43 protein-coding genes, 1 tRNA gene, 7 pseudogenes and 2 riboswitches (1 of these 53 running past the window's edge) are annotated in these 57,671 nt (G+C 61.3%); of the genes and pseudogenes, 34 read left to right on the forward strand and 17 right to left on the reverse strand.

Annotation, left to right across the window (positions count from 1 at the left end):
• The 22 genes and pseudogenes from KQH55_RS00265 to KQH55_RS00375 all read left to right on the forward strand — a co-directional run.
• A pseudogene (locus tag KQH55_RS00265) lies at nt 1-187 on the forward strand (two-component system response regulator); the annotation flags it as partial.
• A 1,115-nt stretch (nt 188-1,302) separates the two neighbouring features.
• Nucleotides 1,303-2,051: pseudogene (locus KQH55_RS16635) on the forward strand (hypothetical protein); the annotation flags it as partial.
• Between the two features lie 53 nt (nt 2,052-2,104).
• Nucleotides 2,105-2,800 (forward strand): annotated as a pseudogene (locus tag KQH55_RS00280) (ABC transporter ATP-binding protein).
• A 323-nt stretch (nt 2,801-3,123) separates the two neighbouring features.
• Nucleotides 3,124-5,133, forward strand: a complete 2,010-nt coding sequence (mnmG, locus tag KQH55_RS00285; RefSeq protein WP_235089966.1) for a tRNA uridine-5-carboxymethylaminomethyl(34) synthesis enzyme MnmG — start codon at nt 3,124-3,126, stop codon at nt 5,131-5,133.
• Nucleotides 5,130-5,840 (forward strand): 16S rRNA (guanine(527)-N(7))-methyltransferase RsmG, encoded by a 711-nt coding sequence (gene rsmG / locus KQH55_RS00290; protein WP_076796739.1) that lies wholly within the window; start codon nt 5,130-5,132, stop codon nt 5,838-5,840. Before mnmG ends, rsmG begins: the two co-directional genes overlap by 4 nt.
• A 68-nt stretch (nt 5,841-5,908) precedes the next feature.
• Nucleotides 5,909-6,679, forward strand: coding sequence for a ParA family protein (locus tag KQH55_RS00295; RefSeq protein WP_076787542.1), 771 nt, complete (start codon nt 5,909-5,911; stop codon nt 6,677-6,679).
• A 69-nt stretch (nt 6,680-6,748) separates the two neighbouring features.
• Complete coding sequence (locus tag KQH55_RS00300; protein ID WP_076787544.1) at nt 6,749-7,639, forward strand: ParB/RepB/Spo0J family partition protein; 891 nt, start codon at nt 6,749-6,751, stop codon at nt 7,637-7,639.
• Nucleotides 7,640-7,743: 104 nt separating this feature from the next.
• Complete coding sequence (locus KQH55_RS00305) at nt 7,744-8,853, forward strand: SLC13 family permease (protein ID WP_076787546.1); 1,110 nt, start codon at nt 7,744-7,746, stop codon at nt 8,851-8,853.
• 220 nt (nt 8,854-9,073) lie between these two features.
• Nucleotides 9,074-9,613, forward strand: coding sequence for an ATP synthase subunit I (locus tag KQH55_RS00310; protein ID WP_076785862.1), 540 nt, complete (start codon nt 9,074-9,076; stop codon nt 9,611-9,613).
• A gap of 51 nt (nt 9,614-9,664) precedes the next feature.
• Nucleotides 9,665-10,513: a F0F1 ATP synthase subunit A gene (gene atpB, locus KQH55_RS00315; RefSeq protein WP_076796740.1), complete on the forward strand. Its 849-nt coding sequence runs from the start codon at nt 9,665-9,667 to the stop codon at nt 10,511-10,513.
• A 61-nt stretch (nt 10,514-10,574) separates the two neighbouring features.
• Complete coding sequence (gene atpE, locus KQH55_RS00320) at nt 10,575-10,844, forward strand: F0F1 ATP synthase subunit C (RefSeq protein ID WP_041752938.1); 270 nt, start codon at nt 10,575-10,577, stop codon at nt 10,842-10,844.
• A 121-nt stretch (nt 10,845-10,965) separates the two neighbouring features.
• Complete coding sequence (locus tag KQH55_RS00325) at nt 10,966-11,436, forward strand: F0F1 ATP synthase subunit B (RefSeq protein WP_076785864.1); 471 nt, start codon at nt 10,966-10,968, stop codon at nt 11,434-11,436.
• A gap of 2 nt (nt 11,437-11,438) precedes the next feature.
• The gene (locus KQH55_RS00330) at nt 11,439-11,987 is read left to right on the forward strand and encodes a F0F1 ATP synthase subunit delta (protein ID WP_076796741.1); all 549 of its coding nucleotides are present in this window, start codon (nt 11,439-11,441) and stop codon (nt 11,985-11,987) included.
• Between the two features lie 66 nt (nt 11,988-12,053).
• Complete coding sequence (gene atpA / locus KQH55_RS00335) at nt 12,054-13,595, forward strand: F0F1 ATP synthase subunit alpha (RefSeq protein WP_076785866.1); 1,542 nt, start codon at nt 12,054-12,056, stop codon at nt 13,593-13,595.
• A 79-nt stretch (nt 13,596-13,674) separates the two neighbouring features.
• Entirely contained in the window at nt 13,675-14,559 is an 885-nt protein-coding gene (gene atpG, locus KQH55_RS00340; RefSeq protein ID WP_076796742.1) for a F0F1 ATP synthase subunit gamma, read from the forward strand.
• Nucleotides 14,560-14,630: 71 nt separating this feature from the next.
• Nucleotides 14,631-16,022, forward strand: coding sequence for a F0F1 ATP synthase subunit beta (gene atpD, locus KQH55_RS00345; protein ID WP_076785868.1), 1,392 nt, complete (start codon nt 14,631-14,633; stop codon nt 16,020-16,022).
• Nucleotides 16,023-16,127: 105 nt separating this feature from the next.
• The gene (locus tag KQH55_RS00350; protein ID WP_041752940.1) at nt 16,128-16,553 is read left to right on the forward strand and encodes a F0F1 ATP synthase subunit epsilon; all 426 of its coding nucleotides are present in this window, start codon (nt 16,128-16,130) and stop codon (nt 16,551-16,553) included.
• A 213-nt stretch (nt 16,554-16,766) separates the two neighbouring features.
• Nucleotides 16,767-18,497: an AMP-binding protein gene (locus KQH55_RS00355; RefSeq protein WP_235089967.1), complete on the forward strand. Its 1,731-nt coding sequence runs from the start codon at nt 16,767-16,769 to the stop codon at nt 18,495-18,497.
• 449 nt (nt 18,498-18,946) lie between these two features.
• Entirely contained in the window at nt 18,947-20,035 is a 1,089-nt protein-coding gene (gene hemE, locus KQH55_RS00360) for a uroporphyrinogen decarboxylase (protein WP_076787548.1), read from the forward strand.
• 455 nt (nt 20,036-20,490) lie between these two features.
• The gene (locus KQH55_RS00365; RefSeq protein ID WP_076797327.1) at nt 20,491-22,782 is read left to right on the forward strand and encodes a primosomal protein N'; all 2,292 of its coding nucleotides are present in this window, start codon (nt 20,491-20,493) and stop codon (nt 22,780-22,782) included.
• 708 nt (nt 22,783-23,490) lie between these two features.
• Nucleotides 23,491-27,273, forward strand: coding sequence for a trifunctional transcriptional regulator/proline dehydrogenase/L-glutamate gamma-semialdehyde dehydrogenase (putA, locus tag KQH55_RS00370; RefSeq protein WP_235089969.1), 3,783 nt, complete (start codon nt 23,491-23,493; stop codon nt 27,271-27,273).
• Nucleotides 27,274-27,362: 89 nt separating this feature from the next.
• The gene (locus tag KQH55_RS00375) at nt 27,363-28,514 is read left to right on the forward strand and encodes a branched-chain amino acid ABC transporter substrate-binding protein (RefSeq protein WP_235089970.1); all 1,152 of its coding nucleotides are present in this window, start codon (nt 27,363-27,365) and stop codon (nt 28,512-28,514) included.
• A 141-nt stretch (nt 28,515-28,655) separates the two neighbouring features.
• Here the strand turns inward: KQH55_RS00375 and KQH55_RS00380 are convergent, their stop codons facing one another.
• The 7 genes and pseudogenes from KQH55_RS00380 to KQH55_RS00410 form a co-directional block, all read right to left on the reverse strand.
• On the reverse strand, nt 28,656-30,044 hold the full coding sequence (locus KQH55_RS00380; RefSeq protein WP_076785873.1) for an L-serine ammonia-lyase: 1,389 nt from the start codon (nt 30,042-30,044) through the stop codon (nt 28,656-28,658).
• Nucleotides 30,045-30,128: 84 nt separating this feature from the next.
• Nucleotides 30,129-30,692, reverse strand: a pseudogene (locus KQH55_RS00385) (alginate lyase family protein); the annotation flags it as partial.
• A gap of 407 nt (nt 30,693-31,099) precedes the next feature.
• Nucleotides 31,100-34,102, reverse strand: coding sequence for an aminomethyl-transferring glycine dehydrogenase (gene gcvP, locus KQH55_RS00390; RefSeq protein WP_235089971.1), 3,003 nt, complete (start codon nt 34,100-34,102; stop codon nt 31,100-31,102).
• A gap of 64 nt (nt 34,103-34,166) precedes the next feature.
• On the reverse strand, nt 34,167-34,547 hold the full coding sequence (gcvH, locus tag KQH55_RS00395) for a glycine cleavage system protein GcvH (protein WP_076785876.1): 381 nt from the start codon (nt 34,545-34,547) through the stop codon (nt 34,167-34,169).
• Nucleotides 34,548-34,641: 94 nt separating this feature from the next.
• Nucleotides 34,642-35,760, reverse strand: coding sequence for a glycine cleavage system aminomethyltransferase GcvT (gene gcvT / locus KQH55_RS00400; protein WP_235089972.1), 1,119 nt, complete (start codon nt 35,758-35,760; stop codon nt 34,642-34,644).
• 63 nt (nt 35,761-35,823) lie between these two features.
• Nucleotides 35,824-35,967, reverse strand: a riboswitch (glycine riboswitch).
• Nucleotides 35,968-36,026: 59 nt separating this feature from the next.
• A riboswitch (glycine riboswitch) is annotated at nt 36,027-36,130 on the reverse strand.
• Nucleotides 36,131-36,402: 272 nt separating this feature from the next.
• A complete protein-coding gene (locus KQH55_RS00405; protein ID WP_235089973.1) occupies nt 36,403-38,541 on the reverse strand; it encodes a UvrD-helicase domain-containing protein in 2,139 nt (712 codons plus the stop codon).
• A 181-nt stretch (nt 38,542-38,722) separates the two neighbouring features.
• The gene (locus tag KQH55_RS00410; RefSeq protein ID WP_076796750.1) at nt 38,723-39,337 is read right to left on the reverse strand and encodes a cytochrome c5 family protein; all 615 of its coding nucleotides are present in this window, start codon (nt 39,335-39,337) and stop codon (nt 38,723-38,725) included.
• 372 nt (nt 39,338-39,709) lie between these two features.
• Between KQH55_RS00410 and KQH55_RS00415 the strand changes: the two genes are divergently transcribed.
• Both KQH55_RS00415 and KQH55_RS00425 read left to right on the forward strand, forming a co-directional pair.
• Nucleotides 39,710-39,785 (forward strand) — tRNA-Arg (locus tag KQH55_RS00415).
• A 1,877-nt stretch (nt 39,786-41,662) separates the two neighbouring features.
• A complete protein-coding gene (locus KQH55_RS00425) occupies nt 41,663-42,778 on the forward strand; it encodes a hypothetical protein (RefSeq protein WP_139337425.1) in 1,116 nt (371 codons plus the stop codon).
• Nucleotides 42,779-42,807: 29 nt separating this feature from the next.
• Here the strand turns inward: KQH55_RS00425 and KQH55_RS16745 are convergent, their stop codons facing one another.
• Together KQH55_RS16745 and KQH55_RS00435 are read right to left on the reverse strand one after the other, a co-directional pair.
• Complete coding sequence (locus KQH55_RS16745) at nt 42,808-43,140, reverse strand: hypothetical protein (RefSeq protein ID WP_212667368.1); 333 nt, start codon at nt 43,138-43,140, stop codon at nt 42,808-42,810.
• Between the two features lie 222 nt (nt 43,141-43,362).
• Nucleotides 43,363-43,509 (reverse strand): annotated as a pseudogene (locus KQH55_RS00435) (IS3 family transposase); the annotation flags it as partial.
• Between the two features lie 285 nt (nt 43,510-43,794).
• Between KQH55_RS00435 and KQH55_RS00440 the strand changes: the two are divergent.
• Nucleotides 43,795-44,970, forward strand: coding sequence for a nitronate monooxygenase family protein (locus tag KQH55_RS00440; protein ID WP_235089992.1), 1,176 nt, complete (start codon nt 43,795-43,797; stop codon nt 44,968-44,970).
• Here the strand turns inward: KQH55_RS00440 and KQH55_RS00445 are convergent.
• Both KQH55_RS00445 and KQH55_RS00450 read right to left on the reverse strand, forming a co-directional pair.
• A pseudogene (locus tag KQH55_RS00445) lies at nt 44,936-45,088 on the reverse strand (hypothetical protein); the annotation flags it as partial. The gene KQH55_RS00440 and the pseudogene KQH55_RS00445 overlap by 35 nt on opposite strands.
• Nucleotides 45,089-45,213: 125 nt before the next feature.
• On the reverse strand, nt 45,214-45,744 hold the full coding sequence (locus tag KQH55_RS00450; protein WP_076787512.1) for a cytochrome b: 531 nt from the start codon (nt 45,742-45,744) through the stop codon (nt 45,214-45,216).
• Nucleotides 45,745-45,812: 68 nt separating this feature from the next.
• On the opposite strand from KQH55_RS00450, the pseudogene KQH55_RS00455 reads away from it, so the two are divergent.
• The 5 genes and pseudogenes from KQH55_RS00455 to KQH55_RS00475 form a co-directional block, all read left to right on the forward strand.
• Nucleotides 45,813-46,076: pseudogene (locus tag KQH55_RS00455) on the forward strand (3,4-dihydroxyphenylacetate 2,3-dioxygenase); the annotation flags it as partial.
• A gap of 133 nt (nt 46,077-46,209) precedes the next feature.
• Complete coding sequence (locus KQH55_RS00460; RefSeq protein WP_235089974.1) at nt 46,210-46,935, forward strand: hypothetical protein; 726 nt, start codon at nt 46,210-46,212, stop codon at nt 46,933-46,935.
• A 401-nt stretch (nt 46,936-47,336) separates the two neighbouring features.
• On the forward strand, nt 47,337-47,549 hold the full coding sequence (gene rpsU, locus KQH55_RS00465) for a 30S ribosomal protein S21 (protein WP_041752963.1): 213 nt from the start codon (nt 47,337-47,339) through the stop codon (nt 47,547-47,549).
• 535 nt (nt 47,550-48,084) lie between these two features.
• Complete coding sequence (locus KQH55_RS00470; RefSeq protein WP_139337427.1) at nt 48,085-48,315, forward strand: hypothetical protein; 231 nt, start codon at nt 48,085-48,087, stop codon at nt 48,313-48,315.
• A gap of 108 nt (nt 48,316-48,423) precedes the next feature.
• Nucleotides 48,424-49,242, forward strand: coding sequence for a Cof-type HAD-IIB family hydrolase (locus KQH55_RS00475; RefSeq protein WP_076796791.1), 819 nt, complete (start codon nt 48,424-48,426; stop codon nt 49,240-49,242).
• A gap of 110 nt (nt 49,243-49,352) precedes the next feature.
• Here KQH55_RS00475 and KQH55_RS00480 read toward each other — a convergent pair whose 3' ends face one another.
• A complete protein-coding gene (locus KQH55_RS00480) occupies nt 49,353-50,417 on the reverse strand; it encodes a glycosyltransferase family 4 protein (protein ID WP_235089975.1) in 1,065 nt (354 codons plus the stop codon).
• A gap of 803 nt (nt 50,418-51,220) precedes the next feature.
• On the opposite strand from KQH55_RS00480, the gene KQH55_RS00485 reads away from it, so the two are divergent.
• The 3 genes from KQH55_RS00485 to KQH55_RS00495 all read left to right on the forward strand — a co-directional run bounded on the left by KQH55_RS00485 (nt 51,221) and on the right by KQH55_RS00495 (nt 53,275).
• Entirely contained in the window at nt 51,221-51,322 is a 102-nt protein-coding gene (locus KQH55_RS00485) for a protein phosphatase CheZ (protein WP_076785700.1), read from the forward strand.
• A 215-nt stretch (nt 51,323-51,537) separates the two neighbouring features.
• Complete coding sequence (locus KQH55_RS00490; protein ID WP_076787509.1) at nt 51,538-52,041, forward strand: DUF2844 domain-containing protein; 504 nt, start codon at nt 51,538-51,540, stop codon at nt 52,039-52,041.
• Between the two features lie 16 nt (nt 52,042-52,057).
• Nucleotides 52,058-53,275, forward strand: a complete 1,218-nt coding sequence (locus tag KQH55_RS00495; RefSeq protein ID WP_235089976.1) for a DUF3443 domain-containing protein — start codon at nt 52,058-52,060, stop codon at nt 53,273-53,275.
• 312 nt (nt 53,276-53,587) lie between these two features.
• Here the strand turns inward: KQH55_RS00495 and KQH55_RS00500 are convergent, their stop codons facing one another.
• The 3 genes from KQH55_RS00500 to KQH55_RS00510 form a co-directional block, all read right to left on the reverse strand.
• Nucleotides 53,588-54,358 (reverse strand): ferredoxin--NADP reductase, encoded by a 771-nt coding sequence (locus KQH55_RS00500; protein WP_076796794.1) that lies wholly within the window; start codon nt 54,356-54,358, stop codon nt 53,588-53,590.
• A 191-nt stretch (nt 54,359-54,549) separates the two neighbouring features.
• Nucleotides 54,550-55,353, reverse strand: a complete 804-nt coding sequence (locus KQH55_RS00505) for an endonuclease/exonuclease/phosphatase family protein (RefSeq protein ID WP_076787504.1) — start codon at nt 55,351-55,353, stop codon at nt 54,550-54,552.
• Between the two features lie 34 nt (nt 55,354-55,387).
• Complete coding sequence (locus KQH55_RS00510) at nt 55,388-55,879, reverse strand: hypothetical protein (protein ID WP_212667369.1); 492 nt, start codon at nt 55,877-55,879, stop codon at nt 55,388-55,390.
• A gap of 229 nt (nt 55,880-56,108) precedes the next feature.
• On the opposite strand from KQH55_RS00510, the gene KQH55_RS00515 reads away from it, so the two are divergent.
• Nucleotides 56,109-57,086, forward strand: coding sequence for an AAA family ATPase (locus KQH55_RS00515; protein WP_076787502.1), 978 nt, complete (start codon nt 56,109-56,111; stop codon nt 57,084-57,086).
• A gap of 30 nt (nt 57,087-57,116) precedes the next feature.
• On the opposite strand, the gene KQH55_RS00520 is transcribed toward KQH55_RS00515, so the two are convergent.
• Both KQH55_RS00520 and KQH55_RS00525 read right to left on the reverse strand, forming a co-directional pair.
• On the reverse strand, nt 57,117-57,311 hold the full coding sequence (locus KQH55_RS00520; protein ID WP_076787500.1) for a DUF2905 family protein: 195 nt from the start codon (nt 57,309-57,311) through the stop codon (nt 57,117-57,119).
• Nucleotides 57,312-57,331: 20 nt separating this feature from the next.
• On the reverse strand, nt 57,332-57,671 hold the 3' portion of the coding sequence (locus KQH55_RS00525) for a class I SAM-dependent methyltransferase (protein ID WP_235089977.1). Its footprint extends 851 nt past the window's final position; 340 of the gene's 1,191 nt are visible here — the last part of the coding sequence; its start codon lies beyond the right edge, outside the window; the stop codon is at nt 57,332-57,334.

Below are 57,671 nucleotides of genomic sequence, written 5' to 3' on the forward strand. Positions count from 1 at the left end.
TCAGTCGCGTCACGGCGACGCACCCATTTTGCTGCTCACGGGCAAGCTGGTGACAGGCGAGGCGAACGAGGATGAGGTGGCGCGGGTTATTCAGCAATACGACGTGAAACCCTTTGAAAAGCCGGCGCGACTGAATTGGGTGGCCGTGGAACTGGCGCGTCGGCTCAAGGTGGGGGGCCATCCATAACAAACGAGCCGCTGCGCAACAAACAGTGCCGGGGGAAAACCGCTTGCCGTGCAACACGGCAAGCGGCAGCGACGCCGCACGGAAATGGCGCGGCGATGAATTCGACCCGCACCTGGGGCACGGTTCCATTCATGCACTGATCGGACCCAACGGCACCGGCAAGACCACTTGTTTCAACGCTAACCCAATTTCGCTGGAAAGGGTGCATGGGAGCTTGCCTGTGCACGCCGCCCATCGCGGGCGACAGAGGGCACAGAGGACGTCTGCGTGGCTGTACCGTGCGTTGCGACTGCAACAGCGGTGTGGCGTATCACGGCGATGCAATGGGGGCACCTATTTCGAGCGTCATGCACCACTAGGGTAAATGCTAGTTGTTACTGGGGAAGTGATTGTTTAATCTTCAAACCGTTCGACGCACCGCATTGCAGGTGGAGAATGAGGAGACAAGTGGCGTAAAGCGCCCAAAAACGAAAGCGCTGTTGGATAAGTGTCCAACAGCGCTTTTTATTTGCACCGTCTATTAATATTTATTAGACAATTGCGCGGTCGCCGATTGTATGTCAGCCACGATTCAAGAGGCCGTGTCACGCGGTGTGACTGTTGCGTGTGCCGGGCGCGGTCACCATCATGATGACTGTTACGATCGTGCCCGGACTGCGCCTACCCTGCGCCGGCGGCCGCACCTGTCGTCACGATCGCGCTTGCCGCAGCCGCGCTGCACTGCCGCACTCGCTATGCAAAATTACATAACCGGCCGGTTGGGTATAGCGAGCCTGACGTGGACCAACTCGATTGTTTGATGCGCGGCAGCGGCGTGCGGGCGAAGCCGGTGTACGTTCGATCACTGTGCACGATGCGGTATTAGCGTAACGGGCGTATGGAGAATCGCGAAATGGAGGAAAGCGTGAGATCTGTTCGACTTAAAGGCGTGCACCGATTCGCCGTCTTTTCTGCGTCGTCGACGGACGATGCAATGTATGCGCAACATGCCCATTCGCCTGCTGAGTGTCGGGGAAACGACGCGCGGTTTTTCCGAAATAATATTAATAATTTAAATAAATAGCCAATCAACGGCATATGCGCGCGCATACGGAGCCGCGACTTTGCCGCTATAGGCCTATGCGACTGCGTTCCTGGCTATCCGCTATGGGATCTCGCCATGGATCGGCTTGGTGGCGGCGTCGCCATCACGGCGCTGGCCGCGCTGGCGATCGGCGCCCTCATGATGCGGATGTCCGGGCACTTCCTGCCGCTGAGTACGATTGCTTGGGGCCTTTCGCTGTTCTGCCTGCTCGGCAATATGGAATTGCTGGTCAAGTACGACGGGATCAACGGTATCCCGGCGCTCGAGTTGTTCGGTTGGATACTGGATAGTGGCCGCAGCATCTACTACCTGATTTGGCGACCATCTGCATGGAACGACCGGCGTATGGCGCAGTATCACGAAAATTGAAACGCGCGGACGAGATGCGCTTGCGGGGTGAAGCGGCGATGCATATCAAGCGCGTGGGGCTGAAGAAGCAGATGTATGACGAAGCTGGCAGCCTCGCCCTGGCCAAAAACGGATTTTGAAAATTGCCGGCGCGTTGTGCTACAACCTAATGCGGCTGCTGGACGAGCCGGCAGCCGGGCTTGCAATATCAGAAAAAAACAGTAGTTTGCCGAGTTATTGCGTCGCCTCAAGACTGAAGACGTGAGCGTGTTACTGGTCGAGCACGGCATGGATTGCGTGATGAACTTGACCGACCATTGGGTCATCATGGAATTCGGGACGAAGATCGCAGTGGGATTGCCCAGCGAAGTGCAAGCGGACCCCGTAGTGCTCGAAGCGTATTTGGGGATAGAGTCCGAAGGCCACCGGTAACAATCCGGATAAAACCATCCTCGACGTGTCGCATTTGACGTGCACTATGCAAGATCGACGCGCTGCGCGATACGTACATCAAGGTGGGCGCGGGGCAGAACGTTACGGTCATCGGGCGGATGGCGCGGGCAAGTCCACGTTGCTAACGCGATCATGGGATCGTTGCCAAAAACGGGCCACGCTCAGGGCTTGATTCGCTACCTGGGCGAAGACGTCAACGGCATCGAGGTGGAGCGCCGCGTTGCGCGTAGCACGTGTTTGGTGCTGGAAAAGCGCGAGTTGTTTGTGTTGATGACGGACGAGGGTAACCTGTTGCTTGTGCCTATCGACGCAAGCGTGCCGGAGACGCCACTACCTGGATCAGACCGAGCCGGTTTTCAGCTTGTTCTTCCGGCTCAAGGAGCGGCGCAAGCAAGCCGCGGGCACGCTGTCCGGCGGGGGAGCGACAAATGTTGGCAGTGAGCCCGCGCGTTGATGGGCAAGCCCGATCTGTTGATGCTCGACGAGCCTAGCCTAGGATTGGCGCCGCTGATCACGAAGGAGTCTTGCATATCATCGCGAACCTGCGCAGGACCGGCGTGGCGACGTTGTTGATTGAGCAGAACGTGCACGCCGCGTTGCAGACGCCCGACTACGACTACATGATAGAGACTGGCGACTTGGTGTGGGAAGGCCCTGCGGTATCGCGTGCGTTGAATCCACGCATGATTGCGACCTACTTGGACCCTGCCAAGGAGACCGCAGCGTAGCGTTTCTTCGCGACCGGCTTCGCGGCTAGGGCCGGTGCGGTGGGGACGCAGAGAAGGGGATACGGGCTAACAAGGTCGCCGGAGTCGTCCGGTGGCTTTGTCGTTTTCGGCGCAAACCCTTGGGGCGCAATGCTGTGGGCATCCAGTCAGCGCCGCTTCGCCCAGGGTGGGGCGATAATTCATAGTTGTTTCACGTGAAACACGACGCTTTTTTCACGCATAGGTCGTGCGGGTTAATTCACTAGCGTGGCTGAGCCGCTATAATTCGCTGATTCCCTTATCTCTTTGCAGGGGCGCGCACGGTTGTTCGGCGCGTCATCATCATGCTTTACCCCACCGAATTTGATGTCATTGTGGTTGGCGGCGGACATGCCGGCACCGAAGCCGCGCTTGCTTCCGCCCGGATGGGCGCGAAGACGTTGCTGCTGACCCATAACATCGAGACGCTTGGCCAGATGAGTTGCAATCCCTCGATTGGGGGTATTGGGAAAGGACATCTGGTTAAGGAGGTCGATGCTTTAGGTGGAGCAATGGCGGCTGCCACCGATGAAGCCGGAATCCAATTCCGTATTCTCAATTCGTCCAAAGGCCCCGCCGTTCGAGCGACTCGCGCACAAGCCGACCGTATCTTGTACAAGGCGGCGATTCGACGCCGTTTGGAAAGTCAACCGAACCTGTGGTTGTTCCAGCAATCCGTCGACGACTTGATTATCGAAGGCGACTGTGTAGCAGGTGCTGTCACGCAGGTCGGCATTCGCTTCCGTTCTCGTGCGGTTGTCTTGACCGCGGGCACCTTTCTGGACGGCAAAATCCATGTCGGCCTGAACAACTATACGGGCGGTCGCGCCGGCGATCCGGCCGCGGTGTCGCTGTCAGCGCGCCTGAAGGAACTGAAGCTACCACAGGGACGATTGAAGACCGGCACACCGCCCCGGATCGATGGCCGATCCATCGATTTCTCGAAGCTGGAAGAGCAGCCGGGTGATTTGGATCCAATCCCGGTATTCTCGTTTCTAGGTCGCGTCGATCAGCACCCGCGGCAAGTGCCGTGCTGGGTGACGCATACGAACGCGCGGACGCACGAGATCATCCGTAATGGTCTGGATCGCTCACCGATGTACGCTGGCGTGATCGAAGGTGTAGGCCCCCGCTATTGCCCCTCGATCGAGGACAAAATTCATCGATTTGCCACCAAGGACTCCCATCAAATTTTTTTGGAGCCGGAAGGGCTGACGACGAACGAGTTCTATCCGAATGGTGTCTCGACCAGCTTGCCGTTCGACGTGCAACTGGACCTGATTCGTTCGATGAAAGGTCTCGAGCACGCTCATATCCTGCGACCGGGCTATGCAATCGAATATGATTATTTCGATCCGCGGGCACTGAAGGCATCGCTGGAGACGAAGGCGATCACAGGATTGTTTTTTGCCGGACAAATTAACGGAACGACCGGGTATGAAGAAGCCGCCGCTCAGGGGCTACTGGCGGGCATCAATGCAGGGCGCTTTGTGCAACAGCGCGATGCATGGGTGCCCCGTCGCGACCAGGCGTACTTGGGTGTGCTCGTCGACGATCTTGTGACGCGGGGCGTCTCCGAGCCTTACCGCATGTTCACCAGCCGGGCTGAATACCGGTTGAGCCTGCGCGAAGACAACGCCGATATGCGGCTGACGGAAATCGGCCGGGAATTGGGTGTCGTCGACGACACGCGGTGGGAGGCATTCTCGCGTAAACGCGATGCTGTTTCACGTGAAACAGCCCGTTTGAAGTCGATATGGGTCAATCCTAAGACGTTGCCACAGGAGGACGCGATTGCGTTGCTGGGCAAGCCGATCGACCATGAATACAGCCTGGCGGATTTGTTGCGTCGTCCTGGAGTAGGCTACGACGGCTTGATGGCACTGCAGGCCAGCCGCTATGCGCCACCCGACGTATTGGTCGACGATCCGGGGCTACTCGAGCAGGTCAAGTACCAGATCGAGATCGGGATCAAGTATCAAGGCTATATCGAGCGACAAGCAGGCGAAATCGAGCGAAACGAAGCGCATGAGAACACCCGGCTGCCGGCGAACTTGGATTACGCGCAGGTCCGCGGGTTGTCGTTCGAGGTCCGCCAAAAGCTGAATCATCATCGTCCTGAAACTATCGGCCAAGCCTCACGGATTTCCGGCGTGACACCCGCGGCCATTTCGCTGTTGATGGTTCATCTGAAGAAAGGTCTGGGTCGCTCGACACCGAAAAAAAGCGCGGTGGCGGCGAATACCCCTCTCACTGAATCGGAAGCCGTCGATGCCACAACGGGCGCTTCCTCCACTCGGTCTACCGCGCAATGATCCGTACCGGGAATGGAGCAGTTCGCAACACGCCCGAAGACTTCGCGGCGCAACGGCCCGAGCTTGAGCGATTGTTGCGTAGTGGTGCCACTGAGCTGGGCGTTCCGCTGTCGGAAGGGCAGATCGGCGGATTGTTGGACTATGTCGGCTTGTTGGCGAAATGGAATGCGGTCTACAACCTGACGGCGATCCGCGAGCCGCGCCAAATGGTGATCCAGCACCTGCTCGATTCGCTGGCGATCGTGCCGCATATCGCGTCCCGTTCGCCAGCGTCGTTGCTTGATGTCGGTTCGGGCGGTGGTCTGCCTGGGATCGTGATCGCGCTCGCTATGCCGTTCTGCGACGTAGTGACCAACGATATCGTGCACAAGAAAACCGCATTTCAGCAGCAAGCCAAGGGATGCTTGCGCTTGCCGAACCTGTCTATCGTGACCGGCCGCGTGCAGACGTTGCGTGCTGAGACTGACGTACCGGGTCGATTCAATGCGATCGTATCGCGCGCGTTCGCGGAGTTGGCCGATTTTGTTACGCTCGCTCGGCATTTGGTCACGCCAGGCGGCGCGTTGTGGGCCATGAAGGGCGTTCGTCCGGATGAGGAGATCGCTCGGTTGCCGGCCGGCGCGATAGTGCGCCAGGTCATTCGTCTGACTGTTCCGTCGCTCGATGCCGAGCGTCATCTTGTTGAAATAGCTGTGGAGCCTGAATGAGCGATGCTGACAACACCCTGGCCGAGTCGCGCGTGGTGAACGCGACCAGTCCCGCAGGCCAGCAAGCCGTGGCCAAAATCTTTTGTATCGCGAACCAGAAGGGCGGAGTTGGCAAGACTACGACGTCGGTTAACCTCGCCGCGAGCCTGGTGATGCAGGGACAGCGCGTGTTGCTGATCGATCTCGATCCACAAGGCAACGCGACGATGGGCAGTGGCGTGGACAAGGCCAATTGCGATAACACTGTCTATGAGGTACTGGTCGACGGCGTGGCGATCGCCGATGCCTGCACCCGCGCGCCGACGTCGGGATACGACGTGTTACCGGCAAATCGTGAGCTTGCGGGCGCCGAAGTCGAACTCGTGAGCGCGCCGCAACGCGAGCGACGACTCAAGGACGCGCTAGCTAAGGTCGCCGATGCTTACGACTTCGTGCTGATCGACTGCCCGCCGGCATTATCGTTGCTGACTCTGAATGGTTTGTGCGCAGCACATGGTGTAATCATCCCGATGCAGTGCGAGTACTTCGCGCTCGAGGGATTGTCCGACCTGGTCAATACCATCAAGCAGATTCACGCGAACCTGAATCGCGAGTTGACCGTGATTGGCCTGCTGCGGGTCATGTTCGATCCACGAATCACGCTGCAACAGCAGGTATCAGACCAATTGAAGCAGCATTTTGGCGACAAGGTATTCAATGCGGTGATTCCGCGCAATGTCCGGTTGGCCGAGGCGCCTAGCTATGGGATGCCGGGCATCGTATTCGATGGTGCGTCACGGGGCGCCCAGGCATACCTGCAATTCGGTGCAGAAATGATTGAGCGCGTGCGTGCGCTATAGGGCCTGTTTGCGCATGGACAGGTCGGGTGAAACAGGCGTCGCGGCGAAGCCGTGTCGTGAGGGACGATGATGAACGCAGCAGCAGTCAAGAAGAAGGGATTGGGCCGGGGCCTCGATGCACTGCTTGGGGGCAGTGCCGACATTACCGAGGCCGTCAAGCAGCAGGGCTTGCCGAGCGTGCTGCCGCTGGACCGGCTGCAACCCGGCAAATACCAGCCGCGCACGCAGATGGACGAAGGTGCATTACAGGAGCTTGCTGCGAGCATCCGCGCGCAGGGGTTGATGCAGCCAATTCTGGTGCGACCGGTGGCGGCGCAGCGCTACGAGATCATTGCCGGGGAGCGGCGCTTTCGCGCGGCACGGCTCGCTGGCCTCGACGAGGTGCCGGTGCTGGTCAAGCAGGTCGCGGACGAAGCGGCGGCCGCGATGGCGCTGATCGAGAATATTCAGCGCGAGGATCTTAATCCGCTCGAGGAGGCGCAGGGCATCCAGCGACTGCTCGACGAATTCAAGTTCACGCACGAGCAAGCAGCCGAGTCGCTCGGACGTTCGCGTAGCGCGGTGTCGAACCTGCTGCGGCTGCTCAATCTGGCACAGCCGGTTCAGACCATGCTGCTGGCGGGCGATCTCGACATGGGACATGCCCGGGCACTGTTGGCAGTGGATGGTGCGACTCAGATTACGTTGGCGAACCAGGTGGTCAACCACCGATTGTCGGTCCGTGAAACGGAGAAGCTGGTTGCGGCCACCGCCAAGGAGACACCGCCATCGGCCAAGCGGGCGAGCCAGGAGCGCAGCCGTGACATCATGCGGCTCGAAGAGGAGGTGTCTGACCTGGTCGCGGCCACGGTCAGGATTAAGATGGGCCGACGTGGCCGTGGGCAGCTGACAATCGACTTTGGCAGCCTCGATGCATTGGATGGCATCCTGGCACGCCTGCGTCGCGACGCGACTGCGTGAAGCTGCCTCACCAGGAGTCGTCGCGCCTCGTGCAACGCGAGCAGGGCGCTGGTTCCGCGCAGCCCGACGCTGTGCTACGCAGCACGGGCGCCGCCTATCGCCGGATCCGTCGCGTCATCGTGGCAGTGCGTCGCGGGTTTGCTAAGGAGCCCATACTGACGACGCTGGTCGCTGCGTTCGTACTATTGCAGTGCGTTCACCCGCAGCCCTGGCGCACCATGCCGGCCCAAGTCGACTGGCAAACCGTGATGACGCTGGCCGGTCTGCTGATGCTGGCCAAAGCGGTCGAATATTCAGGATTTCTGACATGGGCGTCGCATCGCCTGGTGCGTCGTATCCATAGTGAACGTGGCCTCGCGTTGTGGCTCGTGCTGCTCGCCGCCGGCTTGTCAACGCTGCTCACCAATGACGTTGCGTTATTTGTGGTTGTTCCTTTGATGCTGTCGCTGCATGCGCTCGTGCCGCTGCCCGTCGGCCGCCTGGTGGTCCTCGTGGCTTTGGCGGTCAATGCCGGCTCCATCCTGACGCCGTTCGGCAATCCGCAGAACCTGTTCCTGTGGCAGCGCAGCGGCGAGTCGTTCCTCGCGTTCATCGTCGCGCTTGCGCCGCTGTGCGCCGCGCTGATGGCCGTGCTGGTGGCATTGACGCTGGTGACCTGCCGCTCGCGGCCATTGGTCCTGTCGCGTGATCCATTGCCGGGCATGCTTGATTGGCCGTTGTTCTGCGCCGCCGCGGTCTCGTTTGCCGGCTTCGTGGCGCTGGCCGACGCACATCATGCCGGAATCGGTCTTGCGTTGGTGGCACTGGGCTTGGGGGCGTGGCGGCGCGACATCGTGATGCGCATCGACTGGCTGTTGCTACTGATCTTCGTGCTGATGTTCGTCGTGCTGCGCAGTGCCGCGTCGTTGCCGACCGTGCACCAGCTGCTAGCGGGCGCTGATCTCACGCGGCCGGGGCCAGCTTACCTTGCCGGCGCACTGGTGTCGCAGCTCGTTAGCAATGTGCCGGCTGCGATCATGCTCGCCGAGTTCTCGCAGAATTGGCGCGCGCTCGCATTCGGCGTCAGCGTTGGCGGCTTTGGCATCGCGATCGGTTCGCTGGCGAACCTCGTTGCGATGCGTTTGGTCGGTGCGCATGGCTGCTGGTGGCGCTTTCACGCGATTTCGCTGCCATTTTACGTGCTTGCGTTGCTGTTGGGCGGAGTATTGTTATAGCGCAGGCATGCCCCATGACGCCTGTCCGCGTTAGCGTGCAGTAAGGAAAAACCTGCGGCAAACGATGCAGTGCATCGCTGCACGCCAGGCCGGATGCGCGTGTGCCGGCGGCAATAAAGCCTTGAATACGCTGCAACAATCGCTTACAATCGCCCGGATTTATCAGCTTGCCTACCCTGAAAGGCGCGCGTAAGCGTGGTGGGGCTGCAGAGGATTTGTGATGACAACCGGCGTACCGGAAAACGAGCGTGATCCGGCCGTTGCGTCGGGTTCGACGCCATCGCCTTGCAAGCCATCAAACCGGCCCGCCACTGCGCGCAACGATCGGGACGACGAGCTGGAAGATAACGACATCGTTCCGCTCACCCGGGGCGAAGCCGAACGTATGTTCGGGCCGCAGGTGAGCCGTCCATCGCGTGTCACGCCGACAAAGGTCGTGGCAGCGCAAATGGTTGTATCCCTGGCAGCGGCGCTCGCGTGGTGGCTGTTTTCAAAGTCGCCGGGTCATGCTGCGCTGTCCGCGGTGTTGGGCGGGGCGATATGCTGGGTGCCGAGTGCGTTGTTCGCGGCACGCCTGAGGAGAAAGGGCAGCACCGAGAGCATTCTTGCCTGGGTGCTGGGCGAGGCGGTCAAGATCGCATCGACGGTCGCGATGTTTGTTGCGACCGCGATGCTGTATCGGAACGTCCACTGGCTGGCGCTGCTTGTCACCTACCTCATTGCGCTGAAAACGTACTGGCTCGCGCTGGCATGGCGCTGAGCGGTGCGGTACCCGACGAAGCAGGTTTTCGATTTATTGGATTGACACGTCATGGCCGCTAGCGCAGGAACGCATCTGGATCCGTCCGAGTATATCCAGCACCACTTACAGAATTTCGCGACGAAGCACCAGACTTCGATCGTTGACTTTTCGATCATCAACCTCGACACGTTGTTCTGGTCGATTGCGATGGGATTTGTCACGATCGTGATATTGGCGATGGCTGCGCGCGCCGCGACACCAGGTGTTCCGGGCCGTTTCCAATGCGCGATCGAAATGCTGGTCGAGATGGTCGAGGACCAGTCCAAGGCAATCGTCCATGGCAATCGTCGCTTTATCGCCCCGCTGGCGTTGACCGTGTTTGTCTGGGTTGCGTTGATGAATTCGCTGGACTTTATTCCGGTCGACCTGCCGGGCCGCATCATCGAATGGATCGGCCTGTCGAACACGATTTCACATCATCGGCTCGTGCCGACCGCCGACTTGAACGGCACGCTGGGTATCGCGCTCGGCGTGCTCGTGCTGATGTTGTATTACAACGTGAAGATCAAGGGGCCCGGCGGTTTTGTACGTGAGCTAGTGTCGGCGCCATTCGGCTCGAACCCGTTGCTTTGGTTGCCGAACCTGTTGCTTAACCTCATCGAGTTTCTCGCGAAGACCGTTTCGCTCGGCATGCGGTTGTTTGGGAACATGTACGCAGGCGAACTGCTGTTCTTGCTGATCGCGCTGCTAGGCAGTATCTGGAGCTTTGGTGCGGACACCACGGTGCTCGGCTTTGTCGGTCACGTGCTGGCTGGCAGCATCTGGGCGATTTTCCACATCCTGATCGTGCTGTTACAAGCCTTCATTTTCATGATGCTGACGTTGGTTTACCTCGGCCAGGCACATGACGCCCACTAAAGCGCCCCCGGCCTAACAAGTTCAGATTTTCAGTTCTCAAGTCTTTTAAAAAGGAGTGATCATGCAAGCTTTCATCGCCAACATCCAAGGTCTGACCGCCATCGGTATCGGCATCATCATTGGCCTGGGTGCGATCGGTGCCTGCCTCGGTATCGCGTTGATGGGTGGCAAGTACATCGAAGCGTGCGCGCGCCAGCCGGAATTGATGAACCCGCTGCAGACCAAAATGTTCCTGCTTGCAGGTCTGATCGACGCGGCGTTCCTGATCGGTGTCGGTGTGGCCATGCTGTTTGCGTTTGCGAACCCACTGCTGTCCAAGCTCGCTGGCTAAGGTTTTCGGTTACCACGCGCCGCATGATGCGCGGCGTATTGAAGAAACGGGCGCGAGCTTCGCTAGATCCTGCGAACGCGCCCGCTTTCCATTCCGGCAAAGCTATCGTTAAGGAAACACCGTGAATCTGAACGCAACTTTGATTGCGCAAATGGTCGTGTTCCTGGTCCTCGCGTGGTTCACGATGAAGTTCGTGTGGCCACCGCTGATCAGCGCGCTCGACGAACGTGCGAAGAAGATCGCCGATGGGCTGGCCGCCGCCGACAAGGGCAAGACGGAACTTGAGGCGGCACACAAGCGGATCGACCAGGAGTTGGCGAATGCGCGCAACGAAGGGCAGCAGCGCATCGCGGAGGCGGAAAAGCGCGCGCAGCTCATGGCCGACGAGGTCAAACGCAACGCCCAAGCTGAAGCGGCGCGGATCATCGCGCAAGCGAAGGCCGAAGCCGAGCAACAAGTGGTCAAGGTCCGCGACGCGTTGCGCGGCGATGTAGCCGCATTGGCGGTCAAGGGTGCTGAGCAGATCTTAAGGCGCGAAATCGACCAGAACGCGCACGCCGAACTGCTGAACCAACTGAAAGCCGAGCTCTGATCATGGCCGAACTAGCAACCATCGCCCGTCCGTACGCCGAGGCGCTGTTTGGCGTAGCGTCGACCGATCGAGCCGCCGATCTGGCCGCCTGGTCTGCACTGGTGCAGGAGTTGGCGCAGGTTGCGCGTCTTCCCGAGGTGCTGTCGATTGTATCGAGCCCGAAGGTGGGCCGCCAGCAAGTCGTCGACGTGCTACTTGCCGCGCTGAAGTCGCCGGCAAAGGACTCGTCTGCCGCGAAGAACTTTGTGCAGTTGCTGGTGGAAAACCACCGGGTTCAGTTGCTGCCCGAAATCGCTGCCCAGTTCGATGCATTGAAGAATGCACACGAAGGTGCGGCCGACGTGACCATCGAGAGTGCGTTTGCGCTGGACGGGCAGTCGCTTGCCGATCTGGTCGCGGCGCTTGAGCGCAAGTTCCAGCGCAAGCTGAAGCCGGCGGTAAAGCTCGAGCCTGCACTGATCGGCGGCGTGCGGGTGACGGTCGGTGACGAAGTGCTCGATACCTCGGTCCGCGCGCGGCTCGCGGCGATGCAAACGGCGTTGACCGCATAACCGAATTGCGATCCGCCAGCGTCAAGCCAACGCGACGCGCAACAGAATTGAACATCAGGAGCGATTATGCAACTCAACCCCTCTGAAATCAGCGAGCTGATCAAGAGCCGGATCCAGGGACTGGAGGCCGACGCTGACGTCCGCAATCAGGGAACTGTGGTCTCCGTGACCGACGGTATCGTCCGCATCCACGGTCTGTCGGATGTGATGCAAGGCGAAATGCTGGAGTTTCCGGGCAACACGTTCGGCTTGGCGCTGAATCTGGAGCGCGACTCGGTCGGCGCGGTGATTCTCGGTGAATTCGAGCACATCTGCGAAGGCGACACGGTCAAGACGACGGGCCGCATCCTTGAGGTGCCGGTCGGTCCGGAACTGATCGGCCGCGTCGTCGATGCGCTGGGCAACCCAATCGATGGCAAGGGTCCGATCAACGCGAAGACCACCGATGCGATCGAAAAGATCGCGCCGGGCGTGATCTGGCGTAAGTCGGTGTCCGAGCCGGTGCAGACCGGCTTAAAGTCGATCGATTCGATGGTGCCCATCGGCCGTGGCCAGCGCGAGCTGATCATCGGCGACCGCCAGACCGGCAAGACCGCCGTGGCCGTTGACGCGATCATCAACCAAAAGGGCAAGAACCTGACGTGTATTTACGTCGCGATCGGCCAGAAAGCGTCGTCGATCATGAACGTCGTGCGCAAGCTCGAAGAGCATGGCGCGATGGACTACACAATCGTCGTGGCCGCCTCGGCATCCGACTCCGCCGCGATGCAATTCATCGCGCCGTACGCCGGCTGCACGATGGGCGAATACTTCCGCGATCGCGGCCAGGACGCGCTGATTATCTATGATGACCTGACCAAGCAAGCGTGGGCGTACCGCCAGATCTCGCTCCTGCTGCGTCGTCCGCCAGGCCGCGAAGCGTATCCTGGCGACGTGTTCTATCTGCACTCGCGTCTGCTTGAGCGGGCGGCCCGCGTGTCCGAAGAATATGTCGAGAAGTTGACGAACGGCGAAGTGAAGGGCAAGAGCGGCTCGCTGACCGCGCTGCCGGTGATCGAGACGCAGGCCGGTGACGTGACTGCGTTCGTGCCGACCAACGTCATCTCGATTACCGACGGCCAGATCTTCTTGGAAACCGATTTGTTCAATGCCGGTATTCGTCCCGCGATCAACGCCGGTATCTCGGTGTCACGCGTTGGTGGCGCGGCACAGACGAAGGTGATCAAGAAGCTGTCCGGCGGCATCCGTACTGACTTGGCACAGTACCGCGAGCTTGCGGCGTTCGCACAGTTTGCATCGGACCTGGACGAAGCGACCCGTAAGCAACTCGAGCGTGGCCGTCGCGTGACGGAACTGCTCAAGCAGCCGCAGTATCAGCCGCTACAGGTTTGGGAGCTGGCGGTCGCGCTGTTCGCCGCGAACAACGGCTACCTAGACGACCTGGAAGTGAAGCACGTGCTGCCGTTCGAAAAGGGCCTGGGCGAGTTTCTAAAAACCAGTCATGCCGCGCTGATTAAGCGTATCGAAGACAACAAGGACTTAGCGAAGGACGATGAAGCTGCGTTGCATGCGGCGATCAAGGACTTCAAAAAGTCCGGCGCTTACTGATCTCGGGAATGCGGACAGAATGCGGCCTGCATCGTGCGCCGTCACGACGGGCCGCGCCGCTTCGGACAAGGAGTAAGCAATGGCTGGCATGAAGGAAATCCGCGGCAAGATCAAGAGCGTGCAGAACACGCGCAAGATCACCAAGGCGATGGAAATGGTGGCCGCGTCGAAGATGCGACGCGCGCAGGAACGCATGCGGGCGGCTCGTCCGTACGCCGACAAGGTTCGCGATATTGCCGCGCATATGAGCGAGGCGAATCCGGAGTATCGTCATCCGTTCATGGTGAAGAACGTCAGCGCGAAGACGGCGGGCGTCATCGTGGTGACCACCGACAAGGGCTTGTGCGGCGGCATGAACACGAACGTGCTGCGTGCGCTGGTGCAGAAGTTCAAGGACCTCGACGCACAGGGTATCAAGACCGAGTCAACCGCAATCGGCGGCAAGGGCCTTGCCTTTTTGAACCGCTTCGGCGGCAAGGTCGTGTCGCAGGTCACGCATCTGGGTGATACCCCGCATTTGGAGAAGTTGATCGGCGCGATCAAGGTCCAGCTCGACCGGTATTCGCAAGGCGAGTTGTCGGCGGTGTACCTGGCTTACACACGTTTCGTCAATACGATGAAGCAGGAGCCGGTGATCGAGCAACTGCTGCCGTTGACCGACGAACGTTTCGATAAACGCGCAGAGGAGGGCCCGACGCCGAAGTCGTCGTGGGACTACCTCTACGAGCCCGATGCGCAGGCGGTGGTCGATGACCTGCTGGTGCGCTATGTGGAAGCGCTGGTGTACCAAGCTGTGGCCGAAAACATGGCGTCCGAGCAATCGGCACGGATGGTGGCGATGAAGGCGGCATCCGACAACGCGAAGACGGTGATCAACGACCTGCAGCTCGTCTACAACAAGAGCCGTCAGGCAGCGATCACGAAGGAACTGTCGGAGATCGTCGGCGGTGCGGCGGCGGTCTGAGCCACGCCTGGACAAAGCTCGGAACCACGCGCTGCGCGCGGGGAAAGAATCAAGTATCTAAAGGAAATGCGATGAGTACTACTGCTTTGGTAGAAGGCAAGATCGTACAGTGCATCGGCGCCGTTATCGACGTGGAGTTCCCGCGCGAGCAGATGCCGAAGATCTACGACGCACTGATTCTGGAAGGCAGCGATCTGACGCTCGAAGTCCAGCAGCAACTCGGCGACGGCGTCGTGCGTACGATCTGTTTGGGATCGTCCGAAGGCTTGCGCCGTGGGCTGACGGTAAAGAACACGGGCAACCCGATTACCGTGCCAGTCGGCACGCCGACGCTCGGCCGGATTATGGACGTGCTCGGCCGGCCGATCGATGAAGCGGGCCCGATCTCGCACGAGAACACGCGCTCGATCCATCAGAAGGCCCCGGCATTCGACGAACTGTCGCCATCGACGGAGCTGCTTGAAACGGGCATCAAGGTGATCGACCTGATTTGCCCGTTCGCAAAGGGCGGGAAGGTGGGTCTGTTCGGCGGCGCCGGCGTGGGCAAGACTGTGAACATGATGGAGTTAATCAACAACATCGCGAAGGAGCACGGCGGTTACTCCGTGTTTGCCGGTGTCGGTGAGCGGACCCGCGAAGGGAACGACTTCTATCATGAAATGAAGGACTCGAACGTCCTGGACAAGGTTGCGCTAGTGTACGGCCAGATGAACGAGCCGCCGGGCAACCGTCTGCGCGTGGCGTTGACGGGTCTGACGATGGCCGAGCACTTCCGTGACGAAGGCCGTGACGTGCTGTTCTTCGTCGACAACATCTACCGGTTTACGCTGGCGGGTACGGAAGTGTCGGCGCTGCTGGGCCGGATGCCATCCGCGGTGGGCTACCAGCCGACGCTCGCCGAGGAAATGGGCAAGCTGCAAGAGCGCATCACATCGACGAAGGCCGGCTCGATTACGTCGGTGCAGGCCGTGTATGTTCCAGCGGATGACTTGACCGATCCGTCGCCGGCGACCACGTTCGGCCACTTGGATGCCACCGTCGTGTTGTCGCGTGACATCGCGTCGCTCGGTATCTACCCGGCGGTCGACCCGCTCGATTCGACGTCGCGCCAGATTGACCCGAACGTGATTGGCGAGGAGCACTACAAGATCACGCGCAGCGTACAGCAGACGCTGCAACGCTTCAAGGAACTGCGCGACATCATCGCGATTCTCGGGATGGACGAACTGTCGCCGGAAGACAAGCTCACGGTGGCTCGTGCGCGTAAGATCCAGCGCTTCTTGTCACAGCCGTTCCACGTGGCAGAAGTGTTCACGGGCTCGCCTGGCAAATACGTGCCACTGAAGGAAACGATCCGCGGCTTCAAGATGATCGTCGATGGCGAATGCGATCATCTGCCGGAGCAGGCGTTCTATATGGTGGGTACGATCGACGAAGCCTTCGAGAAGGCAAAGAAGATCTAATCGGTCGGGTGTTCGTAGCGGGGAGGCGTCCTCTTGTTGAGGGCGCCGGGATAGTCAAAACTGACCGTTCTCACCCCAGCGATTCACGCTCAACCAGGAGTCGATATGGCAACCATCAAAGTAGACGTCGTCAGCGCCGAGGAAAGTATTTTCTCGGGACACGCGAGATTCGTCGCGCTGCCGGGCGAAGCGGGTGAACTGGGTATTTTGCCCGGTCACACGCCACTCATCACGCGTATCCGCCCGGGCTCTGTGCGTATCGAGGACGAGAATGGCGACGAGCAGTTCGTGTTCGTTGCCGGCGGCATCCTCGAAGTGCAGCCCGGCGCGGTGACGGTGCTCGCGGACACCGCGATCCGTGGCGCGGAACTGGACGAGGCAAAGGCCGAGCAGGCGCGCAAGCGTGCCGAAGAGGCCTTGCAAAACACCGACTCGAACCTCGAGTACGCTACGGCGCAAGCCGAGCTGGCCTATGCCACTGCTCAACTTGCGGCCATCGCGCAACTGCGTCGTCGTCGCGGACAGCATTGACCCAGACGTAGCTGCGGCAAGCGCGCGGCCACGCCAGTCTGAACGGACCCACATCGAACGATGTGGGTTTTTTTTCGCCTTTTTGAGCGTTGCAGTTGCGCCCGGGTTTCAATCGATGTCCAATGAGATATTGCACGGTCACAATCCGATTGAAAGTTTCCCAATACGTCAACGTTCCCCTGAACGAATCAGAGGATAAAACCGGAGACGATCATGGCCACTGCACTCGCCTTGCCGCCGGCGCAAATCGAGCCCAAGGACGGTTTGTCCTATGTTCGTGGCCGTACCGATGTCTCACTGTCCGGGGCGACGGTGGGCGAGTTCCTTGGGCTGACCGCGCACCGCTTCGCTGACCGTCTTGCCGTCGTGTTCCGGGAGCAGGGCGTGCGCTGGACGTGGCGCGAATTCTCCCAGGAGGTCGACGTGTTGGCTGCCGGGTTGGCGTCGCTGGGCATTGGCAAGGGGGACCGAGTCGGCATTTGGTCGCCGAACCGCGTCGAATGGCTGGTCACGCAGTTTGCGACCGCGCGCATCGGTGCGATTCTCGTCAACATTAACCCCGCTTATCGGCTGGCCGAACTCGACTATGCGTTGAATAAAGTTGGCTGCCGCGCGATTGTGGCCGCGGAGCAATTCAAGACGTCGCGGTATCCCGAAATGCTGCAGACGCTTGCACCGGAACTTGCGCAGCACGCGCCGGGGGAACTGCAGGCAGCGCGCCTGCCCGAGCTGCGCCACGTGATCAAGATGGGCACTGGCCAGACGCCGGGCATGCTTCGCTACGACGATCTGGTGCAGCAAGGACGCAGTCGCCTAAACATGGCGCAGCTCGCCGCGATAAGCGGCAAGCTCGATGCGCATGAGCCGATCAATATTCAGTTCACCAGCGGCACCACCGGCAACCCGAAGGGCGCTACGTTGACCCATCATAACATCGTTAATAACGCGCGCTTTATTGCGATGTCGATGCGTCTGAGCGAACAAGACCGGTTGTGCATCCCGGTGCCGCTGTATCACTGTTTTGGCATGGTACTCGCGGTGCTCGCCTGTGTGTCCACCGGTGCCGTGATGGTATTCCCGGGGGAAGGATTCGATCCGGCGGCCACGCTTGCCGCAGTGGCGCTCGAGCGCTGCACGGCGCTGCATGGCGTGCCGACGATGTTCATTGCCGAGCTTGACCACCCCGATTTCGAGCAATATGACTTGAGCCAACTGCGCACTGGCATCATGGCTGGCTCACCGTGTCCAATCGAAACGATGAAGCGGGTTGTCGCACGCATGCACCTGGGCGAGCTTACGATTGCGTATGGGATGACCGAGACGAGCCCTGTGTCATTCCAGAGTTCGACGTCAGACCCGCTCGAAAAGCGCACCACGACAGTGGGCCGGATCCAGCCGCACCTGGAGGCGAAGATCATTGATGCGTTGGGCAATATCGTGCCGGTCGGGCAGACCGGTGAGCTTTGCACCAAAGGCTATTCGGTGATGCAGGGCTATTGGGACGACGACAAAAAGACGCGCGAGTCGATCATCGACGGCTGGATGCATACGGGCGACCTGGCGACCCTGGACGCTCAAGGGTACTGCAGTATCGTAGGACGACTCAAGGACATGGTGATTCGTGGCGGCGAGAACATCTATCCGCGGGAGATCGAGGAGTTCTTATTTCGACATCCGACGATACAGTCGGTGCAGGTCTTCGGGGTGCCGGACGCGCAATATGGCGAGGAGTTGTGCGCCTGGATCGTGTTGCGGCCCGGCGAGACGGCGACCGAACAGGACATCCGGGACTTTTGCCACGGCCAGATCGCTCACTATAAAATCCCGAAATACGTACGATTCGTGTCGGACTTGCCGATGACGGTAACGGGCAAGGTGCAGAAATTTGTGATGCGCGCCAAGATGATCGACGAATTGAAGCTATCGTCGGGAAAGAGCGCGTAGGCAGCCAGCGCGGACAAAAAAAAGCGGGCTCGGAGCCCGCTAAAAACCACACGCTACGGGGTTAGCGCGAGGAGACCATGGGTGGCGTTGCGTTACCGCGTCTGACGCGGCTCCAACAAGGATGCCCCTGTGCAGGAGGGCTTCGGCAGTGCCGACCGGTCTTCACGCGTCGTATCCGCTCATACGACACGTCAGACCACATCCGTGTTGGAACCCATTACAAGCATTTTGGGCGAAACCCGCCATGCGTGGGGTAACAAAGTGTTTCAGGTTGTAACGTCCTTCCGATTGCCATTTGCAAGTGGGTTGTTTTCGTAATCCGACTGTCGCTGCGCGCGTGCGTTGCGGCCTTGTGTTACGGTCGTTCACGTTTTCCACAAGCATTACCCGAATCGTCGATGCGCGGCGCACGTCCGTTAAAATGGTGCTTTTCCCAGGCAGAGCGCACCGTGCCCCACAATCTCGCCAACGACACTTTCCTGCGCGCACTGCGGTGCGAACCGACTGAGTACACGCCGATCTGGTTGATGCGTCAGGCGGGCCGCTATTTGCCCGAGTACAACGCCACACGCGCCCGTGCAGGCAGTTTTCTCGGTTTGGCCAAGCAGCCCGACTACGCGACTGAGGTGACGCTACAGCCACTCGATCGCTACGCGCTCGATGCGGCCATCCTATTCTCGGATATCCTGACGATCCCCGATGCGATGGGGCTGGGGCTCGAATTCACGCCCGGCGAGGGGCCGCGCTTCGCGCGCCCGGTGCGCACCGAGGCCGACGTCGCCCGGCTCGCAGTGCCTGACATCGATGCGACGTTACGCTACGTGACCGATGCGCTTGCGCAGATCCGTCGCGCGTTGACCGGTGCCGACGGCCGCCAGCGCGTGCCGCTGATCGGCTTTTCTGGGTCGCCGTGGACGCTGGCGTGCTACATGGTCGAGGGAGGTGGCAGTGACGACTTCCGTACCGTGAAGTCGATGCTGTATGCCAGGCCCGATCTGATGCATCGGATCCTGGAGGTCAATGCGCGCGCGGTCGCCGATTATCTGAACGCACAGATCGATGCCGGCGCGCAAGCGGTGATGATCTTCGATACCTGGGGCGGCGTGCTGGCCGACCGCATTTACCAGTCGTTTTCACTGCAGTACATGTCCCAGGTCGTCGCGGCGCTCAAGCGCGAACATGACGGCGAGCACGTCCCCGTGATTGCCTTTACCAAGGGCGGCGGGCAGTGGCTTGAGGCCATTGCCGCGAGCGGCGTCGATGCGGTGGGCTTGGACTGGACCGTTGATCTGGCGCGGGCGCGGACGCGAGTGGGCGGCCGGGTTGCCTTGCAAGGCAATCTTGACCCGAACGTGTTGTTTGCCCCGCCCGAGGTGATTCGCGCGCAGGCCCGGCAGGTGCTGGACGCCTACGGCAATCACCCAGGGCACGTATTCAACCTCGGGCATGGCATTTCGCAATTCACGCCAGCGCAGGCGGTCACCGAACTGGTCGACGAAGTACACCAGTACAGCCGCGTGATGCGCGCCGGCGAATGACCGCCGGTCGTTGCGGCAATGCCATAGCGTGGGCGCTGAACGTCCGGGGCCCAGACTCGCGTAAACCGCGGTAGCCGCGACTTGTCAAGATCTGCCGACGGCCACTTATACACAGTTTTTCGCCACCTTTGCTACGCCGTGGATTTTGGTGTAGCACGGTAGCATCATGTGCAGCCTATTTGAATAAGTTGTTGATTTGTAAAGAACTCGAATCGAGCCGACACAATGCCCGATTTCGGTGAAAGGCGCGCCACTTGGTCGTTCCACGGCGATGGCTGCGGGTTTTTACACAAAGTTATCCACAGGGTGCCGAGCGACCATGAATTGTTATGATGAATCCATGGCTTAGCGGTGGTTGCGATGTTTTACTTTAACTTCACGATGCCCTGTCCCTTATTTTTGTGACGCTTCGCCGCGCCGGCTCGGACCGCTGTGGCTGCGCCGACACACGACCCATGCAACCGACGCTTTCTCGTTACGTCCGAGTCGCGCTGGACCATCCGCTTTCGGTTCTGTACGACTACCGCTGGACCCTGCCGTTGCAGCCGCTGCCCGGCATGCTCGTGCAAGTGCCATTTGGTCGCCGGCAGACAGTAGGATTGGTCATCGAGGTCGCGGATGAGACTGACGTGCCACAGGATCGATTGCGAGACGTCCAGAGCGCGTGCATCGATTGTCCGCCGCTGAGTGCGGACTGGCTTCAATTGATCGCGTTTGCCGCAGATTACTATCAGCGCGGCCGCGGCGAGGTGGCGTTGCCAGCGTTGCCGCAGGCGTTGCGCGATGCTGCCCGTTGGCCACGGTTGTTCGCCCGCGAGCCGGCTTATCGGCTGACGGCGGCCGGGCGCAACAAGTTGCCTGACGCATTGCCGGCCCGTGCGGCAGCGCTGCGACGGCTTGCCCAAGCATTATTGCGGGCGGACACGCTGGGCGCCGATGAAGCCCGCGTGATACACCCGAAGGCTGTTGCGACGCTCGAGCAGTGGCAGGAGCACGGATGGGTCCACGTGCAATGGCGCGGTGCCGTCGAGGCACTGGAAATGAGCGGCGCGACGCAGCCACCGGGGCGGGCCGGGCATGATGTCTCGTCACAGCTGGACCGGTGCGCGGTGCCCGATCTCAATGCTGAACAGCGTGCGGCGGTCGCGGCGATCGATGCCGCCCGCGGCTTCGCACCGTTCGTACTGCATGGCGTGACCGGCAGTGGCAAAACCGAGGTGTACCTGCACGGCTTAGCTGCCTTGTTCGCCCGCCGGCCCGATGCGCAGGCGCTGGTGATGGTGCCGGAGATCAACCTGACGCCGCAATTCGAAGCGGTGTTCCGGGCGCGTTTTTCGCACTGGCCGGCCACCGCCTTGGTGACCTTGCACAGTGGTCTGGCGGACGGCGAGCGAGCGCGCAATTGGCTGGCGGCGCACGCCGCTGGTGCGCGGATCGTACTGGGCACGCGGATGGCGGTGCTCGCTTCGTTGCCGCGGCTGGCGCTGATTATCGTCGATGAAGAACACGAGCCTGCCTATAAGCAACAAGAAGGGCTGCGCTACTCTGCACGGGACCTGGCGGTGTGGCGAGCCAAACAGTTGGGCCTCCCCGTCGTGCTCGGCTCGGCTACGCCGTCGCTCGAAACATGGTGGCACGCGTGCCAGCGCCGCTATACGACATTGGCATTGTCGCGGCGCGCGGTAGCAGACGCGGCATTGCCCAGGGTCCGGTTAATCGACATGGAGGCGGAGAAACAGGCGGGGCGCCATCGCGCGGACGGGTTGTCGATGCCGCTCGTGAAAGCGTTGCAGGAGCGCTTGGCGCGCGGTGAACAAAGCTTGGTGTTCCTGAACCGCCGCGGCTACGCGCCGGTGCTGGCCTGCGACGCGTGCGGCTGGGTCGCAGGCTGCCCGCGCTGCAGCGCGTATATGGTGCTACACAAGCCCGAGCAGCGCATGCGATGCCATCACTGCGGTGGGGAAAGCCGCATCCCGCGGGCATGCCCGGCGTGTGGCAACGTCGACTTGGCGCCGTTCGGCCGCGGTACGCAGCGTATCGAGGAGGCGCTCGGTGCGGCGGTACCTGGTGCGCGGGTGTTGCGCATCGATGCGGATAGCACGCGGCGCAAGGGCAGTGCACAGACTTTGTTGTCAGGGGTGCACGCCGGCGATGTCGATATCCTGGTCGGCACGCAGATGATCGCGAAGGGACATGACTTCCAACGGGTCACGCTGGTCGGTGTGCTGAATGCGGACGCCGCGTTGTTCTCGCATGATTTTCGCGCGGGGGAGCGGCTGTTTGCGCAATTGATGCAAGTCTCGGGCCGGGCCGGTCGGAGCGGCGCCCACGGCGAGGTGCTGATCCAGACCGGGCATGCGCGGCACGCGTTATATGCGGCGCTGGCGCGCCACGATTACGTGGGCTTTGCCGAGACGACACTGGCCGAGCGACGCGACGCGCATCTACCGCCCTTCGTTTTCCAGGCTTTGCTGCGCGCCGAAGCACGCAGCTTGGACGATGCGCTGCGGTTTCTCAATGAGGCCGCTGCGATACTCGACGCGGTACCCGGCGCCGAGTGCGTGACGCGCTATGATCCGGTGCCGCTGAACATCGTCAAGGTGATGCACGTGCACCGCGCACAACTGCTGCTCGAAAGCGCTTCGCGCGCCGCGCTGCAGCGCACGCTGCGCGCCTGGGTGCCGCGGCTGCGCGAACTTAAGGGGGCGCTACGCTGGAATGTGGAAGTCGATCCGCTAGATATCTAAGCGCGCCTAGCATGACGCCCTATCCTTCGGCGAAGCCGTCGCTTTGCGCGCCGCATCTGACTGGTTCAAATCGCGCGGCAGCGTCGCGACGGCACCTGCACTGGCCGCTCGAAACGGAAAGACAAAACCGCGGAACGCAGAGACAGAACCGGAAGACGGAGACGAGCCGCACCGTCAACGGAGTAGCCGGCTGCGTGCTGTCAGTGCACGTGTTCGGTAACTACTGGGCTGGCCAATGCGTTCCCCGGTGACGGGCGAGCGCCGCAGCGGCGTGTCTGTCGGCGAGCCGATGCGGGTGTACGGTAGTTGTGCCGATTGCCGGCACCGCGACGCCGACGCAAAAAGTCTCGAGCACATCATGGCAGGCCTCTCCGTATTCAGTTTGTGCTTCGATCCTGGCGTGGCCGATAGCCGCCGGCGCCGGTTCGATGATTAATTCGTGTCACCGCGCGACGGGTGCGATGCGCTCGCTCCGTCTTGCTGCGCCCTTCGTCTTGTTAACGGCGGGCCGCCCTATTCCGATGACTAGGGAAAACACCGACGCCCAGCCGCTCGATTCGTTGCGGGAGCAACTTAGTAAGTCATTGTAAATAAAACATTTTATGCAGACGCAACCATCGGCCGGAAAGGTTGCACCTTTTTAATGTACGAAGTAGGATCAGCCAGATTTTTCGAGTGGTCCGGCGGCGACGCCGATGGAAAGGAATCATGGCTAGCACCACCCTTGGCGTTAAGGTCGACGATTTGCTGCGGACCCGGCTCAAAGAAGCGGCCCTGCGCCTGGATCGCACGCCGCACCCGTTCCTGGCATTTGCGCAGAACGTGCAGCCGCAGTCGATGCTGCGTGCGGCGATCACCGCGGCCTATCGGCGTGCGGAGCCAGAGTGCGTGCCGTTCCTAATCGGGCAGGCGCAGCTGGCGGTGCCGCTGGCCAGCGACGTGCAGGTGCTCGCCACGCGCTTGGTCGAGGCGTTGCGCGCCAAGCGTACCGGCGGTGGCGTCGAAGGATTGATCCATGAGTTCTCGCTATCGAGCCAGGAAGGCGTCGCGTTGATGTGTCTGGCCGAGGCGCTGCTGCGGATTCCGGACCGGGCCACGCGCGATGCGCTGATCCGTGACAAGATCAGCAAGGGCGACTGGAAATCGCACGTCGGCCATGCTCCGTCACTGTTCGTCAACGCCGTAACATGGGGCCTGATGATCACGGGCAAGCTGGTTGCGACCAACAGCGAGGCGGGCCTGTCGTGCGCACTCACGCGGATGATCGGCAAGGGCGGCGAGCCGTTGATTCGCAAAGGCGTGGACATGGCAATGCGGTTGATGGGCGAGCAATTCGTCACCGGCGAGACGATTTCCGAGGCGCTGGCGAACAGCCGAAAATACGAGGCGCGCGGCTTCCGCTATTCGTATGACATGCTCGGCGAGGCGGCAACGACCGAGGAAAACGCTCAGCACTACTATGCATTGTACGAGCAGACGATCCACGCGATTGGCAAGGCCGCCGGCGGGCGCGGCATCTACGACGGACCGGGGATCTCCATTAAGCTGTCGGCGTTGCATGCGCGATACTCGCGCGCGCAGTGCGACCGTGTAATGAGCGAGTTGCTGCCGCGGGTGCGGGCGCTGGCGCGCCTGGCGCGCCGCTACGATATTGGCCTGAACATCGATGCAGAGGAAGCGGACCGGCTGGAGATCTCACTGGATTTGCTCGAGGCGTTGTGCTTCGATCCGGAGCTGGCCGGCTGGAACGGTATCGGCTTTGTCGTGCAGGCGTACCAGAAACGCTGTCCGTTCGTCATCGACTACTTGATCGATTTGGCCCGCCGCAGCCGACATCGCCTGATGGTGCGGCTGGTCAAAGGCGCGTACTGGGACAGCGAGATCAAGCGGGCGCAGGTGGATGGGCTCGAAGGCTACCCCGTCTACACCCGCAAGGTCTACACCGACGTGTCCTATCTCGCTTGTGCCAAGAAACTGCTGGGTGTTCCCGATGCGGTGTACCCTCAATTCGCCACGCATAACGCCCACACGTTGTCGGCGATCTACCATTTGGCAGGTCAAAATTATTATCCGGGCCAGTACGAGTTCCAGTGCCTGCACGGGATGGGTGAGCCGCTGTATGAGGAAGTGACCGGCCGCGACAAGCTCAGTCGCCCATGCCGCGTGTACGCACCGGTTGGTACCCATGAGACACTGCTCGCGTACCTAGTGCGTCGGCTGCTGGAAAACGGTGCGAACACATCATTCGTGAACCGGATTGCCGATGAGTCGGTGTCGGTGGCCGAACTGGTGGCAGATCCTGTCGACGAGGCATTGCAGATCGTGCCGCTCGGTACGCCGCACCCTAAGATCCCGTTGCCGCGCGCGTTGTATGGCAGCGAACGAGTCAATTCAATGGGGCTGGACCTGTCCAATGAGCATCGCCTCGCATCGCTGTCGTCGGCATTACTCGCGAGCACCAACGTGATGTGGCATGCCGCGCCGACGCTGCAGCCCGGCGAGGTGGTGAGCGGCACGCCGCGTGAGGTGCGCAACCCCGCCGATCATCGCGACGTAGTCGGCACGGTGGTAGACGCGACAGCAGAGCACGTGCAAGCCGCGCTCGCTCATGCACTCGCCACCGCGCCGATTTGGCAGGCCACTCCCGTGCAGGCGCGCGCCGACTGCCTAGCCCGTGCCGCCGACCTGCTCGAAGCGCAGATCCCTACGCTGATGGGGCTGGTCGTGCGCGAGGCGGGCAAGTCGCTGCCGAATGCGATTTCCGAGATCCGCGAGGCGATTGATTTCCTGCGCTACTACTCGACCCAGATCCGCAGCGAGTTTTCCAATGACACGCATCGTCCGCTCGGGCCGATCGTCTGTATCAGTCCATGGAATTTCCCGCTGGCGATTTTCATGGGCCAGGTGGCGGCGGCGCTGGCCGCCGGCAATACGGTGCTGGCGAAACCCGCTGAGCAGACGCCGTTAATCGCTGCGCAAGCAGTGCGCATCTTGCACGAGGCCGGCGTTCCAACTGGTGCTGTGCAATTGCTGCCCGGCGACGGGGAGACGGTGGGTGCTGCGCTGGTCGCCGATCCGCGTACCCGTGGCGTGATGTTTACCGGCTCCATCGAGGTCGCACGCCTCATCAACCGTACGCTATCCGAACGACTAGACCCGGACGGTAAGCCGATTGCGCTGATCGCCGAAACCGGCGGCCAGAATGCGATGATCGTCGATTCGTCGGCGCTGGCCGAGCAGGTCGTCGCGGACGTGCTGCAGTCGGCATTCGACTCGGCCGGCCAGCGTTGCTCGGCGCTACGCGTGCTGTGCCTGCAGGATGACGTGGCGCAGCGCACGTTGCAGATGCTGACCGGTGCAATGCGCGAATTGTCGGTTGGCAATCCAGAGCGTTTGTCCACCGATGTCGGCCCGGTTATCGATGCCCAAGCCAAGCGCGGCATCGAAGCGCATATCGCGGCGATGCGCGATAAGGGCCGCAAGGTGTTCCAATTGCCGCTGCCGGACGGCTGTCAGTATGGCATGTTCGTGCCGCCGACATTGATCGAGCTCGACAGCATTGACGAGCTGGCACGCGAGGTATTCGGGCCGGTGCTGCATGTAGTGCGCTACCGCCGCCATGCGCTGGAATCGCTGCTAGAGGCCATTCATGCGACCGGCTATGGGCTGACGCTAGGAATCCACACGCGGCTCGACGAGACGATCGACCATGTCATCGAACGCGCGCATGTGGGCAATATCTATGTGAACCGCAACATGATTGGCGCGGTGGTCGGCGTGCAGCCGTTCGGCGGAGAAGGGCTTTCGGGCACGGGGCCGAAGGCGGGCGGACCACTGTACCTGCAGCGGCTGCTGGCCAAGCGTCCGAATGGCATACCCGCGTTGCTGGCTAGATCGCTGAGCAAGAAGATGCCGGCCGGCGGCAGACCGGCGCTCACAGCGTATCGCGACTGGTTGATCGGCGAGCGTGATGCCCAACTCGCTGCCCGTTGCGACGGCTACCTGAACCAGATGCTCGTCGGCGCCACGGCCGCGCTGTCGGGCCCGACGGGGGAGTGCAATACCTATGCGCTCAGCGCACGTGGCACGGTACTCTGCATCGCGTCGACGGCCAGCGGCGCACGCGTACAGCTGGCGGCGGTGCTAGCCACCGGCAATCGCGCGCTGTTCATTGGCGCGAGCGGCGAGCAACTGGTCGGTGCGCTGCCGGCCGCGTTGCACAGCCACGCGGCGGTGAGCTGCGACGGTGACCTCGGCGTCGAGTATGATGCTGTGCTGTTCGAGGGTGACAGCGATGCGTTGCAATTGCTGATGCGGCAAATCGCCGCGCGCGGTGGCCCGATCGTCGGCGTGCAGGGCGTTGCGGCGGGCGCTTTCGACGATGGCTCCTCCGGCGACGACTATGTGCTTGAGCGGCTGTTGATCGAGCGCTCGGTGAGCGTCAACACGGCCGCCGCGGGCGGTAATGCCAGTTTGATGGCAATCGGCTAAACACCACTGGGTCACTTGACACGAAGCGAGGCGGGGCACGGCGGACTCCGGGCGACGCTTCACCCTTAAAGCCAAAAGGAGATGTCTCAATGGAGCACACGATGAAAAAGCTGACAGGCGCGACGTTGCTCGCCGCCTTGTCGGTCGCGGGGAGTGTAGCGTACGCGCAGCAGGCAGAGCAGGTGAAGGTGGGCTTTGCCGCACCGATGACCGGCGCTCAGGCCCACTATGGCAAGGATATGCAGAACGGCATCGTGCTTGCAATCGAGGACTTCAACGCAACCAAGCCGGTGATTGACGGCAAGCCGGTGCAAATCGTGCTGGACACCGGCGATGACCAGGCCGACCCGCGTACCGGTACGACCGTTGCGCAAAAGCTTGTCGACGACGGTATCAAAGGCATGCTCGGCCATTTCAACTCGGGGACGACGATACCGGCATCGCGCATTTATGCGAACGCCGGGATTGCGCAGATCGCGATGGCAACCGCGCCGGAATACACGCATCAGGGCTACAAAACGACGTTCCGGATGATGACCTCTGACACGCAGCAAGGCTTGGTGGCCGGCACGTTCGCGGCGAAGACGCTGAAACTAAAAAAGATTGTGATCATCGACGATCGAACTGCGTATGGTCAGGGCCTGGCTGATCAGTTCGAAAAGGCCGCGAAGTCTTCGGGCGCGAAGATTCTTGACCGCGAGTACACGAACGACAAGGCGGTCGACTTCAAGGCGATCCTGACCAAGGTGAAGTCGATGATGCCGGATCTAGTCTACTACGGCGGCGCGGACGCGCAAGCCGGCCCGATGGTCAAGCAAATGAAGGCGCTGGGTATCAAGGCGCCGCTGATGGCTGGCGAAATGGTCAAGACCGACACGTTCCTGAAGCTCGCGAGCGACGCCGCCAACGGTACGATCGCGTCGCTGGCAGGCCTGCCGCTGGGAGAAATGCCAGGTGGCAAGGACTACGTCGCAAAGTACAAGAAGCGTTTCGGCGAAGATGTGCAAACCTATTCACCGTATGCATACGATGGCGCGATGGCCATGTTCGAAGCGATGAAGAAGGCCAACTCGACCGATCCGGCGAAGTACCTGCCAGCGCTGGCGAAGACCGATATGTCGGGCGTCACGGCCAAGCACGTCGCGTATGACGCGAAGGGCGATTTGAAGAACGGCGGCATCACGCTGTACAAGGTCGTCAATGGCCAATGGACCCCGCTGCAAAGCGTAGGCGGTAAGTAAGTCGCCGCTTCATGGCGGCACACGTTGGTGCGAATCCGGCCGGGCACGTCGTATGTGCGCCCAGTACCGCCAGAAATCTCTCTTCAGGCATGCAGAATATTCAATCGGCGCCGTATGTGAGCAGGGCATCCGCGTACCGTGTCAGCATTCGACAATGTTCACGGCGAGACCGCCGCGGGACGTCTCCTTGTACTTCGTTTTCATGTCGGCGCCGGTCTCGAGCATCGTCTTGATCACCGAATCGAGCGACACGTAGTGCAAGCCGTCGCCGCGCAGTGCCATCCGCGCGGCATTGACGGCCTTAACCGATGCCATCGCATTGCGCTCGATGCAGGGGATTTGCACCATGCCGCCCACCGGGTCGCAAGTCAATCCCAGGTTGTGCTCCATGCCGATCTCCGCGGCATTCTCGACTTGCGCGGGCGTGGCCCCCATGACCGCGGCCAGCGCGCCAGCCGCCATCGAGCAAGCGACCCCGACCTCACCCTGGCAACCGACCTCGGCGCCGGAGATCGATGCATTGAGCTTGTACAGGATGCCGATCGCGCCGGCGGTCAACAGGAAATCGATGACGCCCGCGTCATTTGCGCCGGGCACGAACCGTGTGTAGTAATGCAGTACGGCTGGGATGATGCCGGCTGCGCCGTTCGTTGGCGCTGTCACCACGCGGGCTCCGGCTGCGTTTTCCTCGTTGACCGCGATCGCGTACAAATTGATCCAATCCACCATCGACAGCGGATCGCGCAATGCCACCTCCGGCTTGCCCGACAGGTCGCGATATAATTGCGGTGCTCGCCGGCGCACTTGGAACGGCCCCGGCAGGTTGCCGTCCGCCGCAGGATTGCCGATGCCACAACCGCGCGCGACGCATGACTGCATCACATTCCAAATACGCAGCAGATCAGCACGGATCGCGTCGTCGCTGCGCCATACCCGCTCGTTTTCAAACATCAGTTGCGCGATGGTGCGACCAGTCTGCGTACATCGCTGCAACAGCTCACTGCCGGTCGAGAACGGGTGCGGCAGCTGCTCGTACGCATTAAGCACGCGTGTGTTGGACGCACCGGCTGTGACCACGAAGCCGCCCCCCACGGACAGATAGGTCGACTCGCACAGCACGCTGCCGGCGGCGTCGAGCGCCCGCAGCTTCAGGCCGTTCGGATGCTCAGGCAACGCCTGACGGTAGAACACGATGTGCTCCTTCGGCAGGAACGGGATTGGGTGCGTGCCAAGCAGCGCAAGCGTGCGCGACGAGGCGACGTGCTCGAGCTTGTCTGCGATCGTCTCGGCCTGCACGGTGTCCGGCGCTTCGCCAAGCAGGCCGAGCATGACGCCGCGGTCGGTGCCATGGCCCTTGCCGGTCGCGCCGAGCGAGCCATAGAGTTCGACCTTGACCGATGCGACGGCTGGCAGCAAGTGGTCGTGCTGCAGGCCTTGCGCGAACAGCAGTGCGGCGCGCATCGGGCCGACCGTGTGCGAGCTCGACGGGCCAATGCCAATTTTGAACAAATCGAATACGCTGACGGCCATGACGGCTCCAGATGTGTCACGCCACGCCCGCGGCTGGGCCAGCGGGGTAGGCGGTTGCAATGTCGATGTTGCGCTCGCGTCGTTTCATCGCTCGCTCGAGCGCGCGGGCAGCGGCAGGCAGGCGGCGAGCCATGGCGGCGGCATTGGCGCCAGGTGCAGCGCCACGGGCTGGTACCGTCCGTTTAGCCGCGCGGCGAGATGGAACAGCTCTGTTGCGCGACTAGGATCCCACGCACCACTGAAGCCGCGCAGTCCGGCGGCGCGACGTGTTTCATCGAACGGCACGCGGCTGTGGACGAACTCCTCATGGCTTGTGCGGCCGAGCGCATACGGGACGAGCCAATCGAGCGCGTGCTCCAATGTCGCACCGGAGGCGCTGCGCTCGCGCAGCCAGTTGCGGTTATGCCGGCGCGCGGCCAGTGCGGCCATCACCAGCGGCTGCAAATCATAGGTCACGTAGTGCAGCGCGTCGCGCTCGTCAAAATCCCATGTTGTGCCATCCGAGGCAATGTTTGTGCTGACCTGTTCCACGAATAACCGCTGCGCGGCAGCGATCAACTTGCGATCATCCAGCGTGAACGCAGTCATCGCGATCAGCTTGACGCGATGGCTTTGCCAGTTGTTCGCGAACGTATGCCGAAGTGGCCGGGGTCGGCATGGGTGCGCTCGCTGCTCTGCAGCGCTGGCGCCGCGCAAAAGTTCATCGCTGCGCGCACCGGCACCGCGCAGAGCAGGCCCAACAGGCCCGCTATCGCGACGAGCGCGATCGTGGCGCATGCGGCGGCACGGCGGCGTGTTGGATCAGATCGAAACGCGTCCACTATGCGGGGCTCCACTGTCTCGGCTGCGGTCAGATCGAGATGTTAGCCTTTCTTCGCGGATGGCTCACGCAAACGATGCGGTGCTGTGCGCTGAACTGTGCCGAGTCTCGGTCGCGACGGCGCCGCGTGCAAGGTCCATGTGTTCGTGAAGCAACTGGACGAGTGAACAACCCACGCGGGAACATGAACGACACATGCGTGGGGCTCGTTCAGCGCTAACATGACAGTGCCGCGCTACGCATAGTCGGAGACTGGCACGCACGAGCAAAATAGATTGCGATCGCCGTACACGTTGTCGGCGCGGCCCACGGGCGGCCAGTACTTGCCGGCCGCCAGCGACGGGACCGGATACGCAGCCTGTTCGCGCCCGTAGGCATGAGACCAAGTGTCGGCACCAATGACCGCGGCTGTGTGCGGGGCATATTTGAGCGGGTTGTCGTCCCGGTCCGCGCGGCCTTGCTCGACCGCGCGGATTTCATCGCGGATCGTGATCATCGCGTCGATGAAACGGTCCAGCTCCGCCTTCGATTCCGACTCGGTCGGCTCGATCATCAACGTGCCGGGCACCGGGAAGCTCATCGTCGGAGCATGGAAACCGTAGTCGATCAGCCGCTTTGCGACGTCCTCGACGGTCACGCCGCTTGCGTCCTTGATCGGCCGCAGGTCCAGGATGCATTCATGCGCGATCAGGCCGCCGGCTCCCGAATACAGCACCGGGTAGTGCGGGGCGAGACGCTTGGCGATGTAGTTCGCGTTTAGGATCGCCGTCTCGGTCGCTGACTTGAGGCCGCACGCACCCATCATTGCAATATACATCCACGAGATCGGCAGAATGGCAGCTGAGCCGTACGGCGCCGACGAGATCGCGCCGATCCCGTCCGGATTGCCAGCCGGCGTCGCTGCGTCTTCGCGCACATAGCCTACCGAACGCTGGTTCGGTAGGAAGCGCGCCAGATGGGCGGCCACCGCCACCGGCCCGACGCCGGGGCCACCGCCGCCATGCGGGATACAAAAAGTTTTATGCAGATTCAGATGTGACACGTCGCCGCCGAACTGGCCGGGCGCGGTCAGGCCCACCATGGCGTTCATGTTCGCGCCGTCGACGTACACCTGGCCCCCGTGCGCGTGGACGATCTCGCAGATCTCCCGCACGTTTTGCTCGAACACGCCATGCGTGGACGGGTACGTGATCATGATCGCCGCCAGCTTGTCTGCATGGCGCGCGGCCTTGGTCTTCAGGTCCTCGACGTCGACATTGCCCTGCGCATCGCACGCGACGACCACGACTTGCATGCCGGCCATCTGGGCGGATGCCGGATTAGTGCCGTGCGCGGAAGCCGGGATCAAGCAAACGTTGCGATGTCCTTCGCCGCGCGACGCGTGGTACGCGTGGATGATCAGCAACCCGGCGTACTCGCCCTGCGAGCCGGCATTCGGTTGCAGCGACACTGCGGCATAGCCCGTGCATGCCACCAGCATCTGCTCGAGCTGCTCGATCATCTTGCGATAGCCGACGGTTTGCGACGCGGGCGCGAACGGATGGATCTGCGCGAACTCGGGCCACGTGACGGGCAGCATCTCCGACGTGGCGTTCAGTTTCATCGTGCACGAACCGAGCGGGATCATCGCGCGATCCAGCGCAAGGTCCTTGTCGGCGAGCCGGCGCAGGTAGCGCAGCATTTCCGTCTCGGAGTGGTGGCGGTTGAACACCGGATGCGTCAGGTACGCACTGCGGCGCAACAGCGCGTTAGGCAGCGCGTCTTCGACGCTGGCGTCCAGCGCGTCGATGTCCAACGTCGGCGCGCCGTCTTGTGTGTGCACGGTGCTCGGCTGCACGCTGGCGAGCGCGGGCGCCTCATTAGCCGCTTCGGCGAACAGCGCGAGCAAATCGGCCAGATCCGAACGCGTCGTCGTCTCATCGACCGATACGCCCACGCGCGCGCCGTCGATCCGGCGCAGGTTGATCCGCCGCGCGCACGCAGCCTCGTGCAGCGCTTCGGTGCGCGTGCCCGACTCGATCGTCAGCGTGTCGAAGAACGTGTCATTGGCGAGCGCGTAACCGAGCTGCTGCACGCCGGCCGCCAGAATTGCCGCGGTGCGGTGCACGCGCTCGGCGATCTGCCGCAGGCCTCGCGGACCGTGGTAGACCGCGTACATGCTGGCCATGATGGCCAGCAATGCCTGTGCGGTGCACACGTTCGAGGTCGCCTTCTCGCGACGGATATGCTGTTCGCGGGTTTGCAATGCCAGCCGCAACGCGGGCTTGCCTTGTGCATCGATGGTCACGCCGACGAGCCGCCCCGGCATCTGCCGCTTGAACGCGTCGCGCACGGCAAGATACGCGGCGTGCGGACCGCCAAACGCGAGCGGCACGCCAAAGCGTTGCGAGGTGCCTACCGCGACATCCGCGCCCCATTCGCCAGGTGGCGTCAACAGCGTCAGCGCCAACAGATCGGCAGCGGCTACCACGTGCGCGCCGGCTTCATGGATCGCGGCAGCCAGGTCACGATAGTCACGCACGTCGCCGTTGACGCCCGGATACTGCAGCAGCACGCCGAACGCGCCGGCTTGCGCCGCCGCTGCGGCAGGGCCGACCCGCACGTCGATGCCCACCGGCTGTGCGCGCGTGCGGACCACCTCGATCGTCTGCGGTAGCACGTCGTCGGCCACGTAGAACACGTTCGAGCGCGGCTTGCCCACGCGCTGCAGCAGCGTCATGGCCTCGGCTGCTGCCGTGCCTTCGTCGAGCAGCGACGCATTGGCGGTGTCCAGCCCGGTCAGGTCAATCACCATCTGCTGGAAATTGAGCAGCGCCTCGAGCCGGCCTTGCGAGATTTCAGGCTGGTACGGCGTATAGGCGGTGTACCACGCCGGGTTCTCGAGCACGTTGCGCAGAATCACTGCGGGCGTGTGTGTGCCATAGTAGCCCTGGCCAATGTAGCTGCGGAACACTTCGTTTTGGCACGCCAGTTCGCGCAGCCGCGCGAGCGCTTTGGCCTCGCTGCGCGGCGCGGTGAATTCGCCAAGCGGCAGGCTGTCGCGACGCCGGATGCTCGGCGGAATCACCGCGTCGATTAGCGCGTCGCGGTGATCGAAGCCAAGCACCGCCAGCATCTGCCGCTGATCGTCGGCGTTAGGCCCGATGTGACGTTCGGCGAAAGCGTCGTGTCGTTCAAGCTCGGCGAACGTGGGGCGGTTGGCGCGAGTCATCAGGTGATCCGGGTGTTCTGGCTTCATATCGAAATCCTGTCGGTCCACACCGCCGCGACGTGCGGGGCCGGCGTGGACCCGTTGAGGTCAATCAGGCGCCGATCGCCTGGCCGTACGCGGCCGCGTCGAGCAGTTGCTCTATCGCAGCGGTATCCGCGGGCTTGATACGGAACAACCAGGACTCGTACGGCGCGCCGTTGACCTGGTCTGGCGCACTGATCAATGCGTCATTGGACTCGACGATCTCGCCAGCAACCGGCGCATAGATGTCGGAGGCCGCCTTGACTGACTCAATCACTGCGATCGCGTCGCCGGCCTCGACCTGCTTGCCGGCTTCCGGAAGTTCGAGAAACACGACGTCGCCCAGTGCTTCCTGCGCGTGGTCGGTGATGCCAACGGTCAGCGTGCCGTCGTCTTCCTTGCGAATCCACTCATGGGATTCGGTGTATTTGAGTTCGGCCGGGATGGTCATGGATGACTCCTGATATCGTTGAGGTCGTGAATCGGTGCGCCGGCGCGGCGCGGGCGCACCGTGCCCGGCGCGCGGCGGTGGCGGCGCGCCGCCGTCAGACGAGCGGCTTACCGTGGCGCACGAACGGCAGTTTAACCACCCGCGCGGGCAACGCCTTGTCGCGGATCACGACCCGTACTGTATCGCCGGCCAACACAGCCGTCGGTACGCGCGCCAATGCGATGGATTGCTGCAACGACGGTGAGAACGTGCCGCTGGTGACCTCGCCGTCGCCGTGTGTAGTGAGCACCTTCTGGTGTGCGCGCAGGATACCCGCCGGCTTGCCCTGCGGGTCTTTGTCTAGCACCAGGCCCACGAACGTCGCGCGCTGATCCTGTGCGCGCAGCGCCGCGCTGCCGACAAAATCCCGCTCGCCCGACAAATCGACGGTCCACGCGAGGCCGGCGTCAAGCGGCGACACGTTTTCGTCCATGTCCTGCCCGTACAGATTCATGCCGGCCTCCAGCCGCAGCGTATCGCGTGCGCCCAGGCCGCATGGCTTAACGCTCTGCGCGGCGAGCGCCTGCCATAATGCTTGCACGTGCGCGGCCTCGACAATGAGCTCGAAGCCGTCCTCGCCGGTATAGCCGGTGCGAGCGACCATTAGTGCGCCGAACGGCGTGCCGTCCACGCGCGCGGCGTTAAAGGGCTTGAGCGCTTCGCCCGACTGTTGCACCGCCGGCACGGCCTGCCCGACCTTCACTCGCGCATTCGGGCCTTGCACAGCAAGGATTGCCAGGTCCCGGCGCGGCGTCAGCGTGACGCCGAAGCCGCCTTCCGCGTTGAGTTGACCGAGCCAGCCGATGTCCTTATCCGCGGTACCGGCGTTGACTACGACGCGGAACGCATCGTCGGCGAAGTAGTACACGATCAAATCATCGACCACCCCGCCGCTCGCATTCAGCATGCACGAGTACAGTGCTCGGCCCGGCGTTTGCAGCTTGTCGACATTGTTGGCCAATGCCATGCGCAGGAACGCCCGTGCGCCAGCGCCGGCGATATCCACGACGCACATGTGTGACACGTCGAACATGCCGGCGTCACTGCGCACCGCGCGGTGCTCGTCAATCTGTGAGCCATAGTTCACCGGCATGTCCCAGCCGCCGAAGTCGACCATGCGTGCATGGAGCGCACGATGGACCGCGTTGAGCGGGGTGGTCTTGAGTTGAGTCATGAAAGCTCTCGATAGCGCGAACATAAAAAGGCGCACGAGCATCCGAGCAGCGGTGGATGCATGCATGACCCCTCTGTCCTCGGTACCTGAGAGATTGCGCCGCGCGGCTTGCTTGCCACGCATCGGCGCGCGCCCCTTCGGTGGGTAGCTTGCGCCGCTGCGTTTGCACGCGCACGGCTGCTACTACCGCTCTCCAGAGTGCGGTGCCGCCCATTGGCGCACACGCGCCAATGGGCGGCGCGGCGTGCGACGACGAGTCGGCGGTCCGGCGCGCACGGTCCTTTTGCCTGAGAGTTTGTGGGTTGCCCCTTCGGCGGCACCGGCTTGCGATTCGTCGCATGAAGCCGGTGCGCTCTCCCGGCGCGCGTGGCGATTGTGCGCGCCGCGCGCCGCTGTGTCAATCGGCTCGCGCGTGCGGCATGCGGTGTCCGCGCCGATCCGGATCGGGACGCGCCAGTCGTGGTGGCCGACGGCGGCGAACCCGCACGGGCTTTCATTGTGCGAAGCCCACGCGCCGTCCGGTTGCCGCGCTTTCACGCGCCTTTTCGATGATTGCCAGGCCGTCGGCCGCATCACGGGCGCTGACTGGCAGCGGCGTGCCGTGCCGTGCCGTACCGCGTCCGCTGCGCGGCGTGACGGTATTCAGCCTGGCTGTTTCTGCAGCAAGGCCTTCAGGCTCGCCAGCCGGTCCTTGGGCGTCATCGGCGCTTCGTCCTGCGTGGGCGGCGGCGCATCGTCCAGACGCATTTCCGCAATAAAGCGGGACGGCTCGCACACGAGCGTCTCCCTCGCGCGCTTTCGCTTCTTGCAATAGTTCAGATGCAAGCTGCGCTGTGCACGCGTGATCGCGACATACATCAGGCGGCGCTCCTCCTCGATCCGCGCGTCGTCGATCGGCTCATCATCGGCGCCACCTCGGTGCGGAAGAATGCCTTCCTCGACGCCCACCAAAAATACGTGTGGATACTCGAGGCCCTTCGACGCATGGATGGTGGACAGGCGTACCGCGTCCGGATCCTCGTCCTTGCCATCGAGCATCGACATCAGTGCGACGGTCTGAATCAAACCCAGCAGGTTCTTGCCGGTATCGGCCAGTCCGTCCGCATTATCGTAGCCGTATGCATGTTGTTCGTCATCGTCGTCGGCATCCTCGCCGCCCGGCTTGTCGGCTCCGCCGAGCGTGGCGTCGCGCTCCGGTTTCGTGCCTTTCTTCTTGAGCCATTCGAGGAACTCGAGCACGTTCGTCCACTTGGTCTGCGCCTGGCGCTCGTCGAATGCGTCATACAGGTACGCTTCGTAATGGATGGCTTCCATCAGGTCATCCAGCAGCGTCGTTGCCGGGTCGGTGCCGGCCCGTGCCGCGATGCGCTGAATGAAATCGCAGAACACCCGCAGCGGCTCGATCTGACGTGGCGACAGCCGCGCCTCAATGCCGCCCATATAGACTGCCTCGAACAGCGACACCTTCGCCTGGCCGGCAAACGAACCGAGCGCCTCTAGCGTCGTGTTGCCCACACCGCGGCGCGGCGTGGTGATCGCGCGGATGAACGCCGGATCGTCGTCGTGATTAGCGATCAGCCGGAGATAGGCGCAGATGTCCTTGATTTCGGCGCGATCGAAGAACGACTGTCCGCCGGACAACACGTACGGGATACGCTCGCGGCGCAGCACCTGCTCGAAGATCCGGGCCTGGAAGTTGCCCCGGTATAGGATCGCATAGTCGCGGAACTGCGCGCGGCGTTCGAACTTGTGCGCTGATAGGCGGAACACCACCGATTCCGCTTCGTGCTCTTCGTCATTGCATGGCGTCACGGTAATCGTGTCACCCATGCCATGTTCGGACCACAGCTTCTTCTCGAACAGTTTCGGGTTTTGTGCGATCACGCTGTTCGCGGCGTTCAGGATGCGCACCGTCGAGCGGTAATTTTGCTCGAGTTTGATGACCTTCAGACGAGGGAAGTCCACTTGCAATTGCGCAAGATTCTCCAATGTCGCGCCGCGCCAGCCGTAGATCGCCTGGTCATCGTCGCCGACTGCCGTGAACGCCGCGCGCGGGCCGGCGATCAGCTTCAGCAGCTCGTACTGACACGCGTTGGTGTCCTGGTACTCGTCCACCAGCAGGTAGCGCAGCCGGTTCTGCCATTTGTCGCGCACCGGCTCATTGTCGCGGAACAATTCCGTGGGCAGCCGGATCAAGTCGTCGAAGTCTACCGCCTGATACGCGTGCAGCGTTGCCGCGTAATTGCGGAATACGATTGCCGCCTGCATCTCGTCCTCATTCTGCGCGAGCACACTGGCTTGCTCCGGCGTGACCATGCCGTTTTTCCACAGCGAAATGATCGACTGGATCCTGCGAATCAGTCCCTTATCCGTCGTGCCGACCTGCTCCTGGATCATGGCGAAGCAATCGTCCGCGTCCATGATCGAGAATTGCGGCTTCAAACCGACATGTGCTGCTTCCTGACGCAGGATCTGCACGCCTAGTGAATGGAACGTGCATACCGTCAGCTGATTAACGGGCACTTTGCGGCCTTCCTTGCCAGGCGTCGTCAGCGTTTTGCCCTCGAGCAGCTTGCCAACCCGTTCGCGCATTTCGGCTGCCGCCTTGTTCGTGAAGGTGACCGCTGCAATGCGACGTGGCTCGAAACCTTTTGCCTCGATCAGATAAGCGATCTTCTGCGTGATGACACGCGTCTTACCGCTACCGGCACCGGCAAGCACGAGGCAGGGGCCGTCGAGATAGGTGACGGCGGCACTTTGCGCGGGGTTTAGGCTATACATGGAGCGTAGCGGAGGGCGACGACGCGCGCTGCACGGATGCGTCGCGTCGAACGATGTGGTTCGCTGGGACCGGGATGTTAACACAGCGGCGCTAACACAGCGGCGCGCCGTGGACAGCCGACGCGCCGCGCGGGCCTAAAGTTTGCAGACGGGTTGACTGCGCCGCTTCGTGCCGATCCGGCTATTTGGCTGCGCCTACCATATAGTCAACGGCCGCCTTCACGTCGGCATCGGAAGCGTTCGAGCCGCCTTTGGGCGGCATCGCACCTTTGCCGTGCAGCGCGTAGTGGTAGACAGTGTCCATCGACTCCTTTAGCCGTGGCGCCCAGGCCGCCTTGTCACCGAGCTTCGGTGCGCCGGCTATGCCGGCGGCATGACACGCTTGGCAGACCTGCTGGTACAGTGCCTTGCCAGCCTGCGTGGCGTCCGCGCTTGCGGACGTGGCGGCGCTGCCGGACGGCGGCGCCGAAGAAATCGCGGCGATTGCGGCGGCTGCAGCTTGCGCGCTGCTGCTACTTGCCGCCGCGGCGGATTGCGTTGCGGCGGCCGATGTGTCGGACGCGCGTTGGACTTCGCCTAGGGTGCTCGCGTCGCGGATCTCCACGCGGGCTACGGGTGCAATACGGCGGGAAACCTGCTCGTGCGACAAACCGTCGGTGCCGGCACCGGTGCGGGTGGCGTTGTCCACATAACTGACGAGCAGCGCAATGATGATGACCGGGAGCGCAAAGCTGGCAATGACCAGCGCGATGAGCTGCTTCGGATTTTTGATCGGGGCTTCGTGTGCTTCGCTCATGCTGTCTCGTCTCTCTAACAATGGATTCGGTAAAGCGTGGTAGCGAACGACAGGACCTGCCAAAACGACTGCCGATAACAACCGTCGATCGATTATAGACGCAAAGAAACGGGACGTGACGGAGCTTCCCGTGCGATCAAGCGGGTGTTTACCCAATCAAAGCCCGAATGTACCGGTGCCAATCTTTACCCCGTGTCATCACCTACTGAGAGCTTGGTAAGCCGGGGACGTCTATGTACGGGAATCGTTGCGGGACCCGCGATGGCTGGGGGCTGGTATTTCCCCCCATATCGGATGGACGACACAGTCGAGTTGCGTTATACTTTTGGACTGCTTTAGCGTCCGTTTTCCTCGGATGCCCTTCAATATGATGCGCCCGTAGCTCAATGGATAGAGTACTGCCCTCCGAAGGCAGGGGTTGCTGGTTCGATCCCAGCCGGGCGCGCCAAATTTGTCGAAAAATCAAATAATTAGCTCGCTCTTGCGCGCAAGCTATGCGTCGAAAAAGGCCCGGAATGGCCTAGCTTGGGACTTTCAGTGTACCCAAATTTGTACCCATCCGTCCCCGATGCCCGGACCTAATTTTACTTTGCTAATTCGTAAGGCCCCGCGCCGCCGCGTGCCCGCCCGGTTTCCCCCGTGGGTCCTCCGACGATTGCTCTGGAGAATTGGGAGGGGGTGGCAGGGGGAGCCTGCCGAGCGCTGGCCGCTTCACTTCTGCCTGCCATAGGGCAGTGGGTGATCGAAAGTTTTTAATTTTAAATCAACACGTTGCGTACGCATGGCGGCTGGTCAATCTTCGTTCGGGTACACAATCGGGCCTAAAACGGGACGAAACAACAAGTATAGACAAGGGTACGCCGTGCCCGTGGCGGGGCTGTAGTCGGGCCGTAGACCATCGCCCACCATATTGACCATGCGCCGCCTAGCTTCTGGCAACGCGCTGCGAATGCGCGTGCACGCGTGGACTATCTGTTTGCCGTTTGCTGTGGTTGCCTGCTGTTCGAGCGTTTGTAATACGTTGCGAGCTGCCGGTTAATTTCAGTCATCTTATCGACACAACACACCATTCTTCGCTCGCTGCCGGGAGGCTTGCTGACATTGTCGCAAGTCGCGTATCTGTGCCGCACTCCTGGAGCGAGCGAAGCAACGCGACGAGATGCCGACGCCGTGGGACGTGGGCCCGGCCTTCAGCGATTACGCCGTCTTAGGATCAGGGGGGAACACAATTGCCCATTGTGCAGCGAGGCATGGACATTGGAATTTGCACACTGGCTTGCAAGAGATGTAGACCGGGAAATATTCACGCATCAATTCTTATCGGGCAGGTTTAATCGGGGCCTACTGGGCGGGCGCGTCAGCCGCCTCTGAGTGTTTAACTTGACCGGGACCGATTGAACAGCGTTGCTTGGGGGGGCGGTTTTGCGATCCTTCCGGCTGGCATATTCGATGCTGTGGCAAATCAGATACACGATCCAGGTCTGCGCCGCTGTGCTGGGATAGGCTGCGCCGATGGCTCGGCCAGTCCCCTTGATCGTTGATCACCGCAATCAGGATTTCCTGGCAACCGCCGGTCTTGAGTTCGTTGAACGCCGGCATCAAGTCCTGCCCCTGGGCGATGTTATCACTCCCTTCGCTAGCTTGCCCAAGCCATGCCTTAGGCGATTCAGGCAGCAGCCCAAGGGCCTCCGCCTAGAGGCTACCGTGCGTTTTTTCATTGGCCTATCCATGACTTCGCCTTTCATGATATGCCTCACCTATAAAAATTCGGACAGGTCCGTCATGATGTTCACACACGACAAGTATTTACTAGATCCGGGTCGTGTAAAGTGAGCAATAACGTTTTGCGTACCGTGAGCTTATAAGCGCTGGTTAGAATGACGACCCGCAACATCGGTTGCATTGGGCGATGAATGAATGATGATTGAATTTGATGACATTATCTGTGTGGTCAGGCGCAGTAACATGGGCAAATCAACGGTGTTACGCGCCTGCAAAGCGGGCGTCGGTATGGGCGGGGATAAATGTCAGGCGGCAGTTCCTGGGCGCCTAAGGCGGAAATTAAGGCTCACGCACCCAAGGGTATCAGTAGCGTACAGCACCTATGGCTTATTTTGTATGGCTTGACCGCTTGACGCTAATGAACTGATCCGCATGAATGCCTTCGTGTTTTCCCTTTTTGCGTCACTGCGTAGCCCAGTTCCTGGCAACACTTGCTCAAACGGCTTTCCCCATACAGTCTCTAAAAGTAGCGGAGGTTGCGCTGAATCCATTGATCTAATTCATTAGAATTTCTGATGTTAGTTAATACAGTTAATAAGGTACTTGGATGAAAAAAAGCATTGTCTGCAACCTAAAGGTCTGTCGGTTATGCTCAGTGTAATCACGATGCTCGTGGGTTGCGGAGGCAATACACCGAACACTTTAAGCCCAAATGATAAGGATATTATTTCACCTACTTCCGGACCTGAACTATCCGTCTTATCGAAGGAGAGCCGGACACCAGATCGCTTAACAGTGGAGCCAGTGGAGGTAATCGCCACCAGTTTTGCGGACATCCAAGCGGCTAACGCTGCATTGAGGGCTTCACCGGCAGAGCAGCACATCAACCCAAATAATGAAAATATCCAGTTACCGTTTTTAACGGAGGGAGCGCCTCCAATTGCAACTCCATTGGCACCTCGATCACCCGATGTGGAGAGAGCCAGCGCCGAGCCGGCATCTCCCCTTCTACAGAATATAAGGGCTACATTGGAGAGTAATCCAAACACGTCCTATCATAACATTAAAGATGAAAATCTTGAGCGACTCGTATTTAGGCTGATACGTAGGTTTCGACTCGACGCCGATAGTATTCCATTTGTGATCAAAGCACTAAATAAATTATATCACCGTGGTCCCGAATACTATGCCGCTCTGTCGGACGTCTATGGTGATCCTGCTGAAGAGCACCATCGGCGCTACGAACACGTATCGTCATTGTTTGACATAATTAGGCACAGCGCAATGGAAACCGAGCCATGGCGTGAGAGACCTAACCCATTTTTCTTTAGTGATGCGCTTAAGGTGTTAGCTCAAGCAATATTATTGCAAAAATCTGCGGAGCAGGAACAGGGCACCCCAAATTTGGTCGATTTCAGCGAGGTTTGCGAGAAATTCGAGTCGTACTTTAACGAACACGATAATATGAATATTCCTATTGATTTAAATAGGATTAAGCTTAAATTATCCGGGAATAGTGTATCACTATCTGAGTCGCTCGCTCCCCGCATACTTAAATTGGAAGAGCTGTCAAGGGCAGACCACAATCTGGGAAGGGAAGGGCTTAAGTATTATTTGAGCTATTACTCTAATGCCCTCCAGGATGCTGCCAAAACAGGTGTGCTGAAAGACGGTGATTTTAAAGACATTTTGGAAAGCTTACAGAAAAAGTACTATTGAGATCGATAGCATAATAATCCCTCCTGTTACTATATTCCTGTTCTGATAATCGGGGTCTTGGTCAGCCAAGCCCGGTACAATTGCCGCCCCAGTCGGGAGGTATTGTCGCCGGACCTGGTGGGTGACTGGTGATCGCTGGTAGGGGGCTGGAATGATGCGACGCTGTCGATGTTTTCGTCGTCGATCAGTCTTCCACCATCGATACAATCCCAGTGGCCGCTGCCCGTGGCATCGCGATCATTGCTAAAGTCGCCCGCTACTTGCCACATTCGCTGCGTTCGCTTTGATTGATTGATCAGCCGCTCGCCGAACTCGCCATGCTGCACGGTTTTGACGACAATCTCACTACTCACCTCACTCAAGCCAGCAACCGCATTCGCGACCTGGGTGCCCCAATCTATTGGACTCTTAAACGCATTTTCGGACCGCGCCCGCACTACCTGTCAATGATCGCCGCTACGGAGCCGAATTGGATCGACGTATTGGCGCGATCTCAGAATCGCCGTATAGGCGATGACTGATGATTGGCGTAATGGCGCTAGCGATGCCGTAATCGGAACGCCTGTCGAACTTCCATCAACGAATGTAAATTCCGCTCCCTGGCCGGTTGGGCGCGATTTCGGATAGCCGTGCAAACGCGCTGCTCGGTCCAACGCTCGAGCGACGTATAAGCCCAAGATGTCGTGGTCCACGACGGGCGTCATTCGCTCCTTTTGGCATCGCGCGCGGCGATTCGCGCGGGGCACGGCTGGCGCGCCAGATGTCCCCGCACGTGTACGGTCCGACGTTGCGGCAAGGTGACGCGTTGGTCTGCTTATGTGTGGTGCCAGGCGTGCGCGCCGGCAGCGCATTTTGTTGACGAAGATTAAGGTGCGCCAACCCTGCGTGTCGCACACTGTCGCTTTGAGCGGGTTTGCCCGCCATCGTCGAGAGGTTTAACCGTGCTTGTGCAAAATGTCATATGCGAACGCCTCAGGATCAAGAGCAGAACACTGCTGCCGATCGTACAGGGAGGCATGGGCGTGGGCGTGTCTGCACATCGTCTGGCGGGAACCGTCGCATCGCTTGGCGCGGTAGGCACGATCTCGAGTGTGGACTTGCGCCGTCACCATCCGGATTTAATGGAACAAAGCCAGCGTTCACGCGACCGGCAATTGATCGATTCGCTGAATCTGGAGGCGCTGCGCCGGGAAGTAGCGGCCGCATTGCAGCTAGCTTCGGGCAATGGCTTGGTTGCGGTCAACGTGATGCGCGCGGTGTCCTCATATGCCTCATACGTCACCCAGGCATGCGAAAGTGGCGCAGGTGCGGTCGTGGTCGGCGCGGGTCTGCCGTTGGACCTGCCGGAGTTGACTGCCGACTTTCCGGACGTGGCGTTGATTCCAATCTTGTCGGATGCACGCGGTATCGGCCTGGTGCTGAAAAAGTGGATGCGCAGAAACCGCCTGCCGGACGCTATTATCATCGAGAACCCTCGTTATGCGGCTGGGCATCTCGGCGCGCCGACGCTCGATGGGTTCGACCATCCGAACTATGCGTTCCAGCATGTGCTGGAAGGCGCGCGCGAATTGTTCAAGACGCTTGGGCTGGAGATGGAGAATATCCCGTTGATTGTCGCGGGGGGGATCCACAGTCACGAGCAGGTTCGGCATCTGCTCGACCTCGGCGCCAACGCCGTGCAACTGGGCACCGCGTTCGCGGTGACGGAAGAAGGTGACGCGCATCCAAATTTCAAAAAGGTGCTGGTTGAGGCAAAGCCAGAGGACATCGTGACGTTCATGAGCGTGGCCGGCCTGCCTGCGCGCGCCGTGCGCACGCCGTGGCTGGCCAGCTATCTCGAGAAGGAGCAGAAGCTGCAGCGGGCCGCCAAGCCGCGGCGATGCACGGTCGGATTCGACTGCCTGCAGCAGTGCGGGCTGCGCGATGGCATTGGCAAGCATGGGCAGTTTTGCATTGATATGAGGCTGGCCCATGCGCTCTCGGGTGACGTCGGGCGAGGATTGTTCTTTCGCGGCTCGGAAACATTGCCGTTCGGCCATGCAATCCGTCCAGTGCGCGAGTTACTTGATTATCTGCTAGGTGGCGTGACACAGGTGCGTGCGCCGACGACAGCGGCTCGGCCATATACAGATGCAAGCCCGGTCCGCCAGTGTATTTCCGCTGCAGCTCGTCCTGGTGCTCCAATGCCTTAACCGGATCGTTGGTAAAGCCGACCGGCAGTTGCGAAGCGTTGGTGTAGTACGGGTTCTCGAGTGTGTGAGCCTGCAGGGCCTCTCTCTTCCTGACACTTGACCATTCGGACTCGGACATGGTCGAGCGACGACGAGTCGGGTGGCGGCCGAACTGCAATAGGAAAATCCGGCGTTCGATGCGCGTCGGGTCGTCGACATCTGGGCTGACGGCCGGTGCCGCGCCGGCCGCGCGCGGCGCATGGGCTACAGCATCCGGCGCAGCGTCCGGTCCCGCAGCAGCACGTGACGGCCGATCGCGGCCAACGCATGCAATCCGATCACCCAGTAGAACAGGTTGCCGGTGAACTTGTGCATTGCCTTGAGCAGTGGCCGCGCGACAGGATCCGCGCCGATCAGCCGGATGTCCAGCCCGACGATCGGCAGCGAGACCGGGTTGCCACCGGCGTTGACCATCAGGATGCCGAGCAGCGGCTGCGTGAAGATGAACAGGTACAGCGCCAAGTGCACGACGCGCGCAAGGAACACCAGTATGCGTGTCGACTCGACCTCCGCGGGCACCCCGTGCCACAGGCGCCAGAGTAACCGCAGCGACGCGAGGGCCAGTACCAGCGAGCCGGAACAGAAATGAATTGTGTTCCAGAATGTGCGGCTGTCGCTGCCCTTCGGGCCGCGTACCTCGATCGCGACATAGGCGAGTGCAACGAGCAGGAAAATCGCCCAGTGCAAGAAAATGGCGGGCTTGGAATAACGATCCGTCGCGGGGGTGGCGGGCATCTTGATATCCTCTATTATTGTGATGGTGGGCCGGGCGCCCGGCAAATCGGACGTCATGGCGCGTCGATCGGCAAGCGGCCATCGACGGCCATCGCATCATCGGCGAACGCTGTCGTGTGCTGAACGTCGATACCCTTATCGTTTCCGATGTGCGCTGTCTAGTCAATGCCGGCTACTACGTAAACCGCAACGCTCATTTTTGAGGAACTTACACGAGCAACGAGGTGCCGTTCTTCATCCAGGACATGACGTATGGGTACCCGGGCAATCCTGCGTTGGGACGGTTGATTGCTCAGACCACGACCGAGTACGGTGTGCATACGCACGAGATTGGCAACCGTGGCGCGAACGCGACTATGCCAGGCAGTCGCCAACGTTACTGATTGGGCAATTTTAGCGCCGCCTTAATTTCAATTCTTAAAATCATCGGCCGCAAAAAGCCTGAATATCGACAAGAGAGGAAAAATGCGGGCAATTATGGCGGTGGTAGGCGTGTTGAGTGTGGCGGTGGCGGCGTGCAACGGTAGCCAGGTGTCGCCGACGGGTATCGTCGGCCCGTATTCGGGAACCTGGAACGGACAGTCCGCCCGGATCCTGGTGCTGGATGATGGCCGTTTCTATGTGCGATACATGAAGGCCGACATACCGAGTGCGCTGGCCGGCGTGGTCGCAGGTACGATCGCGTCGGGGGACGGGAGCGTCGCCCATGGCAGCGGCATCGACTACAACTACGGCGACCCAGGCGTAACGACGCTGACCTGGAGCGGCAGGTATGCGGCCCGCCAAGCGATCGCGGCCAAGGCGACCTATGCGGACGGCAGAACGGCACAGCTGAATGCGCGCTATGATCCGTGCTGGGCCCGAGCGACGTTGGTGGCCGCGACCGGCAGCTTTTGCGGCGCGGGGATGGCTCACCGGAAAACACAAGTCGATTTCGATGCCCTGCGGCTCACCGTGGACGCCAAGGGGAGCATCGTCGGCCTATCACAGCATTGTCAGTTTTCCGGTACGCTCGCGCCGCGCGTAGACAGCAACGTCTATGACGCGACGCTGAATTTCAATGGCGGCGCCGGTTGCGCCTACCCGAATACCTCGGCAAGCGGGATCGCCATGATGCACGATACGCAGCTGGAAATGTTTGTCCAAAGCCCCGACAAATCCAGCATTTTGCTCGTCATGGAAAAGCAGTAGCGGGCTTAGATGCCCGATCCGGGCGTTGCGGCCCCGACGTGCACCGACGGCGGCGATTGTTGCGACGATGATTCACACCGCGATGATCCGAGACGCTGGAAAAACGCTGGAGTCTATGCTATCCTGCCACGCTTTGGAGCGAGAAGGGTGTCCCGGTTGACCTGTTCCGGTGTTCCACCGCTTCTCATCGCGCCCGCCTACGCGTTTGCTTCCCCCTATATTCCCTGAGGGCCTGCCCGCCATCATGCGGGCGGCGCAGTTGTGGTCCGATTTTCCGGGCACCGTCAATACTGCTGCGCGCCCATCGGGCTTCCGCGTGTCGACGCATCTTGCGTGAGCGGGGGGAAAGCGGCAATGCAAGGCGCCAGGGCGATGAATGTATTGAACCAGCCAGGGACAACATGACCACGATTGTTATCAAGGAAAACGAGCCGTTCGAAGTGGCGATCCGCCGCTTTCGCCGAACCATCGAGCGCAATGGCCTGATCGCCGAGTTGCGCGAGCGCCAGTCGTACGAGAAGCCGACGGCTGTGCGCAAGCGTAAGAAGGCCGCCGCAGTCAAGCGCCTGCAGCGTCGCCTGCGTAGCCAGCAACTGCCGAAGAAGCTCCACTAAACGGCTTGCCGGTCCGCCCGCAGGCGGATACGCATCGATCCAGACGGCCCATGTCCACCGGACATGGGCCGTCTGTCGTCTTTGCGTCGATGACGGTGGCCCAAGTTTGCGCTCGAAGGTACCGAGCACAATCGTAGTTGCGCAAGATACCTGCCGACAATACGCTATTCGCCCATGCCGGGGAAGTGTTAGCGCATGCCTTCCATGCTGCCGAGTGAAATGCGGTTCAGGTGACCCGGCACAGCAAGTCGCATCTCAAATCGAACTGCTGCGCAATCGAGGTAAGGCGGTCTTGCCAGTCGCGATGATTGAAGCTGTCGTGCATGCTTTGCCGGCAACTGAGCAACACGACCGTCGGGTGGGCCGCTGTGTCACGAATAGTATTCCGGTGGCGCGTGCAGCCGATCCGGCAAATAAAGGGGAAGACAAGCCTTAACTTACCGAGCGGTAAAGGCGCCAGTTCAGGGCAGCCAGTGATTATGGATTTCCATCGGGTGACGAGGCGAGCGGCGCTTGGCTTGGTTTGCGCGCCATCGTGCACGCACAGCGCGCGCTGGACGGCCGCGATATCAACGCGATGGTCGCTACACTGGACGCCGGCGAGAACCTGCCGGCGGCGCTATGCAGCGGTCTGGCATTGCCGATGGCGAAATATGTCGGAACTGCAGTGAGGGTTCGCTTCGTATCTCCGGCTGGAGATTCGGCCGATGGCGCGTTGCGCCTGGCGTCGATGGCCGCCGCACAATCGCCGAGCATGCTGCGCTGAAGTGGCGTTAAAGTGGTATGCTTTAGCGCGTTTCACGCGCGTGAGTAGCACGCGGCCGTACGTGCAAGCCGTATCTCGCCAGCGTACTTCGTTCTCAGTGACCTATCTATGTACCAAGTCATCGCCACTGATCTGGACGGCACGCTGCTCAATAGCGATCACCAGGTCGATCCGTTCACTGTCGCCACGCTGCAAGAGTTGCAAGCGCGCGGCCTGCATTTTGTGATCGCGACCGGGCGACATTTCCGCGACGTTGCGGGAATCCGTGACCGGCTCGGCATCCGGCCGTATCTGGTCACTTCCAACGGCGCGCGCGTGCACGATGCGCGAGACAACCGCATTCATGCGCACGATCTGCCCGCGGATATCGTCAAGCGGCTAATGGCGCCCGATATCGCCGGCACGCATGGCCGTGTCATCGTCAATTTGTTTGTCGACGATGCATGGCTGATCGATCGCGAAGCGCCTCAGCTGTTGACGTTCCATCAGGATTCCGGGTTTCGCTACGAGGTTGCCAACCTCGCGGCACATGATGGCCAAGGGGTGGCGAAGGTACTGTACATCGGAGACACCGCTGACCTGCGCGTTATCGAGCGTAACCTGGCCCGGCATTTCGGGGATGCGTTGTACGTGACGTATTCGCTGCCCGATTGCCTCGAGGTGATGGCCGCTAGCGTGTCGAAGGGACGTGCGCTGGCACTCGTGCTCGAGCAACTTGGCCTGCCGGCCGAACGGTGCATCGCATTCGGCGACAACATGAACGACATCGACATGCTGGAGTCAGTCGGACACCCGTTCATGATGGGCAACGCCAACCCCCGATTGATCGCGCGGCTACCCCATGTCCCGCGCATCGGCAACAATTTCGAGGCCGGTGTCGCCCACCATTTGCGCGCATTGCTCGCGCCGCAGCGCGAGCCCGCTTAAAACGGAGATAGTCGTCGTCATAGCCATAATAGATGGGGCGAGGAGCGACATACACTGCGGGTGGCGGCGCATAGACCGATGCGATCGATGCCGCCACGCGGGCGGCTTTGTCAGCCTGCCGCGACCTTGCGAAGCATCGGCTGGCGCGCGCCGCGCGCCAGTGACGCATACGCGTCGACGTAATGCTGTGCCATGATCCGCGCCGTGAAACGCTGTTCGAAGCGCGCGCGGATTTGTTCGCGGGACAGCGCCTCTACCTGCGACAACGCGGCCACTGCGCCGTTGACATCCTCGCAAATGAAGCCGGTTACGCCGTGCTCGACCACCTCGGGCACTGAGCCGCGGTTGAAAGCGATCACCGGCGTGCCACATGCCATCGATTCGATCATGACTAGTCCGAACGGCTCACACCAGTCAATCGGGAACAACAACGCTTTCGCACCGGACAAGAAAGCCGGCTTCTGTGCTTCGTTGATTTCGCCAATGAACTCGACATCGCCGAGTGAGAGTAGAGGCTCGATCTCATTCTTGAAGTATTCGCGATCGACCTTGTCGACCTTGGCGGCGATTTTCAGCGGCAGACTGGCCTGCGCGGCGATGCGGATCGCGTGATCGACGCGCTTTTCCGGGCAGATGCGGCCTAGGAACGCCAAGTACGTCGGCTTGATGTCCGTTTGCGGCACGAGTAGGTTTTCCGGCAGTCCATGATAGATGGTATCGACCCACCCGGCACGCGGCAGCGGCCCACGCTGCGAATCCGAGATCGAAATGACGTGTGCCTGCGGGAAGCTGTCAAAGATCGGTTGCAGCTCCGGCAGGTCTAGGCGCCCATGAAGTGTGGTGACGAACGGCGTGTCGATCTGCGAGAACAGGGGAAACGGCAAATAATCGAGGTGAAAATGCAGGATGTCGAACTCGTGGGCCACGCGGCGCACCTGTTCGAGCATCAACATATGCGGCGCCATCCAGTCGCGGATGGACGGGTCCAGGCGCAATGCGCGGGGCCACGCCGCTTCAAGGCGTGCCGAAGTATGCGAATCGCCGCTCGCGAACAGTGTCACATCGTGACCCAGCTCCACCAGCCCTTCCGTCAGGTATGACACCACGCGCTCGGTGCCTCCGTAGAGCTTGGGCGGCACAGCTTCGTGCAGCGGTGCGATTTGTGCGATACGCATTGCGTGCTCTCCTTACGAAAAATCGCCCTGCGCCTCGTTGCTGGAGGCGCTGCGTGTGGGCAACGCGGAAAAAAATCGGCGAATCGGACCGCCAGTATGCCGCAGTTGCGGTCAGTCCGACGGATCGCGATATCGCGATCGGAAGTTTTATTATCTAGGCGAAAGCGAGGAATTCGAGCAATTTTTCAAAACCTTAATTTTGTTACAGTGCGAAACATCGGCGCAATATTGCATTCCGATCCATTGCGCCGCATTAGCACATCGTGAGGCGCGACGAAAGCCACTCGCACATCACGACGCGGCGAAGGCGAAGGCGAAGGCGCTGGGAAGCACTGTCCGTCGCCACGCAGTTCCAATGGACCCTATCATGCCACGCTCAACCGCGAGGCGAGGCGGGGCGGGGGCAAGATTCGAACCAGCCTGCGAGTACGTTGCCAACTTGTTGTTCTTAAAGGTTTAAGAGTTGTGCCACACGCCACTGGCCTATTGCCGATGTGTAATTTGCACCGTGCTCATGTAGGAATATTTTCTCCATATATAGAAACCTTCCAGCGCGGGCGGGATACTCCTTTCCGATTTAGGCACCGTGAGTGTTCTACGAAACGCGATTCACGTTGGGCAGCGTGGTATGGCGCACCGATCGACGGCGAGCAAGTGCGTACACTGATGGCCGACACGCGTTCGTTCCTGCAGAAAGTGCCCGTGTCGACATAAGCCAACAACGTGCAGTTGCCCGAGGACATGTCGGCCGATCGGCATGAGCCGCTCGCCGCCGCGCATGCCCCATCTTGACGGGGAGTCCGTTGAGCCTGCCCTATGGTCCGCAGATTAATCCCGAAGGGCGTACCGACAGCGTCACCAATCAGCCCCAGGTCGATGATCTATTGACCAGTCTTGGGCGCTGAGATTGAGTAAAAGATGGGCGCGCAAATGCGTCGCTGCGTACGATTGCAATCCATTGGAACAGGAACGGGGCACCGCAGGCGCGGGTCCTGGCGGTGCGCCGTCAACGGCTTCGGGCGGCGCCGACGAAGTCGGGTGTGATTCGTTACATCGCGTACATGGCCTGGGCGTGCCGGGAAAACCGGTGAAAAGGCAGTGTTTCAAGGAGGAAGCCAAAATGAATATCCAAACAGCGTGCACCGCACTAGCTGGTGCCACGTTCGGCGTGGTACTGGTGGCACACGACGCGTGCGCCGCCCTTGGCAGCGCGCCGAGCTACGCGAGCAACGCCGCATCCAGCCAGGCCACGCTGCGCGCGGCCGTTGCCGCGTCGCCATCGACGGCGTCCGGCGCCAGCGCAACGACCACCCCCTATACCGTGCAGCAGACCATGCTACCCACCGGCACCGTGGTACGCGAGTACATCGCCGATGGCACCGTAATCGGCATCGCCTGGTCCGGTCCTCAAATGCCCGAGATGCGCACGTTGCTGGGTACCTACTTCCCACAGTACGTCAGCGATATCCAGATGCAACGCCGCGACCAGGGCGGCCACGGGCCGGTGTGGATGCGCAGCGGTGACTTAGTCGTACATTCGGGCGGGCACATGGGCGACTTCAGCGGGCAAGCCTTCCTACCGCGGGCCTTGCCGGCCGGCATGACCGAAGCGGATATCCGCTGAACACAGGAGTGCTATCGTGACCCTAGTCAATACACGCCGCGGGCTCACATGGCGCGCCGCGGCGCTCATGGGCGCCATGACGCTGGCCGCGTGCGGAAGCGGCGGCCATTCCAATTCGGCGGTCAGTTCCGCTCCCCTGGCGGCCAACGTTGTGCCGATCACGGTGGCACGGGGGCTCGACCGGGTGGCCAACATCGGCACTGTGTCCGTCACCATCTGCGCAGCCGGTAACGCCGCGCGGTGCCAGACGCTTGACAACATCCAACTCGACACGGGTTCGTATGGCTTACGAGTGGTCGCCGCGGAATTGTCACCCACATTGCGCGGCGCGCTGCAGCAGGCCACCGTGCCCAATTCGAATGCGCCGCTTGCATCGTGCGCGTTGTTCGCGGACGGATATTCGTTCGGTTCGGTGCGCATTGCTGACGTGACGCTAGGTGGGCGGACCGCCAATGCGATCCCGATCCATTTAATCGGTGATACTAAATTCACGACAGTGCCATCCGACTGCGTCGTAGGTCGCTCAGAGAACACCACGTCGGAGTTGCATTCTCGCGGCATCCTCGGTGTCGGGGTGGCAGCCGTGGACTGCGGCAACCGATGCGCGACCAATGCGGCCGCCAGTTCCTACTTCAACTGCGCGAGTGCGTCCAACTGCGTGCAGACCGTCGTGCCGCTTGCCCAACAGATCGCGAACCCGGTGGCGAACGTGCCGATCGACAACAATGGCGTAATCGTCGATATGCCCGCGATCGGCCCCTCGGGACAGTCTTCGGTCAGCGGCACCTTGTTGCTGGGTATCGGCACCGCATCCAACAACCAGCTGGGCAGCGGTGTGATGGTATCGACCACCGATGATTCCGGTAGCTTCAGCGCGACGTACAACGGCTCGAGGATCACCGGGTTCACCGATACCGGCTCCAACGGCCTGTTCTTTACCGACGCGTCGTTGCCCGTGTGCGGTTCCGGCAACCCGTTCTATTGCCCGCCTGGCCAACAAACCAAGATCCTCACCGTGACGGGCGCAAATGGTGCCACCCAGGCCGTCAATCTCAACGTGGGCAATGCGTCGATGCTGCTCAGCACGCCTAATACGTTTGCGTTCAACGATTTGGCCGGACCGATGCCCCACTACTTCGACCTAGGCATGCCGTTTTTCTATGGGCGGCGCGTGGCGGTGGCGATCAGCGGCAAGTCCACACCATCAGGCAATGGTCCCTATGTGGCATTTTGACGTGATGCACTGAGTGACCGGTGGCCGTGCGGGAGCACGGCCACCGTTGCCATTATCGGCTATCGGCGCGTCGTCATATTGACGGCTGGGCGGTCTGCAATTCGGCGTGTTGCGGCGGCGGCATCATGTGCCATGATACGCCCAAGCTCACCGGGCACCGAGCGCCCAAGACGCTGTCGCTTCGCAACGTTGCATAGGGTGCTGCAAAGCCTGCTCGACGAAGCCGTGCCGAGTCGCGACATGCTCATCATCCTCAAATCACGGTCACGGCGGACAGCGACCTGGCGATGATTTCGCCCGTGGTCCGGCGTGTCAACCGACAAAGGCCTTTTCGACCACATAGTGGCCCGGAGCCGAATTGCTGCCTTCGGTGAAGCCCATGCCATCGAGCAGTTGCCGTGTGTCACGCAGCATATGCGGACTCCCACACAACATGATGCGGTCGTTGTCGATCGAGAACGGCGGCACGCCGAGCCGCTCGAACAATCCGCCCGTTTCAATCAGCTCCGTGATGCGTCCGCGATTCTGGAACGGCTCACGCGTCACGGTCGGGAAATACACCAGTTTGTCGCGGATCAGCTCGCCGATGTGCTCGTGCTGCGGCAAATGCTCGGTGATGTACTCCTTGTACGCAAGCTCATCGACGAAACGGCAGGTATGCGTGAGCACGATCTTCTCGTAGCGATCGTAGACGTCCGGGTCCTTGATGACCGACATGAACGGAGCCAGGCCGGTGCCGGTGGAGAGCAGCCACAGCGTCTTGCCGGGCAACAGATTGTCGACTACCAGTGTGCCGGTCGGTTTCTTGCCAATGTAGACCTGATCGCCCACTTTCAGGTGCTGCAGCCGCGATGTGAGCGGGCCGTCCTGCACCTTGATACTCAGGAATTCGAGGTTTTCCTCGTAGTTCGCGCTCGCCAGGCTGTACGCGCGCAGCAGCGGTTTGCCATCCACTTCCAGGCCGACCATGGTGAACTGACCGTTATCGAATCGAAAGCCCGGATCGCGGGTGCAAGTGAAACTGAACAGCGTGTCAGTCCAGTGATGCACGCTGAGAACGGTTTGTTGGGTCAGGTTGCTCATGGTGTTTCAGTCGGATCGATGGCCGTCGGGCCCGGCACGCGCGACGGTCTGGCTAAATAAATTAGGCACGTTACCATTTTACCGCGTCGCGGCAAAGTTATCCGGTGCTTGGACAATGGCGCGTCGCCAGACGCAACCAGCGGCACGCGGGGCAACGAGTAGTAGGCGCGTTGCAACGCCGTGGACCCGTCCTAGTCCAGCCGCAACCGCGCTATGTACGGCAAGTGATCCGATAACCACGCGGTGCGGGGTGCGGGCTCGAGCCATTGCATTGGCGTGATGCCCCGTACGAACATCTTGTCCAGCGCCAGCGCGGGCGAGAATGCGGGAAACGTCTTGCCAGCCTCGCCCAGCGTTGAGGCCACCTCGCGCAAACCGATCTCGGCGAACAACGGCTCCGAGTCGTTCTTCCAGTCGTTAAAATCGCCGGCGAGCACCAACGGGCCGGTTGCCGCCTCGCGGGCGATCCAATGGGCGATCCAGTTCATCTGGCGCAATCGTGACTGGCGGGTGAGCGCCAGATGGACGCACAGCAATGTGATCGGCGTGTTGTAAAGCGTCGCGCGTGCCACCAGCAAACCCCGCTTCTCGAAGCGGTGCGCGGAAATGTCCCAGCGCCCTCCTAGGTCGAGCGGATGCGGCGACAGGATCGCATTGCCGTGTCGCCACGATGGCTTGAACACATTTGGCCCGAGCGCCAGCTGTAAGCGCAATGCTTGCGCTATTTCGGTAGCCTGGCACTGCCATACGTCGGTAAGCGCGCCTTGCAGCGGCTCGCCGAAGCCATTGCTGGCCAGCACGGGCGCGGGCATCCGGCGCGCCATGGCCTCCTGCAGGAAATACAGGTCGGCCGGCGTTGCCTGCATCCAGCGTTGCATCGACTGCCATGCCTGCAAGCCGAGCGGCGAGCGGCCCTTATGCAGATTCCAACTGACGGCGACGAATTCCTTGTCGCCGGTGCGCGGCACGCTGGGCAAGGTATCGCCGTGTCGCATCGGTCGACTATCCTTACGCGAGTTCATCACCCGTTCACTGTTCCACAATGCTCGCCTGTACGCGATAGACGAGTTGCGGGTCGTGGTCCACCAGCTTCCACGCTACCGTTCGCCCGGGCGGCACGAGCAGGCCGGGATGGACAGCGGTGACTCGACGCGGCTGCGGTGGCAGCGCACAACCCTCGGCGGTCTGTGCGGCACGCGTATCCTCAAAGATCTCCTGTACGTCCAGCGACAGAACCGCCTTGCCGCCGTCAACGTGGGTCGGCGACACGGTCAGCGTGCGCGACAACTCGATGCTGGCCACCGGTTGGTTCTGGCAACCGAGCTCATGCACGACGCTACGCTTGTGTGTCTCCGACTTCGCTTGGCCGACCGTGGTCGTTGCGCCAAAATGGTCGACACTGCGCCCGTCCTGCACGACTTCAATATCCCAGCGTACCTTCGGCGGACCCTCCTGCGCGCATGCCACGGCGGCAACCGAGGCCAGCAGCACGCCGGTGGCGAGTGTACGAAGGGCATTCAACAGACTTGTCATAAGGGATTCAGACTCGGATCGCCCGATGGATTCATGCTCCGCACGGCGGCCGAGTTCTGCATGCACGAAACGGTCATGATAACGGGGTTTGGCCACGCGCGCGGACACCACGCGGCGTTGGCAGCAACGCCGCGTGACTGCTAGCTTGCACAACTTATTGACGCCGATACACTGAATTGGCGCCGCGCGGGGCGGCGTGGCAGCAGAGGAGGTGAATATGACTAACGCAATGGTCAAGCAGGAAATCGCGGTGGCGGCTTTCAAGCCGATCTATGACTTAAGTCAGATCGAGACGGCCTTACATGACTTGTCCGATGGCGCCAGCGAGGCGTTGCGAAGCACCTACGAGAAAATGCTGAAGGTCGGCGCGTTGCGCTTTTGCGTCAAGCCCAACCGGTTGCCGTCAATCGACGCGCTCCTCGCCGAGTCCCCAAACTTTAGCGAGCCGCTGGAGGACGTGCGCAAACAGATCGCGCTCGTGGCCGAGACCGACGACAGGCTCGAGTTAATGCCCATGCTGCTGCTGGGCGAACCCGGCATCGGCAAAACGCATTTTGCCCGGCAACTTGCGCGCCTGATCGGCACCGGCTATCACTATGTCGCGATGAGTTCGCTCACCGCGGGCTGGATTCTGTCCGGGGCGTCGTCACAGTGGAAGAATGCCAAGCCAGGCAAGATCTTCGACGCGCTGGTCAACGGCGCCTATGCGAACCCACTGGTGCTGATCGACGAAATCGACAAGGCGGGCGGCGATGCGCAGTACGATCCACTCGGCGCGCTGTATGCGCTGCTCGAGCATGACACCGCGCAGTCGTTCATCGACGAGTTCGCCGAAGTGCCCATCGATGCATCCAGTGTGCTTTGGATCGCGACGGCCAACGACATGCACTGCATTCCGGAGCCCATCCTGAACCGGATGAACGTCTATGAGATCCCGACGCCGGATCGCGATGGCGCGCGCCGTATTGCCCAGTCGATCTACTCAGAGATCCGCGAATCGCACGCATGGGGCGCGCGTTTTCCGCAAGCGCTCGAAGAGGCGCCGCTGGACGTGCTGTCAACCTTGTCGCCGCGCGTGATGCGGCGCGCCATCATCCACGGCTTCGGCAATGCGCGGCTGGCGGGACGCGATGCGGTGAGCGCGCACGACGTGGTACTCGATCGCCACGCGCGCAGACGCTCAATCGGGTTCTGACGCTGCTCGAGCCACGCCGCTGTGCGGCGACTAGAGCAGCCGCACGATTAGCGAGCCCAGCAGTGTCAACAGCAGCGTCGACATGAACGGCAACGGCAGACGGCGGCCGCGCCAGCTGAGCGCGAGATCCCCGGGCAAGCGACCGATGCCCAGTCGGGCGAGCCAGGGCCAGCTCGCGCTAAGAATCACGGTGGCAATGAAGGTGGTCAGCAACCAGCGGAACATCGACAGGTCAGCCTCATGAGTCACAGCATGTGCGAACGATCGCCGCGCTCAAACGCGCCCAATGCGCCATCCAGGCCGCGGCAAAACGCGATCACTTTGAACAGTTCGCCCATCTCTGCCTCGGACAGCAGCTTCTGTACCGCATTAGCCGCGGGCAGGAAGCGAGCCGGATCGGCCGGATCCAGTTGCGCCAGCGAGTCCGTGATGCCTGCGTTCATCAGAAAGCGTGCTTGCGACGTGTATCCGAGCAAATGCGCGCCCGCGTCGTGGGCAGCCTGCTCGATGGCGCTGAACTGCACATGCGCGGTGATGTCCTGCAGGCCGGGGTAAAGGAACGGATCGCCGTGTGCACGGTGCCAG

The sequence above is a fragment of the Mycetohabitans sp. B3 genome (genome assembly GCF_021498065.1).
GTDB lineage: Bacteria > Pseudomonadota > Gammaproteobacteria > Burkholderiales > Burkholderiaceae > Mycetohabitans.

Excerpts from the sequence above, each read along its gene's own strand:
- KQH55_RS00355 (WP_235089967.1), top strand. The coding sequence starts at position 16,767 with ATGGCCACTGCACTCGCCTTGCCGCCGGCGCAAATCGAGCCCAAGGAC.
- KQH55_RS00505 (WP_076787504.1), bottom strand. The coding sequence starts at position 55,353 with ATGCGACACGGCGATACCTTGCCCAGCGTGCCGCGCACCGGCGACAAG.
- KQH55_RS00515 (WP_076787502.1), top strand. The coding sequence starts at position 56,109 with ATGACTAACGCAATGGTCAAGCAGGAAATCGCGGTGGCGGCTTTCAAG.
- rpsU (WP_041752963.1), top strand. The coding sequence starts at position 47,337 with ATGACCACGATTGTTATCAAGGAAAACGAGCCGTTCGAAGTGGCGATC.
- atpG (WP_076796742.1), top strand. The coding sequence starts at position 13,675 with ATGGCTGGCATGAAGGAAATCCGCGGCAAGATCAAGAGCGTGCAGAAC.
- gcvP (WP_235089971.1), bottom strand. The coding sequence starts at position 34,102 with ATGAAGCCAGAACACCCGGATCACCTGATGACTCGCGCCAACCGCCCC.
- KQH55_RS00405 (WP_235089973.1), bottom strand. The coding sequence starts at position 38,541 with ATGTATAGCCTAAACCCCGCGCAAAGTGCCGCCGTCACCTATCTCGAC.
- putA (WP_235089969.1), top strand. The coding sequence starts at position 23,491 with ATGGCTAGCACCACCCTTGGCGTTAAGGTCGACGATTTGCTGCGGACC.
- KQH55_RS00350 (WP_041752940.1), top strand. The coding sequence starts at position 16,128 with ATGGCAACCATCAAAGTAGACGTCGTCAGCGCCGAGGAAAGTATTTTC.
- KQH55_RS00440 (WP_235089992.1), top strand. The coding sequence starts at position 43,795 with ATGGGCGTGGGCGTGTCTGCACATCGTCTGGCGGGAACCGTCGCATCG.
- KQH55_RS00300 (WP_076787544.1), top strand. The coding sequence starts at position 6,749 with ATGAACGCAGCAGCAGTCAAGAAGAAGGGATTGGGCCGGGGCCTCGAT.
- rsmG (WP_076796739.1), top strand. The coding sequence starts at position 5,130 with ATGATCCGTACCGGGAATGGAGCAGTTCGCAACACGCCCGAAGACTTC.
- KQH55_RS00450 (WP_076787512.1), bottom strand. The coding sequence starts at position 45,744 with ATGCCCGCCACCCCCGCGACGGATCGTTATTCCAAGCCCGCCATTTTC.
- KQH55_RS00375 (WP_235089970.1), top strand. The coding sequence starts at position 27,363 with ATGGAGCACACGATGAAAAAGCTGACAGGCGCGACGTTGCTCGCCGCC.
- atpD (WP_076785868.1), top strand. The coding sequence starts at position 14,631 with ATGAGTACTACTGCTTTGGTAGAAGGCAAGATCGTACAGTGCATCGGC.
- KQH55_RS00365 (WP_076797327.1), top strand. The coding sequence starts at position 20,491 with ATGCAACCGACGCTTTCTCGTTACGTCCGAGTCGCGCTGGACCATCCG.
- KQH55_RS00520 (WP_076787500.1), bottom strand. The coding sequence starts at position 57,311 with ATGTTCCGCTGGTTGCTGACCACCTTCATTGCCACCGTGATTCTTAGC.
- KQH55_RS00475 (WP_076796791.1), top strand. The coding sequence starts at position 48,424 with ATGTACCAAGTCATCGCCACTGATCTGGACGGCACGCTGCTCAATAGC.
- KQH55_RS00500 (WP_076796794.1), bottom strand. The coding sequence starts at position 54,358 with ATGAGCAACCTGACCCAACAAACCGTTCTCAGCGTGCATCACTGGACT.
- KQH55_RS00310 (WP_076785862.1), top strand. The coding sequence starts at position 9,074 with ATGACAACCGGCGTACCGGAAAACGAGCGTGATCCGGCCGTTGCGTCG.
- atpE (WP_041752938.1), top strand. The coding sequence starts at position 10,575 with ATGCAAGCTTTCATCGCCAACATCCAAGGTCTGACCGCCATCGGTATC.
- atpB (WP_076796740.1), top strand. The coding sequence starts at position 9,665 with ATGGCCGCTAGCGCAGGAACGCATCTGGATCCGTCCGAGTATATCCAG.
- KQH55_RS00490 (WP_076787509.1), top strand. The coding sequence starts at position 51,538 with ATGAATATCCAAACAGCGTGCACCGCACTAGCTGGTGCCACGTTCGGC.
- KQH55_RS00480 (WP_235089975.1), bottom strand. The coding sequence starts at position 50,417 with ATGCGTATCGCACAAATCGCACCGCTGCACGAAGCTGTGCCGCCCAAG.
- KQH55_RS00380 (WP_076785873.1), bottom strand. The coding sequence starts at position 30,044 with ATGGCCGTCAGCGTATTCGATTTGTTCAAAATTGGCATTGGCCCGTCG.
- KQH55_RS00460 (WP_235089974.1), top strand. The coding sequence starts at position 46,210 with ATGCGGGCAATTATGGCGGTGGTAGGCGTGTTGAGTGTGGCGGTGGCG.
- KQH55_RS00330 (WP_076796741.1), top strand. The coding sequence starts at position 11,439 with ATGGCCGAACTAGCAACCATCGCCCGTCCGTACGCCGAGGCGCTGTTT.
- atpA (WP_076785866.1), top strand. The coding sequence starts at position 12,054 with ATGCAACTCAACCCCTCTGAAATCAGCGAGCTGATCAAGAGCCGGATC.
- gcvT (WP_235089972.1), bottom strand. The coding sequence starts at position 35,760 with ATGACTCAACTCAAGACCACCCCGCTCAACGCGGTCCATCGTGCGCTC.
- KQH55_RS00410 (WP_076796750.1), bottom strand. The coding sequence starts at position 39,337 with ATGAGCGAAGCACACGAAGCCCCGATCAAAAATCCGAAGCAGCTCATC.
- mnmG (WP_235089966.1), top strand. The coding sequence starts at position 3,124 with ATGCTTTACCCCACCGAATTTGATGTCATTGTGGTTGGCGGCGGACAT.
- gcvH (WP_076785876.1), bottom strand. The coding sequence starts at position 34,547 with ATGACCATCCCGGCCGAACTCAAATACACCGAATCCCATGAGTGGATT.